Source organism: Ruegeria sp. C9 (assembly GCF_056537585.1).
In genome coordinates this window covers 1-55,485 of the sequence record NZ_JBQFRU010000005.1, presented here as the reverse complement: position 1 = coordinate 55,485, position 55,485 = coordinate 1, and the positions used below count along the sequence as shown (strand labels likewise).

Below are 55,485 nucleotides of genomic sequence, written 5' to 3'. Positions count from 1 at the left end.
TTTCAGATGTTTTTCGAAACGGGGCAAGGGTACGGCCCTTATATCTGAATTCAAAGCGGTCGGTCAGACTGCACCAAGCGGGTGCATTCAGCTTTTCCCTCAGCGTTTTGGGCTGGACCTAAGGTCCAACCGCATAAACGCGCTGTTTGGATCGGCGTCATAGCCATAAATCGGATCGCAATAGGAATATCCCAATGTTTCATATAGCTTGCGTGCTGCGTCATATTCCGAGAGATGATTTGCGCCAGTTTCCAGGACAAGTGCGGAAACGCCCTCGGCTCGGGCCAGATCGGCAAGATGGTTCATGATCACACGCGCCAATCCTCGGCCGCGCGCAGCAGCAACCACGTGCACCGATTTAACTTCGGCAGTGCCATCCGGCAGCGCCTTAAGCGCACCACAACCCAAGGGCTTACCCGCCTCATAAATAGCCCAAAAGCGAATGCCCGGCTCGCGCAGGGCATCAATGTCCAGCGTATGATTTGAGGTTTGCGGTGTCGCGTCCCAGCTATGGGCGAGATGCGCTTGAATGATCGGGCGCAGATCCTTGGCGCCGGGGTCTGCTTGGCGGATGTCGATCATTCACAGGGCCTTGTCAGTGGGTCCAGGGAGCGCGCCGGTCAGTGGCGAAATTCTCACCATAGCCGCGCGCCCGCAGGTTCGGCTTGCGCTTGTGCGGCTCGCTTACCTGCGCGTCGATGCCGTTGTCTTTGGCATAGTCCAGCGCCTCTTCCTTGGTATCGAACTTCAGACGCACCTGCGTTTGGGTGTCATTGGACGAGGTCCAGCCCATCAGCGGATCGACCTCACGCGCAGAAGCCGGGGCGTATTCCAGAACCCATTTGCGGGTTTTGGCCATCCCCGAGGTCATCGCGTTTCGCGAAGGCTGGTAAATCCGTGCGCGCATGTCGCCTCTCCGTACTCACTTGGCTGAAGCTGTTTATGCGTCAGAGCGCGCGCCGGGACAAGATGACAATTGTCGCGGGTCGCATGGACTGCCTAATGACAGGTATTGTCATTAGTTCGGGGTAGAAAGCGCGCAGACATAAAAGGACAGCAGGATGCTTCACCAAGAACGCCACCTCGACATCAACGCCCGACCCAATGAGATTTGGGCTATCCTCCGCCGCTTTATGCATATCGATGAGTTTGCCCCGCAGGTTACATCGGTTGATGCTTTGACTGCCGGATCGGATGGTGTTGGGTCACAGCGCCGGTGTCACTTCGCGAACGGCACATCATTGGTCGAAGAGGTGACGGTTTGGCAGGTTGAACGCGGCTACACCGTGCGGTTGTCGCAGATGGCGATGCCTCTGCGCGAAGCACAGGCGGCGATTGCCATCACACCGCTGTCCGACACGTGCAGCCGTGTTATCTGGAGTATGGATTTTCGTATGAAATATGGACCGTTGGGCTGGTTAATGGGACAAACTCTGTTGAAGATGATGATAGGCCGCGTACTGGCCGAGAACCTGTCGGCCTTGGCGGTGAAGGTTCAAACGCACCCCGACGCCCAAGCCCGGACCGCTTAGCTGAAAATGAATCCAGATCAGCCCTTGCAGATGGACAAAATAAGAACAAATGTAGGGGCCTGACCCGGAGCCCGCCCATGCCTTATGCCCATTCCGACAAGACTCAACTGACCGCAGACGACGTGCGCGCGCGTCTGAAACTGGAGGGCGGCAAGGAGTTCGTCATGCACACCGAGTTCGCACCGGCTGGCGACCAGCCGACGGCGATTAAGGAGCTGGCAGGCGGTGTGAATGATGGTGAGCGAGATCAGGTCCTGCTGGGTGCGACCGGGACGGGCAAGACCTTCACCATGGCCAAGGTGATTGAAGAAACGCAGCGGCCTGCGATCATCCTGGCGCCAAATAAGACGCTGGCAGCGCAGCTGTACGGGGAATTCAAGGGCTTCTTCCCAGAGAACTCGGTCGAGTATTTCGTTTCCTATTACGACTATTACCAGCCAGAAGCCTATGTGCCGCGGTCGGACACGTACATCGAAAAAGAATCGCAGATCAACGAACAGATCGACCGGATGCGCCACTCGGCCACGCGGGCGCTGCTGGAACGCGATGACGTGATCATCGTCGCCTCGGTCTCGTGCATCTACGGTATCGGTTCGGTCGAGACCTATGGAGCGATGACACAGGATCTGAAGGTGGGTCATGAGTATGACCAGAGGCAGGTGATGGCTGATCTGGTTGCCCAACAGTACCGCCGCAACGATCAGGCTTTCCAGCGCGGGTCCTTCCGGGTGCGTGGCGATTCCCTGGAAATCTGGCCGGCCCACCTTGAGGACCGTGCTTGGAAATTCTCGTTCTTCGGCGAGGAACTGGAAAACATCACCGAGTTCGACCCGCTGACCGGCGAACGCGCGGCAACGATGGAGCAGGTGCGGGTCTATGCGAATTCGCACTACGTCACGCCGAAGCCAACAATGAACCAAGCGATTATCGGGATCAAAAAGGAACTCCGCATCCGGTTGGACCAGCTGGTTGGCGAGGGCAAGCTGCTGGAAGCTCAAAGGCTGGAACAGCGTACGAACTTCGATCTGGAAATGCTTGAGGCCACCGGCGTTTGTAACGGGATCGAGAACTACTCACGCTACCTCACGGGCCGTGCGCCGGGCGAACCGCCGCCAACCCTGTTCGAATTCATTCCGGACAACGCGATTGTCTTCGCGGATGAATCCCATGTCAGCGTCCCGCAGATCGGCGGCATGTACCGTGGCGACTATCGGCGCAAGTTCACGCTGGCGGAACACGGGTTCCGCCTGCCATCCTGCATGGACAATCGCCCGCTGAAGTTCGAGGAATGGGACGCCATGCGCCCGCAATCCGTCTTTGTCTCGGCCACCCCGGCGAAGTGGGAGATCGAACAGACCGGCGGTGTCTTCACCGAACAAGTGATCCGCCCCACGGGTCTACTGGACCCAGAGGTTGAAATCCGCCCGGTGTCGATGCAGGTGGACGACCTTCTGGACGAGGTGCGCAAGGTGGCCGCCAACGGATTCCGCACGCTGGTGACAACGCTGACCAAACGCATGGCCGAGGACCTGACCGAATACCTGCACGAACAGGGCATCAAAGTGCGCTACATGCACTCGGACATCGACACGCTGGAACGCATCGAAATCCTGCGCGACTTGCGGCTGGGGGCGTTCGATGTGCTGGTCGGCATCAACCTGCTCCGCGAAGGGCTCGACATCCCAGAATGCGGGCTGGTCGCCATTCTGGACGCGGATAAAGAGGGTTTCCTGCGCTCGGAAACCTCGCTGATCCAGACCATCGGCCGCGCCGCGCGCAACGCCGATGGGCGGGTGATCATGTATGCCGACAAGATCACCGGCTCGATGGAGCGCGCCTTGGGCGAAACCAACCGCCGCCGCGCCAAGCAGCTGGCCTATAATCAGGAACATGGCATCACCCCGGAGACGGTGAAAAAGAATGTCGAGGACGTTCTGGCCGGTCTCTACGAAGGCGATGTCGACATGAACCGCGTCACCGCCACCATCGACAAACCGATGCACGGAGCGAATTTGGAAGCGCACTTGGACGGGCTGCGCGAGCAAATGCGCAAGGCCGCCGAGAATCTTGAATTCGAAGAAGCCGCCAACATCCGGGATGAGATCAAACGTCTGGAAGCGGTCGATCTGGCCGTCGCCGACGACCCCATGGCGCGCCAATGGGCGGTCGAGAAAGCCTCGGAAGACGCCGTGAAATCGCGCGGGAGGTCAACGGCGGGCAGGCCAGGTCAGCGGGGCGGGAATGTGAAGCGAAGAAGGAAAAGCTAATTGGAACAAAGTGATAGTCAGCTAAATATTAACCAAGAGCGAAAGGAAGATGCACCGTCAACGATTTGGAAAACGCCACTAGGTAGAGCCATTTTTGGATTCTATTGTGAGACACGCGACAACAGTTATTTCGTTAATGACGACTACATCCAAGCATTATGCAATGTTCAAAATCGAGCAGAGGCAAACTACGGCAAAACGATAGTTTATGCATTTGTTGTAAGCATACTCTCAATTGCAACGGCAAACGACGCTATAGGTGATGCAGGGTATTTTGGACTGAATTTCAATCAAATACCCTATCTGACGGAGTTTTGCTCATTGTCGTTGAGCGTTTTTGCCGTCTTGATTGTGTTTCAAGCGCTCGACATTTTCACAATGACTCGCATGCGAATCGAACTGTTCTCTCTTACTACCTCTGAACACCCGAACATGCGGATGTTGCACCTAAAAGGGAACAACGCTTGGATTGACGCCCTTATCCCAAAAAGAGTGGGCTACCAAAGCCATTGGCTTCACCGCGTCGCTCAAGCAATTGGCTTAAGCCTTTCACTCGTTCTTCCAGTTTCAACAATATTACTCGTCTTTGCTGCCCAAGCCATTTGCGTTGCTTCTGTACTGCCAATCAATGAATTTGATCTATCAGATGGGATAGTTTGGGCGGGTATCTTAATTTCTGTGAGCAGCATCACGATGTTGTTTCTTACAGCTTTGATTCCGCTAAAATTCACATTTCAGAATGTCCCTCGACCAATTCAGGATGAGACAAACCAATTTTAGCAAGCGTAGGATGGGTGCTCGCACCCATCTCACCCGTGACTATACAACAAACGATAAAACCCTCTCAGATCACGGTGCCAACGTCTTAGAAGTCAAACAGCTCATCCAGAAAGCCGCCGCGTTTCTTCTTTTTACGGTATCCGTGATCAGATCGGTCATCATAACCCCGCTGCGGCGGTGGGGGCGGCGTATGGTCGGCAGAGCGATCGATGATCTTGTCCAGCTCTCCACGGTCCAGCCACACGCCACGACATTGCGGACAATAATCAATCTCGACCCCGCTCCGCTCGGTGATTACCAGCTGAGTTCCATCAATCGGACATTGCATCAGACGCTCTCCTTTTTCTGTCCTGAACAGATGGGAGCGCGCGCAGGGTTTTTCACCCTACTGCGACCGCACGTCCCGCTATGGGCAAAGCTGTAGGGCAGAGTTGGCCCGGTCCCGCGCTGCCCCCTTCAGCATTGGAATTCACAAATTGAGGTTCCAAATGGTTGCCATGACGAACCCTAAGAAATTTCTCAGCAGCTGATGGGTGCATAGACCCATTGTCTCTGTCTTCGAGCCCTCAATGCTGGGTTGGATACTCCCCAAAACGCGATGGAAATGTGCTTAGGGCTCACCTCAAAACGCAGGCGAAACCCAAACGTGAATTGGTCTAACGAGATGCGTGCTACGAGACCGCAGAACGACCCGAGTTTGGACAAAATTCCGCCCAAAATCGTCAATAGCCGCCGCTGTGCAACAGATCGAATACAGATTGGAAATCAATGAAAAAGGCAGCTCTTCTTCTTGCCCTATTGCCCGCAGCCGCAGTCGCTGAGGAGCGGGTGTTTGAATGTGAGGCACCGGATGCGGAACACCCGGAAATGGCCGCTCGGCTTGTGAAGTATGATGGCCAGCAGAAGGGCCACATCACGATCGGGGATATCGACAAGGATGTGGATGTGTTTCCCGGTCTCGACACCCTGACCTATCTGTATGTCGGTGAGGATTACACGCTGAATTATAACGTTCACCCTGAGAAGGGCACGTTTGATTACTCTGCCTCTGGCAGCAAGTCAGGATGGGGCAAGGGAACGTGCGTAGAGACCACGGGCCAATAATGGCGTTCGAATAGAATGATTTAAGGCGCGGTCGAGACGGCAGTCTGGTCGCGCCTTTGCTTTTGTTCCGAGATCAAGTTCGCACAGCTGATCCAAGCATTTGCAACATAATTACGAACCCAGGCGGAACTTGGTCGGTGTCATTCCGGTCTGGCCCCTGAAAAAGCGTGTGAAATGGGATTTGTCGGAGTAGCCGAGCATCAGACCGATCTCAGCTATTGTCATTTTGTCTTCTCCGAGGTGTTCCTTGGCGACATCGACACGCAGCCGTTTGATTTCGCGGGGCAGCGTTGTGCCTTGCTGCTGAAGCGCCTTAAGAAACCGTTCCGGCTGTATTCCCAACAATCCAGCCACCACCTCTGGTCCCAAATCGGTTTCATCCAGCTTATCGCGTAAAACAGATCGCAAAGCAGCTACTACGGTTACTTCTTCATCTTGTCGCGGTGAGGCGATGGGCTTGGCAGAGCCCTCAGAGACATGGTGCAAAAACAACCATTCTACAGGGAAACTAATCTGCATTCCGGGATCGGTCCCAAGGCCGACCTCGATCCCTTTGTAATCGATAGGTAGTCCGTTGATGTATCTGCTTTCCCATCGCACACGAGAAGAATCCCAGGCATCTCCGACGACGGTCTGCAATAGGCGTACATAGATTGCGGCACCAAAACCGGTCACCTGAATCGGCGGTACAGTAGGCTCTTGTTGTCTTTCGATTCGATAAGTCGCTTTGTCCGCTTCTACGACAAGGCTGTGTCGCACAGAATTGGATTCCTGCGGTACAAGCCCCACGAAACGGGTAAAGAACTCGAACAGCGTCTTTGTCGATTGCAGGGCCTGAGCGAACGGAGGCCACTCTTGCAGGTCAAACGTCTCCCCTACTTTCAGTCCAAGGTATCGATCCCCTGATACTTCTGAGAAGGCATTTACCAAACCATAGACCAACTCTGAGTGCACGAACACGGCTGGGTCAGACAACAGTTCGGCTTTCAGGCCGACCTGATCCAATGCTGGTTGCGGATTGATCTTACGTTCGGTGAGATATTGCAGGAATGGAGCAGCTAAGGAGAGGCGAATAAAGCCCTCGCTATGCTCTTGAGAGGTGGAGTTGAAAGGCAAGCTCGTCACCCTTGTCTGGATTAGTTTTAAGAAGTGGCCATTTTTTCAATCACATTCGAACATCCTAATTCGAAAGTGGCAACCGAGCCAAGATTTTCCGGACTACAGTTTGCAAAACACGAATATGAAGGGAGTACTTATGTCCGGCCTACGATTGTCCCTTTGCTCGACGGTAATTGTCGCTGCAGCTCTTTCTTTTTCAACGTCCGCGCATGCTCAGGATCAAGAAGAACCCCAAACGCTGTTTACTAACGTGCATGTCTTCGATGGCGTGAATGAACAGCGTATCGAGAATGCCAGCGTATTGGTCGAGGGTAATCTGATTAAGGCCGTATCAACCGATGCGATCGATGCCCCCAACGCCACGGTCATTGACGGAGAGGGACGGACACTGACGCCCGGGTTTATTGAACTGCACGCGCACCTCATGCTGATGGGGCCGACGTTACCTGCGATGGAGGCCAACACTACGTGGGAGGATTTTGCCATACACGGTGCGCGGATGGCCGAGATGTATTTGATGCAGGGCTTCACCACAGTCAGGGATGCGGGTGGCGCCAATGGCGGGTTACGTCGCGCAATTGACGCAGGCCAAATTGACGGCCCGCGTTACTTTCCATCTGGTGCATTTATCGGAACGCGAGGTGGTCACGCTGACTTCGCGAATTTCACCGCACCGCCCGGGTCTGAAACAAACATGAGCAGGCTGAACTTGGCGCAGGAAATTAGCGGTGTTGATGACGTTTACAAGTTCGCACGCAACAATTTCCGCATGGGCGCGACGCAGTTGAAGTTCATGCAATCTGGTGGCGTCGTTTCGGCCTTCGATCCGTGGCAGTTGTTGGCTGGATCGCCTGAGGAAATCAAAGCTGCGGTACAGGTGGCAAACGAGTATGGCAGCTATGTCATGGCGCATTCCTATCGGAAGGAAGCAATCCTAAGCGCGCTAGACGCGGGTGTGATGTCGATCGAACACGGCTTCTCGTTTGACTGTGAAATTGCCCAAGTCATGAACGAAAAAGGGGCGTACATTACGACCAATCTGACGGCCTTCGATCCCGGATTGCTTGATATTCCGGCAGTGGCAAATGTCCCGTCGAGCCTTGCCAAAGCAAAGTCCGCCTCGGCCACATTTGCAGGCTACATCGACAATATGAAGGAATGCCCGGTGAAGCGAGGATTCCAGACCGACTGTGTTGGTTCGGTCGAGGCATGCAATATCCAGATTGCCTACGAGAAGCACCTGAACAATGAGTTTTTTGGACCCTACACGTCGATGGTGACGCTGACATCGACGGGTGGTGAGGTGGTCGCTTTGTCAGGTGACTTTATGAACCCGTACACCGCCGGAAAACTGGGCGTTATCGAGGAAGGAGCTTATGCGGATATCCTGCTCATCGATGGTAACCCACTTGAAGACTTCACGGTTGTTGGCACGGGTGATCAATGGTTCGGTGCCGACCCGAGGCCTGAAAGCCCAGATACGATCCGCCTGATCATGAAGGACGGCGTCATCTACAAAAACACACTGGATTGACCTGTCTGAACAGCCGGAGAGTATTTATGCGACATTGCTTCCGCTCCGTAGTATTCGCAGGGTTGGTTTGGTGTGCTCTTCCTGTCATGGCGACGCCAGGAACCGCGTTAGACTGGTCTGACCTGCCTGACCCGTCCGCGCAGGTCTTTGAAGACCCCTATCGCGAACTTAGCGCCGAACAATTCGACGATGTCCTTTACGTCGTACGACTGCGCGGCAGATTGCAGCGGGACTTTGGTAGCAATGAAGAAAGGCAGAAATGGCAAGAGCTTCTGACCGAGACTGAGGATGCCTTGGTGGCAGATGGGATTGATGTCGACTGGCTGCTGGATCAGCGAGAGGTCGTGACGGAACGTCGAAGAAAAGCCGGTACAAACGGAAATCCGCAATTCGACGGTCAAACAATCACACTCGCGGGCTTTGCCATTCCCGCTCCGAGTGATCCGGACGGGCGACCTGTCGCGTATCTGGTGCCGGAACGCGGGATGTGTAGTCACATGCCTCCTCCTCCGCCCAACCAGATGATCCGTGTACGGTTGAATGGAGACTGGACGCCCAGCTATTTCCACGAACCCGTTCGGCTGACGGGCACGCTGACTATCGATCCTTCTGTTCAGAATATGATGGTTGTGGACGGCCTCATGCCTATGAATGCGACTTTCCAGTTGGAGACGGAACGCGTCGAAACTCTGGAAACTGAAGCAGACAGGCTGGAATGGAAGCAGCGCGCCGCCGATCGCATCCGGGCGGCGGGAGCTCGCAAGACCAGCGGGGCAAAGACGTCTGAATGATAAGACTTCTGTTTGCCGCATTGAGTATTGCCTTTGCTGGCGCAGCGTCGGCCCAAGGACTATCCGGACCATCTTCAGTTGAAGCTGATCTAGAGCCCGGCGATGGGCTAACCGATCCGCAATACCGTACCGATTTTCCACGCAATATCGCACCAGGTTGGTTTCAGTGGAAAGACCGACTGGCCGAGGAAGGTTTTCGCTTCAATATTGACTACTTGGCATTGGGCCAATCCACGAATGCTGATCTTGGAACCGGCGAAGCGGCAAGCGGAATTGCGCGTTTTTACGGTAGTTGGCAGGCAACTGAACGCGGCTCTCTGACATTCAAGATCGAAGACCGGCACAGTTACACTGATGTTGCCCCACAGTTTCTTGGGCTGGATGGCGGAGCACTTTCGATCACTGGGACAGCCTTCAACGATAATGGTTTGCTGCTGACCAATCTGTTCTGGACGCAAAGGGCCAAGAACGGCGCGTGGACACTGCAAGTCGGGCAGATTGATGTAACGGACTTTGTGGACATTTACGGGTTGGTCAGCCCATACAGCGGTTTCCAGAACCTGTCTTTCAATACCAACCCGACTATCAACACACCCAATCAAGGCCTTGGCATTGCCGGTGGGGTAAAGCTGAGCGAAAACTTCTACGCTGTTGCGAGCGTCTCAGACGCAAACGCCGACCCGTCTGATCCAAATTTCGATGTGTTCAGCGATGGCAATCTCTTCAAGTCACTCGAGCTTGGTTACACCTCCGGCTTTGATCGCATTTACTTCGACAATATCCATCTGACCCTTTGGCACGCGGATGCAGCCGACGATGGCAGCCGCCCTGAAGATTATGGGGCTGCCTTCTCAGCGGCTTGGTTTGTTGGCAATAAATGGATGCCATTCTTCAGGGCAGGGGCCTCAAAAGGGACAGCGGCGCTTTATGATCGGTCCGTTTCTGCAGGTCTGGGATATTACGGTCGTAATACCGATCTGGCCGGGCTGGGACTGAACTGGGCCGAGGCAAGGGGCATAGACGGTGATCAGTTCACGCTCGAAGCATTCTATCGTTTTTCAATATCACCCGGGCTGCAGATCACGCCATCACTGCAGTTCATTTCTGACCCGCTGCTGAACCCCACGCAGGATAGCATTATGCTGTTCGGTCTAAGAACTCGGATCGTTTTTTGAGATGGTTCGAGAGTGACAACCAAAAAGCAAAGTAGATTGGGAGGTTCGGACATGAAGACCTTGTTAGCCCTAGGTGCCATAGCGATTGCTATTGGGAGCGCATTGAACGCCAGCGAGGAAAGCAAGACTTGGGAAGCGTCAGATGAGGCGAAGCAATTTGTGCAGGACGCAATTGTCCTTGGCATGTTGGCCAGCCCCCACGGCACCGGCTGGACCGAAGACGAGCAGCTTCACACATACTTTGAGCGTGCTCGCGAGAACGGTATCACAGGGCACGAAATGACGCTGGCTGCTGCAGATATGTCTTTCGAAACCTTTCTGGATCAGCATTACCACTTCCGTGCGGCCATGGCGCAGCAACCGGAAAACTACCTGATTGTGAATGAAACCCGCGATATCGAAGCTGCCCATTTACAAGGCAAAACGGCGGTCATCTGGAACAGCCAAACGGCCACGATCCTTGACAGCGACCTTAAGAAGATGGCGGTGCTCAAGGATATGGGGATCAAGAGTATGATCCTGGCCTACAATGACATCTTCCGCACAGGTTCAGGACAATTGGCGGCCTACAACGGGCGCGATATTGGTCTGACCCTTTGGGGGAAGTCGGTCATCGATGAAATGGTGAGGTTCGGTATCCTGCTGGACCTGAGCCATACTGGCTCAAAAACGGCCAATGACGCAATGGACTACATGGATGAGACCTATCCCGGTGTGCCTTATGTTTACACGCACTCTGTCCCTGCTGGTCTTTACGCGAATGAACCGAATGCGACGCTGCGCGGGTGTTATCGTGCCATTCCCGACGACGAGGCGCTGCGCGCGGCCAAATCGGGCGGCTACATTTCTCCGACCTTCACTGAATGGATGATGGACGGCGTCTGGCCTGAAGATATCTCACCCAAGCAGGCCGCTGACATGATCGACTATTACGTCCGACTTGTAGGAGTTGACCATGTCGGAATCGCAACGGATGACATGTTCTCACTTGAACTCGTCGTGCAGTGGGCGACTGACAATGCGAGTATGTACGATGATGGCGGCTACATGATCGACGCGTTCAACAAAGGGGCTACCGGCAACGGCGAACTCGCCAAAATCCTTGCGGCGATAACCGATGACCTTTGGGCGCGGGGCTATTCAAACGAGGACCTTGCAAAGATCTATGGCGGCAACAAAATGCGGGTTTATGCGCAAGTTTGGGAAGGCAAACCACCCGAGCAATTCATGAAAGAATACCCTGAGCGTTTGCGTCTGAGGCAAGAACTTCGTGATGGATTCTATTCGCGGTAACCGTATGGAGCTTGCCTCTACCCTCCCAAAAAATGTGCCGTAAATTCTCGTCCGGTCCCAAAGCGGACGTTTTTACGATCGGTTGCGAATGACCGAGTTTAGCTCTTAGCGGACGGTCGCATGAACGGATTAGCCTAATGTTGCGGCGACCTGAACTGCCGGGCTTTTACAGCAACGACGTAGGTATTTGGTATATTTCACCCCCCGGGAGTATACCAAATTGGCGAAGTGTAAGCGCGTTCTTGTGTTGAGGTCGGCACTTCAGCAGGCAATTCGTCTCCGAACCGAACGGCATCGTAAATTGTCCACCTCGGTGTGGGAATTTCCAGGACGCGGGCGTAGTAGAAAGCCCGCACAGAAGGATCGAATTCAGGGTCCGTCCAAACAGTGATCAGTTCCGGGGATCCTATCGAATTGGTAAACGTACCCGTTGCAACATCCACGGTATTCCCCACCGCCGGTAGGTTGCCGTCCGCATCAGGTTCGCGGTCTCCCGACCATGCCACGTCATAAACCCGCTCTTCAGTGTCGCCGTTGGCATTTAACCAGCCTTTCACAATCTGAATACGGTCGAGATTGCCGGAAAACGGGTCTTTCAGGGCAGCGACCAGGAATGTCGGGGAGTCCGCGCCTTCTGTAGCGGTTGCGAGGTCCCCACCCATCGGAACGCCTTTTTCATATCCGACGTCGGCGGGCAAACGAGATTTTGCATCAGCTTCAGTAAAGTCCCAGCCACCAAAGAAGCGAACCGCGATGCGACTACCAGTCGTCCCATATACTTCTTTCCTCTCCATGGCATCGAATATCGCTTCGCGCGTGTTATCTTCTGCCCAGACTGCAGCGTAACCTGAGGCTGCCATTTCCCACCCAAGAATCCTTGTCGTATCGAACTCGCCAACGACATGCTGCCAACGGCCAGGTTCCGGTTCGACACCGGAGTGTTTGCCAAAGAAATTGTCTTCTTCCGCCGTTGCCAAAGCCGTATGGCTGTCGGTCGAGCCCACTACTCCGAACTTGTATGGATTGGTGCCGAGTTGAGCCTCTAGTTTAAGACCATTCTTCAAAGCCTCACGCGCGTATTCGTACTGAAGCATCCAGTCTTCTTTGGGTGTCGGACCCAGATTTGACTTATCCCAGGTTTCATAGTCCGCGAACTCATCATTCGGGCTGAGAAACGGGTGGGTTTCTCCATCGCCCTTGATCTGGGTGATCTCATACATCGGCTCCCACTTGGCACGCCGCTCTGCGTAATCTTCTGTCAATGGTTCACCCGTTTCAGGGTTGGTCTCGACAGGAAACATCAGGCCATTGGAGACGTTACCGTTGTGGGCAAGGGCCAGCACACGGCCGCCGGTCTCTAGTTCATAAGTTTCCATCCAGTCCCACAAACGTTCGGGATTAAAAGTTTCTGCGGTTGTGAATGGCAGCATCTGCCGTGCGCGAATGGCATCATCTCGGTAGATCACGTTGCGGTGGAGGTTGTTGCCTCCTTCTGTGGACGTCCATTCGTACCCGATGAACGCAGTGAATGCGCCGGGGTCGTTGTGATGATCCGCAGTTTGCGTGAATTCGTCCCAAACGGATTGTACGAACCTGCGATCTGAAACAGCCTCGGGAAGAGCATCTCCGGTTATACCCGCAAAGGTTTCTATGACCTCCATTGTTGCGCCGAGAGCAACATCTCCACCGGCATTAAGACGTTCGTTCCAGTCTCGAAGTGTTGGGTCTCGCATCAGCGTAGAATTCCCTGCGACGATCTCATTCATGGCGCCCATGGCGTCCGAGTGATCGGATACGACAAGCCAGTCGAGGGGACGCGATAACTGCACCCGAAGGCCGTGCGACGTAGTGACTTCCTCACCGCGTGCAAATCTATAAGCATCGTCTGGGCTCAGGATGACGCCAAACCCCCGCGCGTCGAGCGAATTTGACGTGTGCAGGTGAGTGTCACCCCACAGAGGTCGTGTAGGAAAGTTTCGACCTGCATAAGGTGAGAAATCAGCAGGCGCGGGTTCACGCATATCATCAACTGATATGGTCATCTCTCCAACTTGCCCACCTTGAGCGGCCTCTTGAGCATGTGAAGAGCTTGTTATGAATGCTGCGGAAACTATTGCTGTTGATGTCGTCAGAAAAAACTTCATTTGAACCTCCCAGCCGAGCTGAATGCCAGCCCATGGCAACATCTGAGCCGGCTGTTCGTCAAGGAAAACAACAGTTTTTCTTAGTTTTGCACAAGGACCCCGGGGGAAGTTCGACCAAAATCGGGCCGCAGCTTCGCCCAATTCTTTAACGCTCAGCCGTTGTGAGAAAATACCGCAACGAGTGGGTGTTCTTGACGACTTGTGGCCTGGATCGTCAGACTTGAACCTGTGATCTTGATTGGAGGCGTTGTTATGAAATGGTTGTCGCGAACATTCCTACTGGCCTTATCCCTTCAATTTGCCACGGGAGCTTCAGCTCAAGATAAACCAAACATCGTATTCATATTTCTAGATAATTTTGGTTGGGGTGAACCCGGGTTCAATGGGGGTGGCATAATCCGAGGTACAGCGACCCCCGAGATGGATGCCCTCGCTGCGGAGGGACTGCGACTCACGAACTTCAACGTGGAAAGCCAGTGCACGCCGTCCCGCGCAGCGACCATGACGGGACGATATGGCATCCGGAGCGGCAACCACACGGTCCCACTAGGCGGCGGTGTCTACGGCCTAACTCAGTGGGAACTCACGATGGCCGAGATGCTAAAGGATGTGGGATACAACACGGCCATGTACGGCAAGTGGCACCTTGGCTGGACCGAAGGACGATATCCAACGAATCAAGGATTTGACGAATTTTTCGGAGTTGAGACCACTGACGTTACAGTCTGGCGCACGCTTCCGGGATTTGCTGAAGCCAACTTGGAAGAGCCTGTTGTGATGCAGGGTGTTGCAGGTGAGCCAGCAACCATCGCGCAGGACTACGATCTCGACTATCGCGGCGAGATAGACGGCGACCTGACGAAAAAGGCTATCGAGTTTATCAAAGCGAAGAGTGCCGAAGAAGCGCCGTTTTTTATCTATCTTGCCTATACTCAGACTCACTATCCAAATATCGCGTCCGAGGAATTTGATGGCGCCACCGGTAACGGTGTTTGGGCCGATATTCTGCTTCAAACAGATACCTATGTCGGGCGCATCGTGGATGCGATCGAGGCGGCAGGTGTTTCCGACGACACTGTGGTGATATTTACTGCTGACAATGGCCCCGAAGCTCTTCCGGTTGGAAACGCAAATGTCTCGCCCGTGCCAGCGGTACATGGCACCGCCGGGCCCTGGCGTGGCACTCTGTTCACCAGCCTCGAAGGAAGCATGCGCGTGCCTTTTGCGATCAAGTGGCCGGGTAAGATTCCCGCGGGTTCAGCAAGCAACGATGTTGTCCATTCGATGGACCTCTATCCGACACTTGCGGCATTTGCAGGCGGCAAGGTGCCTGATGACAGGGCCTTTGATGGTATCGACCAGTCGAAGTTCTTTCTTGGTGTCCAGCCAAATTCAAACCGAGAAGGCGTGATCGTTTACATGGGAGAGCAAATATTCGGCGTAAAATGGAAGGATTGGAAAGTTCTTTTCAAAGAGAATACGACGGCTTTTGGTGCAACGGAGTCTTTCGACACACCAAGGGTCTACAATCTATTGAACGATCCACACGAGCGCGAAAGTGTACTTTTCCCTTACACGTGGGCGGTCGAAAAGGCGCTTCCGCAGCTGCAAGAGCACATCGCTACCTTCGAGGAATACCCTCCGATTCCACCGGGAACGCCCGATCCCTACGAACCACCCAAAAACTGAACGGCGTCTTTGTCTGCACACTCGCCTTTAGTCGTCATTAGGTCTAACGACCTTTTTTTGCAGTTCGCGACTTGCTGCAAGAGCGAAGCCCTAAACGGCGATCAAGGTCCGCTCAGGGCTCTCACCACCAGTCCAAGCGCACCACAGTGAATGGCCGTAGCGAGTCCATACTTTCGACTGCCGCAATCCAACCGAATGGCCGCAAACAGTGCTTCAAGGTGGTGAGCGATACCAGCTCTCAATTCAGAATGTCGGCGATTGCCCCTATCAGGTTCAGCACTTCATGTGTTTCACGGTTTACTTCGTAAACATAATCTCCGGCACGCACGTAATATCCGTTGCGCCGTAGTCCCCAACGGCTGGGATCATCAATGCGGACATACCCATCATAGATGTAATCGCCACGTCGATATTTCTTTGCCTGTCCAGGCGGTACGCACGGGATTGCCTTTTTTGCCAAGCCCGGCGGACAATGTCCGGATTTGGATTTCACATGGATCGGCGAGGTGGCGCCGGTTCCGCTAACGTGCCCCGTGCTAAGGCTCCACAAGCTGACACTGGCGTTCGCAAATGACGCGCCTTGCACGGTAAGTGCCACCGCTAGAATCCCAACAATCTTTTTCATTCCCAGCGCCTTTTTCAGCTTCTTAGCCTAGATATGATCTTGAATGGGCCTTAGCGAGTTCATAAGCGAAGAGTCGCTTTCCGATGCAGCAGTTTGTTCACGAGCTGAAATCATCGGCTGCGATTGTCATCGCAAATTCAACTAAAGCATCAAAACGGGATGTTCTTCCTCCATCTGGTCGCCCGCCTATTCGTTTGTCTTTATTTCGCGAACAACATTAACTGAACGTGAACAATGTATTCTCAGAGTGTTCAAACAGTCTCAGGCATAGTGACGGTGTTGGATCAATAGGGACGTTGTTCCGTTTGATCGCTGACAAGGGGAAACGCATGATCAAGTCTGCCTTTGTGACTGAAGAGTCCAGCACAACAGCTGTGATGCAAACCTCCGGCAAAATCGCCGGAGAACGTTTGTCAACCACGACCAAATCGAGCAGTGGTCGCTTCCCTCCTATCGAAAATGCATTAACACAGATCGTCAAAAACAAGCGGCTTTCCGAGGCACATAACAACGTCTGAAGGCAGTTCAGCAGACCCCCAAACAATTCCTGATATTCGTCCTAAATATTGGAATTGAAAACTAAATCCCGCTCCGGTTATGGGGCGGGGTTTCTTTTTTACGCCTTTGGGAAAAAGGGCGTTGCAATTGAGATACAAAAGTATCGGGCCAGCCGCTTCCCATCCTGTGAAGCATTTGGCTGACCCGAGTTTTAGTACTTCCGTGAATGGTCAGTACTGAGGGTTAAATGACGCGGAGAGGCTGTTGTCTTTCGTTACAGACCCAACAGCGCCTTAACCTCTTGTTCAACGGCGTCGGTCACGGGTTTGTTGGCGGCGGCTTCCAGGGCTTCCCGCTCGGTCAATTCCTGTTCCTCGACCTGGTCAACCAGTTCTTGCACTTGTTCAGTCGCTTCTTCGTATTCGACGGCAGCCTGACGTTCATCGTTCAGGTCCTGCGCCGCTTCGATCGACTCGTCCAAATCAGCGCGGGCTTCATCCAATTGCTCCTCAATCTCAGGGTCCGTTCCGCCTGCGTCTTCCAGCGCTTGCTCTAGATCTTCGACGCGCTCCTGGTTTTCCTGGACTTCACCCAGCGCGGCTTCCAAGTCTTCTTCAATCTCAGGAACAGTCCGCTCCGGTGGCTCCAAGCCAGCGAGCTCTTCCAACTGTTCCGCAAGCTCTTCGCGCAAGGGTTCCCCTGCTAATACGGTATCTCGATAATTGGCAATTCGGCCTACGCGGGAATTGGGTGCTGCATTTTCTAATGCAGCTGCGCTGGCGTTGGCGGCATTGAGCGCCCCTAACTCAGACGGGTGGGCACCAAGAAGTGCTGCCATCTTGTTCCCCTTTGCCCGGACCGCTGGGCGAATGGACTCTTCGACAATTACTGTTTTCGAATGCTTCTTGTACGTCCTGAGCTTTTGTTTGCCACCGCTGGTGGTCGAGCGTTTTCCAGATGTGGCAACCGTTCTCGACTTGCCTTTGCCGCTAAAGATATCCTTCAAGGAAAAACGACCGCCCTTGCCCAAAGCAGAGCGCGAAGATTTCGCCTTGGATTTCCCGGCAGAGGATTTCCCGGCACTTCGGCCACCGCGGCTTTTGTCGGCACCTTTCTTTCCACCTTTGTTACCGGCGGAACTGTGGTCACCACGATCTCCGCTGGCAGAGTTCCCTTTGCCACCGCTATTGCCTTTTCCGCCGCCGTTGCCTCCACCGTTTCCGTTATCGCCGCCCTTGCCGTTACCCCCGCCGTTACCCTTTCCACCGCCATTGCCTTTGCCCTCCTTTGCAAAGGCAACGTCGGGCACGGTGACGGTGGCTACAATGGCTGTTGATCCCAGCAATGCAATTGCCAGTGTCGATGCTTTTAGTAGCCCCAAACTGGTGGTTTTCATATCGACCTCCTCGGTGGAAATCAGCGGGTATCAGTTTTCTGAAACAACTCGCTGTGTTCAATAGTCTCGATTCACGCACGAATCCCCAATGCTCTTTGCCATTTAACTTGAGCGAGCTTGAACACAGGGCTAACTGCTTGTTCATCATCGGTTCATGTCGAACGACGTAGTCTCTAGCCGCGAAATAAGAGGAATATCATGCGCGCGAAGGTGATCTTGGTGGTTGCAAGCTTGCTTGTCTCTGCGCCCTTTGGGGAAGCGGCTGCCCAGACACGCGAGCTCAAGCAAGGTGAACTGCGCAAAGCGACCCTGACCGGGGACACCATCCGTTTGAAACGGGTTATCAAAGGTGTCGAGAAAGCCTATGGCGGCACCCCTGTCGATGCGCGCGCGTTTCAGGCCGATCAGATTTACTATCGTATTCTTGTCAAAAAGCCTGATGGAAAAATTGTCAGTGTAATTGTGAATGCTCAGAACGGAACGGTCGTTTCCAATCGATCCAGTGTTGGGCGCCAAATATCGAAAGCCGCTCGTTCGACCCCTGCCAATGCCAACGACAATCGCAATACCAACAGCAACCGTGGTGCCTCTGCGAGCCTTGGAAACAGTGGGAAAAACGGCAACGCCGGTGGTAACGGCAACGGCAACGGCGGCGGCAACGGTAATGGAGGCGGCAACGGCAACGGCGGCGGCAACGGTAATGGAGGCGGCAACGGCAACGGCGGCGGCAACGGCAATGGAGGCGGCAACGGCAATGGAGGCGGCAAAGGCAATGGCGGCGGAAACAGCGGTGGTAACGGTGGCGGCAATTCTGGCGGGAACGGCAAAGGCAACGGCAAAAAATAGGGCTTAAACCAAAGCCGTTGTGCCTGTAGTTTTTGAATATGAGAGTACTTCTGGCCGAAGATGAGCCGCAGCTATGCGAGCAGATTAAGAAACTTCTAAGTGCAGAGGGCCGCGTGGTAGATGTGGCCAACAATGGAACAGACGCCCTGCATTTGGGTGCGACCGAACCTTACGACATGATCATCCTCGACATCGGGTTGCCAGAACGCGACGGTATTTCTGTCCTGCGTGAATGGCGCAGTGCGGGCGTTAAGACGCCAGTGTTGATCCTGACGGCCCGCGATGGGTGGAGCGAACGCGTGGACGGCCTTGATGCGGGCGCCGATGACTATATGACCAAACCGTTTCACATGCCCGAGCTGGCCGCTCGTGTGCGGGCTATCCTGCGCAGACAAAGCGGTCAGTTGAACCCGGTGATCGAAATGGGGAACGTAATGCTCGATACACGAAACGGTCGTGTTAGCGTTGGCGGTATTCCCGTTGATCTGACCGCGCAAGAGATCGCTGTTCTGACATACCTTGCCCACAATATGGGACGCATGGTGTCGCGCACCGAATTATCGGAGCACATCTACGAGTATGACGGCGACCGGGACTCGAATACCATTGCCGTCTTCATAACCCGGCTGCGTAAGAAACTGGGCTCTGACCTTATCACAACGGTAAGAGGGCGCGGCTATATGATCGATACGGCCTGATGTTATCGCTGCGCCAACGCGCTTTGCTTGGCGGCCTTGCGACAGGCGCGCTTTCTGTCGGCGTCGGAACGTTGGTTGTGTTTTCGTACATCAACACCCGTGTTCTGGAACAATTCGACCAGACGCTACGCGACCGGCACACCCAACTCGTTGTCGGATTGAGCGCAACGACGCACGACCCTGATGCACTGCGCGAACTGATGTTCGACCCGGCCTATGGAGCGCCGTATTCAGGCAGATACTGGCAGGTTACCGATGGAAACGGGGCTATATTCACATCGGCCTCGCTCTTTGACGAAACAATTTCCGAACCTGTACGTGTGAGCGAAGAGGCAGTTGTTTGGAACACCACAGGTCCAGACAGCGAAGCAGTTCGCAGCGCATATCAGAAAATCACATTCGAAGACGGAACCGAGTGGGGCGTTACGGTCGCTGAAAGCAGGCGAGAGCTGATAAGCGAACGCAGAGCCGCGCAAAAAAACTTGCTACCGGTTTTTGGATTGGTCGGTCTGATTGGAGTTGCCGGTTCGTTGTTGTTGATGTCAGCAATTATTGGCCCACTCAAAAAACTGCGCGCAGATGTGGTGCATCGCTGGGACAAAGGAGATGACTTGATTCCGGAAGACTACCCAGAAGAGGTTTCGCCGCTTGTTGAGGACCTAAATAAATTGCTTCACAGGAATCGTGAAATTGTGTCTGGTTCTCGGCGACAAGCTGCGGATCTGGCACATGCGCTCAAAACACCGACGGCAATTCTCAGAAATGAACTGGCGATTTTGTCGGACGCGGGTGCAGATATCGAACCTGCAGATGACGCGTTAAATCGAATTGATGCTCAGCTAAAGCGCTCACTTGCGCGTATGCGTGCGTCGAACACCGCAGAACTTACGCATTCACGAACTGACCTTACCAATTCCGTCAACAGGTTATCCAGACTGTTTTCGGTCATGGCGGAACGCGAAGGAAAATCTCTGACGACAGATTGCGAGGATGGGATTCAGGTTCGAATGGATACTCAGGACATCGAAGAGGTGATTGGAAACCTTCTCGACAACGCGCTCAAGTGGTGTCGGACAACAATTCACATCGCCGCAAAGCGTGTAGAGGGCGGCATTGAGATTTGCATTGAGGATGACGGACAAGGAATTCCGGAGGATGCACTTGACGGAGTAGTTCGATCCGGAGGTCGGTTGGATACCTCTGTCAGCGGCACAGGATTGGGTTTGGCAATCTGTGTTGATCTGATGAACGCTTACGGCGGCAAACTAAAACTGGAGAAATCAGCGGACCTTGGCGGCTTGGCCTGCCGAGTACTTATATCAAGCTAAAGGTGGCCGCATCTGGTTAGAAATAGTCGTTGATCGCAAGCAATCAAAAGGCGGCTTTGTCCGTAGAGCAGACATTGAGTTGAATTCAAACAACGACTGCTTCGTGCCCAATCTCCCAAATGCTGCGCCTCACCCCAAACGCACCGATGCGCCCAGAGCTGACATTGAGCCATAAACGAACGACCCAAACTTGCTTTCCAGTTACCTTTAGATACCCGGCTACGTAGCTCCTAAGAATGGAAATTCGGTGCAAACGCGAAATCGGAGCAGTATCGAACTGAAAGATTTGTGGACATTCGAGTTCTTGTTTGAGTGCGGTTTGCCAGAGTTCATTGTGCTCAAGTCTGACACTGATAGGTGACTTGTTGGACGGCAGATCCAACGTAAGAGCTTTCACGTATTCTATCAAAAGGGAGATTACGTGCAGGTTGTATGGTTCAAACGCGATCTCCGGGTCGATGATCATGAAGCGCTGGCGCAGGCGTCTCGTATCGGTCCGGTTTTGCCGCTTTATGTGGTTGAGCCCGAGCTTTGGAAGCAACCCGATGCCGCGGCGCGACATTGGGACTTTGTTGCCGAAACACTTGCTGAATTGCGTGGAGATTTAGCGGACTTGGGCCAACTGCTCATCTTACGTATGGGTCGGGTGACACAGGTGCTGTCTGATTTGGCGACCAGCCGACTGATCGAAGTCCTTTGGTCACATGATGAAAAGGGAAATGATTGGATCTATCGGCGGGATCGTGAAGTTAGCGCGTGGTGCAGGCAGAGAGGTATTCCTTGGACCCAGGTTCAGAACCATGGTGTGTTTCGCCCGCTTAAATCCCGCGATGGCTGGGCGGCCCGCTGGACAGAGTTTATGGAGCGACTCGTGTCTTCGTCAACGCAACTTACCCCTTTAGACATAGAGCTCGGCCCCACGCCGATCCGGTGTGACCTTAACCTGGCGGATGATCCATGCGCCCACCGCCAATTTGCTGGCCGCCGTGCGGGACTTGATTCCTTGGATAGTTATCTGATCAGCCGCGGCAAACGATATCGGCGCGAAGTGTCGAGCCCTATTGAGAGCCCAGTCGCGTACTCGCGCATTTCGCCTTATCTTGCATGGGGTGCGTTTTCGATGCGTGAAGTGAAGCAAGCGACGGATCGACAGCGTCGTTCATTGCCTGCGAATGCCAGAAATTGGCGCAAATCTCTCCGATCATATTCCAGCCGGCTCCATTGGCATTGCCACTTTATTCAAAAGCTTGAGGACGAACCGCGGATGGAGTCGGAGAATTTAAATCCGCTCTACGATGGTCTTCGTCCTCGGGAGCCCCACGCGGATTTACGTTCCACATGGTCAAGGGGGGAAACGGGGTATCCGTTTTTTGATGCCTGCATGCGGTCATTTTCAGCGACTGGGTGGCTGAATTTTCGGATGCGGGCAATGGTGACGGCCACGGCTAGCTATCACCTCTGGCTTGATTGGTGGGCTCGGGGTTTGCATTTGACGCGGATGTTTTCGGATTACGAGCCGGGTATTCATTGTAGCCAAGTGCAGATGCAATCGGGAACCACGGGCATCAATACGGTGCGCACCTACAATCCAGTGAAACAGGGGTGCGATCAGGACCCGCATGAGCAGTTCATTCGAAAATGGGTGCCCGAATTGGCGGCGATCTCTGACCCGTACATCCATGAACCTTGGAGGGCACCGAACGCAGGGCAGATCATAGGCTTTGCCTATCCTGCACGCGTCTTTGATCATATGGCGGCCGTCAAAGCCGCGCGCGAAAGGGTCTGGAGGGTCCGCAGAGGCGATGAATTCCGCGATGGATCCAAAAAGATCATGTCAAAACACACCAGCAGAAAATCCGGTAAAAGAACACTTAAACGCACAGGATCGACAGAGGATCTAGCACAGCTCAGTCTACCACGCGGAGACGCCGAATGAAGATGCGAAAAAAAGCGAATCTACCACAGAAAATCTGCTCAGTCTGTCAGCGTCCGTTTGTTTGGCGCAAGAAATGGGAAAAGGTCTGGGATGAGGTTAAGTACTGCTCAAAAAAATGCAGATCCGCCGCATGACTGAACTGTTCCCGGAACTTATTACTTTACCCGAGACCGTCGATTTCAGCCCGACGCGCGCGGGTGGCCTCAAACGGCTAGAGAAATTCGTGACGCGTGCTGGACAGGACTATGCTCGCACGCGGAGCTACGATTTTGGGACCGAGCGGCGCAACAATGTATCAGTCTTGTCACCATGGCTCCGCCATCGCTTGTTGACCGAAGAGGAGGTGCTTACACGGGTATTGGCGTCGCACAGTCCCGACACTGCTGAGAAGTTTGTACAAGAAGTTTTTTGGCGGGCTTACTTCAAAGGTTGGCTGGAACAAAGACCAAGCGTCTGGTCACACTATCAACGCGACCTGATGGACGCGCTTAACTCACTTGATAACGACACGTCATTGGCAAGCCGCCATACTGATGCAGTGTCAGGCAATACCGGCATAGACTGCTTTGATCATTGGGCAAAAGAACTCGTGGGCACCGGTTATCTGCATAACCATGCGCGGATTTGGTTTGCCTCAATCTGGATATTCACCTTGCGTCTGCCTTGGCAGTTGGGCGCTGACTTGTTTTTGCGACATCTGATTGATGGTGATCCGGCGTCGAACACATTGAGCTGGCGATGGGTCGCGGGCTTGCACACGAAAGGCAAGACCTACCTTGCCCGACCTGACAACATCGCCAAATATACCGAAGGCCGATTTCGCCCCACTGGGTTGGCCAAGTTCGCAGAACCGCTGACCGAACCGGTAGAACACCCACGTGTTTCTTTTCCAATCCTTCAAATGCAGCCGAAAGAGCCATTTCTATTGCTAGTAAGCGAGGATGACATGACCGGTGCATCCATCATGCCCGTACCGCCCGTTGCAGTGGTAGGACTTTTGGCAACCCACGGTCGCTCCCCTAATCCGGTTGGATTTATCCCGGTGAATTTTGCAAAAGAAGCAATGAACAGCGTTTTGTCAGACCATGAAGTGCGTGCGCAATCTGCCGATGATTGGAGTCTGCCAATAATTGAAGCTGCGCAAAGTGCAGGAGTAAGAAGAATTGCGACTGCTTATGCGCCAATAGGTCCGGTACGGTCCAGGTTAGATCGTGCTGAGCCTATTTTGCGTGAAGCAGGCCTGACGCTGGATCGGTTAATTCGCCCTTATGACGCTGTCTCATGGCCCCACGCGAAGGCGGGATTTTTCGGACTAAAGAAAAAGATACCGAACGTTCGGAGCCAGTTGAATTTTGTCGCTGTAACGAAGTGAGATCTCAGTTTGTCAACCGCTGCCCTGCTGCTCCCTAACCAACTGTTTGCCCAACATCCCAGTCTGACTCCCCAGCCGGACAAAGTGGTGCTCTTTGAAGACCCTCTATTCTTTGGCGACCCGATCTATCCCGCCAACATGCACAAGCAAAAGCTTTGGCTGCACCGGTCATCGATGGCCCGATATCGCGACGATCTGATTAGGCAGGGTTTCGACGCGACGATCTGGCCCTATGAACGGGAGGCGGGTTCGTGTTTGCGGTTATTTCAGAACCTGCAAGAACTCGGCGTCGATCAAGTGAACATGGTCGATCCTGTCGATTTTATCGCCGAAAAACGCCTAAGTGCGGCGGCGGGTATTACAAACATCACAATCAACTTACAGCCGTCCCCAGGCTTCTTGAACACACAAGACTATAACCTGGCTTGGTCGACCGGCAGAAAGCGCTGGTTCATGGCGGAGTTCTACAAAAGCCAACGCCGCCGTTTGAACGTGCTGATGAATGGCGATCAACCGGTGGGCGGTCAGTGGAGCTATGACGAAGACAATCGAAAGAAAGTCCCCAAAGCGCTGCTCAAGAGCCTGCCTTGGATTGATTGGCCGACCCATGATGCAATTGATCAAACGGCAAAAGACAGCGTTCTTGCCGAGTTTCCGGACGCTCTGGGGACACTGGATCGTCTTTATTACCCAACATTCCACAAAGAAGCTGCCGACTGGCTAAATCAGTTTTTGGAACGGCGCTTTGATCGGTTTGGCGATTATGAGGATGCCATTGTCGAAGGCGAAAGCTGGCTTTGGCACGCTGTCCTGACGCCCGCATTGAACATTGGACTTTTGACGCCGAAACAAGTCTTGAATACAACGCTCGCCCATGCCTATCGCAGAAATGTTCCGCTGAATTCGGTGGAAGGGTTCATCCGCCAGATCATCGGGTGGCGTGAATTTATGCGGGCGACCTATGATGACCTAGGCGTAAAGATGCGGACCACAAATCACTGGAACCATCGCCGCACTATGCCAGTCGCATTCTACGACGCCAGCACAGGGATCGATCCGCTGGACGACACGATCCGCAGGGTGCTTAAAACCGGGTATTGCCACCACATCGAGCGGCTTATGGTTCTGGGTGGCTTCATGTTCCTTTGCGAGATCGATCCTGACGATGTTTACCGCTGGTTCATGGAGATGTTCGTGGACAGCTATGATTGGGTCATGGTTCCCAACGCCTATGCCATGAGCCAGCACGCTGACGGCGGGCTGATCACAACGAAGCCCTATTTTTCCGGCTCAAACTACATCCGCAAAATGAGCCATTGGGGCAAAGGGCCGTGGGCCGACATATGGGACGGTCTGTATTGGCGCTTCATCCTGAAACACGCGGGCACGCTTGCCAGCAATCCAAGATGGGCAATGATGTGCCGCACGGCTGAGCGCATGTCCTCGGATGTCAAAGACAAGCACGTCACGACCGCCGAAGCCTTTCTGCAGCGGATAACCTGAACATGATCTACCTGGGGCACCATGGACGAGATCGTGATCACATCCAAAGATCAGCTTTGGCACTGGTTGGCAAAGAACAATGCCCAAAACGAAAGCGCCCGATTGATCACCTGGAAAGCAGCACATCCCGATAAATATATCAGCTGCGAAGAGGTATCGGGTGCGCTGGTTGTACATGGGCGGATCGATGGCCGAAGGCTCAAAGTCGACGAAAAAAGGAGGGCACAACTCATCAGCCCGCGCTGGCAGCAAGCTTGGTCCAAAAGCTACAAAGATCGTGCCGCGCGTCTCAGTCATTAAGGCATCATGCACCTATCAGGTGAACCACTGTCATCGGCTGTTCGGATATGCTTGGGCCTTACTTATGGCGGGAACGGCGTTTACCGCAGTTTTCATGCACCAGATACGGTTATGGGGGAGCTACTCTCCCATCCACCTGTTGATTCCGGTTACACTTGTTAGCCTTTTTCTGGCGAGCAAGGCGGCACGTCAGGGAGACATCAACCGTCACAAGGTGCTTATGATATCCCTATTTGCTTTGGCGCTTGTGGTAACTGGCTTGTTCACGCTGTTACCTGGCCGCGTCATGAACACTACACTTTTTGGTGCTGTTCATACCTGAATCGCCGCATCGCCTAGCGCCTGATCAAGACTCGTTGTGACTTGATCCACATCCTCCATAGACAGGCAAAGCGGGGGCACCATGCGTAGGCATTGCTGGAACGGACCGGATTTCGATAAGATAATTCCTTGTGCGCGGCAAGCCTCGAAGACCTCGGACGTCATCGTCTTGTCAGGTGTTTTGCTGTCGCGGTCGATCACGAATTCCAGTGCCAGCATCAGACCGTGGCCTCGAACATCTCCGATGGCCTTATGCTTGGCTTTCAGATCGTTCAGGCGCTCCAACAGCTTTGCACCAACGGTCTTTGCGTTCTCTTGCAAACCCTCATCGCGCATTACCGCAAGGACGGCACGCGCGGCGGCAGCAGAGGTCGGGTTCGCTCCATAGGTGTGGAACATGAACTTCTCGGCCATTGGCTCTGCGATATGTTTCTTGGCCACAACGGCGCCGATAGGAAAGCCATTGCCCAAACCTTTAGCCATAACAATTATATCGGGAACCACGCCGTCCGCCTCAAACCCCCAGAAGTGATCGCCAGTGCGGCCGAAACCGGATTGAACCTCATCCGCGATATAGAGCCCACCTGCTGCGCGTACTCGTTTCGCCGCCCCCGACATGTATCCCGGCGGCATCTGGTGGATACCGCCATAACCTTGCACACTCTCAACCAAAATCCCGGCCACCTGGCCGGATGTAGCGGCATTGATCGTGTGGGTGATCTCATCAAGATAAGGCGCAGTGCCGGGGCCAAAAATGCCGCGATACTGGTTCGGATCAGCGACAAAGGTCACGTTGCCGGGCATGCCCGGGTGCCGCCACCCAGAAATACCCGTGACTGATTGCGCTGCAGCGGTCGGTCCATGATAGGCGGTCCTCAAAGCGAGCAAATCAAGATTGCCGGTGAAGGTCCGCGCCATTGTCATGGCCAGGTCGATGGCCTCAGACCCCGAATTGGTAAGATGCACCACCCAGTCATGACCTTTTGGCATTGTGGCAGCAAGTTCCTCTGCCAAATGCGCAGGCGTCGGGTGATAGAACATGGTCGTACAATGGGTGAGTTCTTGCGCCTGTTCCATCGCTGCGGCGACGACCCGGGGATGCGAATGGCCGACAGAGATGCAGACGTTCATTCCCAGAAGGTCCGTGTATTTCCGCCCGTCCGTATCCCACAAATACTGACCTTGCCCCTTCTGAAATACGATTGGTTCCCGGAACGGTGTGAAACGGGTCAGTGAGGCCGCATAGAACCGATCACGCCGCGCGGCGGTGCTGTCAAAGTTCCAATCGGTATGCAGGGGATGTTCGATCATTTGGCGGCTCCAGCTTTCAAACGGGTATTGTCAGGGTCATATGGAGGACGCGGCAGAATGGTTGCCCGCCTGTGCTGCCCTAGGATGGAAACGGTCAAGTTTTCGCGTGCGGTTGGGTCGCGCAGGTACGCCAGTGCGAGCACCTTGCCGGTGCGATGGCCATAAGCACCGGAGGTGATGATCCCAACCGGGTGCTCCCGATGCCAAAGCGTGTGGGCATAGAACGGATCGACTTCGCCTGCCTCAATCTCCAGCAGAACCATGTCCCATTCTTGACGCAGGGTGTTGCGCAAGTCTTTGCGGACAAAGGGTGTAAGGCCGGCGTCTAGCGGGCTGCGTTCCGTTATCAGGTCGCTTCCCCAAGCGCGATAGCCCTTTTCCAGCCGCATCGAGTTGGCGGCATAGGCGCCATAAAAGCCAAGGCCATGGGGTTGGGCGGTCTCTTCCAGTTTGGTGAAAAGCGCAACGGCCTGATCGCGCGTAACATGCAGCTCCCACCCGCATTCCCCAAGGTAGGACACGCGCAGGGCTCGCACGGGGATACCAGCGATCTCGGTTGCCTGCGCGGTGAGCCACGGCATGCTGGTGAGTTCGGGCAACACATCGGGTGATTTCGGGCCCATGACACCGATCACGGCCAGATCTTCGCAGCGGTTGGTAACGGTGACCTCGAACGCCGCCGCTGCCTTGATCAACTGATCCAAGTCGATTTCCTCGGCCGCAGCCGCGCAGGTCAGGTAGGCATGATCCTCGGCCAATCTGGTGACGGTGAGCTCCGACAATACCCCGCCTGCTGGTGTTAGCACATGGGTCAGGCCGATGCGCCCCGGTTCTGGCGCGCGGTTGGATCCGAGCGCCTCAAGGAACGCCGCCACATCCGGCCCGGTGACATCGAATTTCGAGAACACCGAAAGATCGGCCATCGCAACGCGGTTGGTGGCGGCATCGACCTCGGCGGCCACTGCATCGAACCAATTGGCGCGGCGGAAGGTTTCAATCGCCTCTGCGCCGGGTGTATCGGTGAACCAGTTTGGCCGTTCCCAGCCATGGGCCGCTCCCATGACCGCGCCCCGTTCGACCATCAACTCATGCAATTGAGACAGACGCAGGCCACGACCTGCGGGTCGTTCCTCGTGGGGATAGTGGACACCAAATTGTAAGCCGAAACACTCAATGGCTTTGGCCACGCGATAGTCGCGATCTGCCCAGGACCCGAAGCGGCGACTATCCACTGCCAGCGCATCCATAGGCGGCGCGCCATGGGTCATCCAATGCGCGAGGAACCAGCCTGCGCCGCCGCCCTCCATCACACCCATGGACGAGCCGGTCAGCAACCACGCGTTTTGCAACCCATGCGCCGGACCAATCAGCGGGTTGGCGTCGGGGGTAAAGGTGATGGGGCCGTTGATGACCGATTTGATGCCCCCAGTTTCCAGCGCTGGAATGCGTGCCATGGCCGCCTCGATGATATCTTCGACCCGGTCTAGGTCAGGCGGCATCAAGTCCGCACCAAATTCGGGCGGGACGCCATCCACGGACCAGACCTGTGCCTCTTTTTCGTAAGGTCCAAGGATCAGCCCATCGCGTTCTTGCCGGACATACCAGCTTTCTTCGGGGTCGCGGATGATCGGCAGTTCAGGCAGCCCCTGAGTAATCCGGTCTTCCACGACCTGTACAGTATCGGTTACCAGATATTGGTGTAGCACCGGGACAGAGGGGATGTTCAGCCCCATCATTTGGCCGATTTCCCATCCCCAAGTGCCAGCCGCGTTGACTACATGTACCGCCTCAACCGTGCCTTTGGGCGTGTCGATCAACCAATGGTCGCCATCGCGCCGGATCGCGGTTACTGGGCAGTTGCGCCAGATCTGCGCGCCGCCCTGGCGTGCCACCTCGGCCATGGCGTTGGTGGCAAGCGTGGGATCGACGTGGCCGTCATCGGGTTCATAGATTCCGCCCAACAGACCGTCGAGTCTTGCCAGCGGATGCAACTCGGCGATGCGTTCGGGTGCCAGGACTTCCAGCGGATAGCCCGTGAAATCCGACAGGCCTGCGACATGGCGAAACTCATCCATCCGGTCCGGGTTGCGCGTGATCCGCATTGCGCCAGTGGTGTGAAACCCGCAGTCACGGCCCGTCTCCTGTGGCAGAATATCCCGATAGAGTCGCACTGACGTGGCACGCAATTCCTGAATCGTCGGATTGTGCGCGAAATGGGTACACAGCCCCGCTGCATGCCAGGTTGAGCCATGGGTGAGGTCGTTCTTCTCCACCAGCAGCACATCCGTCCAACCCACTTTGACCAGATGATACATCAGCGAGACGCCCATCGCGCCGCCGCCGATGATGACAACCTGTGCCTTGGTCACGGTGCTCATTGTCCACGCATCCTTTCATTTTTCGGGTCAAAGGGCGGGCGCTGCAACGGGGTGGCAGCATAGTCTTTGCCAGCGACCTTTACCGTGAAACTACGTGCGCAAGTTTGAGCTTTCGCCTCACTTGGGTCGGTGGACACAAGAGCAAAGCAAAGGTTCAGCCCGGTGCGAGGTCCACGCGCGCCGGAGGTTGTGAACCCGACATGTCGACCCTCTTCAAAGATGGGTTCATCGTGCAGCATCAACGCCGAACCTTCGATTTGCATCAGGACAAGACGTTTGCGGGTGCCCTGTTCCTTTTGTTCCTGCAAAGCTGCCTTGCCGGTGAAGTCCTTATTCCAGTCGATGGTAAAGCCAAGCCCCGCTTCCAAAGGTGTGACGGTCGGATCAATGTCATGGCCCCAGTGTTTGAAGCCCTTTTCGATCCGGCAGCCATCAAGCGCATAGTGCCCAAGCGGCGCAGCGCCTGCAGCGATGAGCGCGTCGAAAACGCGCACTGCGACAGCATTGGGAAGGGTTAATTCCCAGCCGTATTCACCGACAAAGCTTACGCGGGTGGCGCGCGCACTTTGGCCTTCGACCTTAAATTCGCACACCTGACCCATTGGCGCATTTGCCCATGCGACCCCGGCATCCAGTTTCTGCAGCACCGGGCCACTGCCTGCGCCCATGACACCAAGTGTGCAAAACTCCTCGGTCACATCCGTCAGCGTCACGCCATCGGCCAGATTGCGTCGCAGGAACGCAAAGTCACGAGCACGGGTCACGGCACCCGATGTGATATGGAAACGGCTGTCGGCGAGACGAGAGACGGTGATATCCATCTCGATCCCGCCACGGTCGTTCAGGATTTGGGTGTAAACTGCTTTACCGATAGCGACGTCCATCTGCGCGGTACAAAGCTGGTTCAGCGCGTCAAGAACACGCGGCCCCGTGACGTCTATCTTGGTAAAGGGGGTGAGGTCGATCAGGGCCGTGCCCTTGGCCATAGACGCAGCTTCGTTTTGGGTAATCGGCCACCATCCTTGAGCGCCAATAGAATACGCCTGCGCCTCGCCATACCAAAGCCCTCGCTCCCACCCGGCGGTTTGTCCAAACTGCGCCCCAAGGGCAGCCCATCGATCATGCAGTGCGGACTTACGCATCCCGCGCCCTGCCTTGGGCTGTTTGTAAGGCCAATGCAGGTTGAAGAGGTCCGCGACGGCCTCTTCCATCCGTGCTTCCAAATGCGCGGGCGTTGCCGTAAGTGGGTCGACCCGGGCGACATCCACCTCCCACGTGTTCATCGGCGGTTGGCCATCGACCATCCAATCGGCCAAGGCGCGCCCGATCCCGGCCGAGGACATAACGCCCACCGAGTTCATGCCTGCGCCAACAAACAGACGATCAACGTCAGTTTCCCCGACTAGTGGGCGTGTGTCGGCGGTAAAGCTCTCGGGGCCGTTCATGAAATGCTGCACGCCCAAGTGCTCCAACGCGGGACAAAGCTCCAAAGCCGCCTCCATAAAGGGGGCAAACTGATCCCAGTCTTCTGCCATCTCAAGGAAAGGTCGGTTGCCTTCTGGCCCGTATGGGTTCCAGCATTTGGCATTGGGTTCAAATCCGCCAATCACCAATTTTCCGGCATCGCCCTTGATATAGATGCCTCGATCCAGATCGCGGATCACTGGGAAAGGGTCGGGCAGATCGGGGAAGGGTTCGGTCACAACGTACATATGCTCAACCGCCTGGAGCGGTAGCGCGACCCCGGCAGTCGCAGCCAGCTCTCGCGACCAGGCTCCTGTCGCGATGACCACCTGGTCCGCTTCCATAGTGGTGCCGTCAGCAAGTGCCACGCCCTTTGCTTTCCTGTTTTCGGTGATCAGTCTTTCGACCTCGACGCCTTCACGGATCGTTACACCGAGGGTCTTGGCGGCACGAGCATAGGCCATACATAGGTCGACCGGGTTCACATTGGCGTCTTCCGGCACATGCAATGCGCCGACATGTTTTGAAAGATCGAGCGCGGGCAGCGGAACATCGCGCGCAGCGATCACCGCTGGCGTTAACCCTTGCGTCGCGCCGAGGTCAGCAATCCGGTGAAATTCGTCCATGCGCGCCGGTTCGCGCGCCAGCCAATAACCCCCGGTGCGTCGATATCCGGTGGACATGCCTGTCTCTTGCTCCAGCGCCGGAAAGACCTCAAGCGCGGCAGAGGCAAGTACCGTCATATTGGGCGTCGCGCGCAAGGGGCCAACAATCCCCGCCGCATGCCAGGAGGTGCCCGACGTCAACTGGTTGCGCTCCAGCAACGTGACATCATCTGCGCCGCGTTTCCCAAGATGATAGGCTACGCTAAGGCCAATTGCGCCGCCGCCAATGATCAAAATGCGGCTCATGCAAACCCCTGTTGACGCAAGCTTTTCAGCACCACTAGGCTAACCACATGACTATACATGCTTTGTGGTGCCACCCACGCTCGGTTTCGACGGCGTTTGAACGGATCATGCGCGAGCGTGGTGATCTGTCGGTCCTGCACGAACCGTTCATGTACCACCACTACCTTACGACCAAGGATCGGCTTTTCCCGGGTTTCACTCCGGAACCGGGACATCCGGTGACCTACGATGAAATCCGCGCCATGATCTGCAAGACCGCGCAGGGTGGTCTGGTTTTCTTCAAGGACATGGCGTACTACGTCGCCGACAGACTGCCCCGCGATGCAGGGTTTGCGGGCGAAATGACCCACGCCTTTTTGGTGCGCAATCCCATCGAAGCCGCGCTTTCCTACGCAAAGCGCGATCCTGAGTTTACGCAGTTGGAGTTGGGGCATGAGGCGCAATGCAGGCTTTACAGCGCGTTGACCGAGCTGGGCCATAGCCCGTTGGTGATTACTGCAGATCAGTTGCGCAATGATCCGCAGACCACATTGCGCCGCTACTGGGCACATGTGGGGCTTACGTTTCTGGACCATGCGTTCACGTGGAACGATGCTGTGCCGGATGGATGGGGTTCGGTTCAAAGCTGGCATACCGAAGTGCTGCAAAGCGGGGCGATCAAGGCGCCTGAAGCGGTCGACTTCCAAGCAGAGCTTCACCAGCTCGGAGAACCCTATACCGACATAGCTGCGCATCACGTACCGTTCTACGAGCGGATGTGTGAGATTGCAGAAAGCCAGGCCCATCAGAAGTATTCCTGATCTGGTTTTTCGGCTTTGCGGGCGGCGATGTAGTCCTTGAGAGCTGCATCAATGTCTCGGTCGAGGCCAGGGTCCTCATACCCTGCTAGTCGTTCCTTCCAAATGACGTTGGCCCGCACGGCCGCATCCTGTTCACCTGCCGCGTGCCATTGCTCGAACGAGTTATCGTCGGGTGTCCACGGGCGAAAGAGCGCAGTCATGAAGTTGGCTTGCGTATGTTCAGACCCAAGGAAATGTTGCCCCGGCCCTGTTGTGGCAATAGCCTCCATCGCCTGAGCATTTTCGCTCATATCGATCCCGTCAAAAAAGCGTCCGATCTTGCCGCACAGATCATGATCAATCACGGTTTTTTCGAACGAGGTCACCAACCCCCCTTCGAGCCAGCCGGTCGCATGGTTGATCAAGTTGGCACCGGCAAACATCGACATCATCAGACCCCACGCGGCCTCTTGCTGGCTTTGTGCATCGGACAGTTTGGACGAACTTAGTGTGCCAACAGTGTGCAGGGGCACCCCGAGCCTGCGCGCAAGTTGCCCCGCGGCGAGAACCATCAACCCGGCCTCAGGTGTGCCAAAAGTTGGCGCGCCGGATTTCATCGACATGGTCGAGGCGAAGCTGCCCATCAGACAAGGCGCGCCGGGGTTCACCAGTTGGGTTAACGTCATTGTCGCCATGGATTCGGCCAGCACTTGCGCAAGCGTGCCGGCCACGGTAGCGGGTGACATCGCCCCAGTCAGCACCCAGGGCGTGCAGGCGACGGGCTGGCCCGCGCGGGCATAGGTTTTCAGCGCGCCAGACATATGGCTGTCCATCACCAAAGGCGCATTGGTGTTAGACACGCAGTATAACGCGGGCTTCTCTGAGATGTCGCCAAAAACAATGCGCGCCATGTCAATTGCATGACCTGCCCGTTCAGCGCCGATAAAGGCCCCCATAAACGCGCGGTCAGAGTGGCGGATATGAGCGTAGAGCATATCCAGATGGCGCTTGTTGGCGGGCAGATCAACAGGTTCACAAACCACACCGCCCGAATGATGCAGCCATGGCAGCGTGTGGTGTAGCTTTACCAGATTGTTGAAGTCTTCATGGCTCGCATAACGCCGGCCGCGATCCAGATCATGCACAAAAGGCGGACCCCAGGACGGGCACAAAACCGTCGCATCGCCGCCAAGCTGGACAGTGTTTTTGGGGTTGCGGGCATGCTGTATGAACTGGCTTGGCGCGGTTGCCATGATGGTCCGGCGGCAAAAGCCGGGCGCGAACCGTACCCGTGTGCCGTCTACATCGCACCCTGCATCCGCAAAAATCAGGAGGATCTCAGGATCGTCTTGAAATTCCATACCCGTCTCAGAAAGGATGGTGTCGGCATTTGCCTCAATCTGCTCAAGCCCGGCATCGCTGAGGACACCGAAGGTTGAAAGCTTGCGCAAAATGAATGGCGCACGCGCGTCGTTCGGTGAGCGTTGCTTTGCCGTTTTTTTGCGGCGAGAGGTGCGTATGCGAGACATGTGATAACGATGCCGCAGCGATTGACCAAACCCAAGAAAATCTAAATAGTATTAGAAATTCTTATACTAAGGATGAGCCGTGCTTGATCGCTATAAAATGTCACCCAGTCTTATGCGCTCGCTTGAGGTGTTCCTTGCGGTAGCAGAAACAGGTCAAATGCGGGCTGGAGCGAGCCTGCTGAGTCTGTCACAACCCGCCGCATCTCAGCACATTTCCGCGTTGGAAAAGGCGTTCGGCACGACGCTACTGGACCGCAGCACGCGACCCGCAAAACTGACATACGCTGGTGCACGACTGCACGGCAAAGCGCAAAAGATACTTGATGCTTTGTCGGATATGGAAACCGAGTTGCGCCATGTCGGTGGCCAGTCCCTGACGCTGCTAAGGGTGGGCATTCAAGCCTCCGTTGCAACAACCCTTACACCGCCATTGATCGATCTTACGCAAAAGATGTTCAACGTCGAAGATATCACATTGCACGCCGGGCAAAGCGGTAACCATGAGCATCTCTTGCGCACCAAGCAGGCGGACCTGGCAATTACATCAAACCCTTTTTTGGACATGGACGGGCTAGAGCGGCATCACATTTTGACCGAAAAATACCTCTTGGTTCTTCCTGAAGCATACAACGGACCAACTAAAAGCCTGGAAGCAATCCAGACGCGGCTGCCTCTTGTACGTTTCGGGGATACGACCAATGCAGGACGCCAGATTGCCCAGCACCTGCGACGATTGCGCTTCGAGCCTGACAAAGTCATACAGGCAGATCGCTCCAGCATGGTGACTTCCTGCGTTTCGACAGGACAGGGTTTTAGCCTTTTGACCCCGACGCTGTTGATCGATGGTCTCGTTGAAAACATGGCTTTGCGATTGCAAGAATTGCCTGTTTCGGGTTTGTCGCGCACGTTGACGGTCGTTGCGAGGAAAGAGGAGTTGCAAGGCTTGCCAGCGGCCGTAGCGGAGTTGTGCAAACAAAGGCTAGCAGAGCGAATAACTCTCCACATGGGTAATATCGGAGTTAACAGTGTGGAGCTCGAGCGGTCTAGTAGCTCAGTCTATAGTTGAATGGCGGTTGGCTAAATCGCCTGACTTCAAGACAAAATAACAGAAGCCGACATTCCGTCCGCAAAGTTGGAGATCGGGTTTGTCCGAATTGCGGTCGTTTTCGGCGACTTGCTTGTACGTCCACTTTGCGGACATTGCTGCCGTTCGCTGTTTTGGACCCAGCAGGAGCGAAGGCCCAAACCGGACCAGGGTGCGCGTGAACGACGTAAGCCGACCTACACAGGGCTCATTAGGGGCCGCCTGATGTTTCTGCGTATTCGTTAAGCACGTCCCAGACAATTTCTTGCATCCATGCCGCCTGCACCTTGTCCGGCCCGCCCTGCGTCAGCATCGTTGGCGGCAAGCCACGTGGATCGCCGTCGTAGATCACCGCGAAATGTGCCAGTGCGATGAGATAGTTACCCATCTTGTTGGGGTGAATGCTATCTGAAAAAAGGTCGTGAATATCATTGAGCCCCGGGGCTGTGCCTGATGCAATTTCGTCATAAGCGCGAGCCATAATCAGAGGGCCAGGGATCATGTCCATTTCAGGCATCCCTTCGGGCCGGTTTGCGTTGACGTGATCAAGAATGCTTTGCCACCGCACCATCTCCAACGGCAGTCGTTCGCGAAATGTCAAATGACCTTCAGGGTCGTTGTGGCGATTTTCAAAACCCGGACCGCTTTCGATATCGACCCAGCTTGCATAGAGCACAGACCGAGCGCCATCACCATTCGCGCCATGCTCCCACGCATGGCTCGCCCAATGCAAAGCCCAGTGTTTGCTGTCATGATGGTCCATTGTGTTTGTCAGTGCGACACGTTCGGTGATTGCTAGAACGTCGTAACGGGCCATCACCTCAGGCTGACGGATATCCGGGTTACTCGCATTTTCCCATCGCCACTCCATCGGACTGCCCGGAATTGTAGCCTTGTCCAGTTTGCCGCCGCGCATACTGGTTACACGTACCATGATCTCAAGCGGACCGATGACGCCATCGGTGAGGCTATGACCTGATTGTACGACGCGTAGCGCCGGTAGCCGCTCAGAGGCCGCAGCGCCAATCCCGAACGCCATACTTGCAAAGCTTGCCAGCACTAGTGCCTTGACCCGGTTGCTTCGATGTAAATTCATGTCAATCCTGAAAGGTTATTCCTAAGAGTGTACAAAATATATGGCTGTGTGCACAAACGCGTTAGGCTCTGAGCGCATCACAAGTGAGAGTCTTGAGGGTTTTCGGATCAAAATCATGCGGCCTGTCTGCTTGAGTGCGCGGGCTCAAATTAGCCATTTCTGACAACTTTCGAAATGTGTAAAGTTGGCCTAGTTTTTGCTGTCCCTGCTTAGGTGCATCTAGCTAACCAAGGTTGGCTTGAAGAGTATAGCAGCTGCCAAAACACTGCGACTAGCCGACGTAGGCTCATTTCGCTGCGAAAGACCGCTTTTCTGCCTTTAACAGCCAATGCTGCGTCTTAGCCTGATGTCTGCTTTGAGCCCTAAGCGGCCATTGCTGAACCTCGATCTAACTTCCGCTTGTCGGCAAGGAGGCAGAGACCACTGTATGACCTCTGCCTCATCACTTCATCTATTGAAGAATTCAGCAACAGCGTCCGTCGACGCCTCTACTGCCTCGGGCTTGTAGTAGAAGTCCACATGAGAGAACTCATCAAATGCCAATTCCTCATGTTCATTCGTCAGCTTCTCAACGAACTGCGTTGAGCAAGGGGCTGTGAAGGCCGTGCTGCTGTAAATTGTCAGGGATGGCTGCACGATCTTGTCGGCGTAAGCTTCTCCAATGGAAATCAGAGACTGCATACCTTGATCGCCGATATGCATATTGGTGTATGTCGGAACCGCGACAGGGCCTTTGACCCCATCGCGTCCGTAGTAGTCATAGGATTCTCCGGCCATCGGGTTGACTCCCGATCCAACAAATTCTTCTCGGGTTTGCTCATCATTCAGCCCGAATGGTGCAACGTATTCCGGCTCGCCGGTTTCATACATCTTCTGCATCGAGGCGTTCGAGGCTGCGATCTGCTGGTTGACCATATCGCGGCGGTCCATTGAAAACCATCAGCCGCCATCATGCCCGACACCATGGCGATCTTCTTGATGCGATGATCGGTCACGGCGGCGGATGCGATGATCGAGCCGCCTTGGCAAACACCCAGACCGTAAATCTCGTCAACGAACGGCAGAGTGCCGAGGTAAGACACGGCGTCCCAGGTGTTTTCGATCAGCCGGAACATGTAGCGGGATTGCTTGTACTCTCCGGGCAGCGCAGGGGACAAGCCCATGCCGAGGTAATCGAAACCGAGGTAGATGAAACCCCGCGCGGCCATTTCAGGCCCGTAAGTAGCCGGGATCTGATCTTTGACCTGAGGGAACGGGCTGGCCCCCACGATGGCCTTGTAGGTCTTGGTCTCATCAAAGCCTTCGGGCAGGTAGAGATCGCCCGCCAAATCCACGCCAAAGGATTTGAAGGTAACTTCGTTTTTGCCCGCGGTGAGATTTTGGGTCGTCATGGTCTTGGTCCTTTCGGGGTCAGATAGCTTTGCGCCTTGCTAAAGTAAATTGTTTTGTTTACTTATGGTGGGGAGGTAGCGCTTGTAAACACATCATTTTACTTTTTGAGGTAGAAATCTTGAAACGAACTGAAAAAAAACGAAAAGATATTATCGATGCGGCCATCGATGAGTTCAAAGAGCAGGGGTTTCTGGGGGCAAAGACCACTTCAATCGCCAAAAAAGCCAACGTATCGAGTCGCACGCTCTACAATCACTTCGAGAGCAAGGAGGCCCTTTTCGAGGCGATCTCGCAGATCATGCTGGAGCAGAACCGGAGCATGGAGCCAGTGCCCTATGATCCGGATCGAGACTTCGTTGAGCAACTGAAGAACGCCTTGTGGCGCTACATTGGGGTGATCACCGATGAGACCGCCATCGGATTGAACCGGATGGTCATCTCAGAATTGATCCGTGACCTTGACCGTTCCCGGCAATTCTTCACTGAAACAGCAACACATGATTATCCAATAACGAGGCTGATCAGCGAAGCCATGGATGCAGGCGTGATCCGAAAGGCTGATCCGGTTCTTGCGACCAACCAGCTTCTGGCGCTTGTAAAAAACTTCTTCTTCTGGCCAGAGTTCTTCCTTGGTGAGAACCCAACGCCGAAAGACGTACTGGACGATTGTGTCGCGATGTTTCTAAAGCACTACAAAGCGGACGTTTAAACGGCCATCACGAAGAGCAGGAAAGTCCGCAGGACTGACGTTCGGCATAAGCTAAGGGAATGTCGGCTTCGCCTTTTTCCTTGAATACTCGATATCGGTGCGGGTTGAGCAAATTCGCAACCAGCCTTGTGCAAAGAAAACAGGTTCTAGCCCGCACGGGCGAGGCTTACGCCCCGCCCTTTGCTAGGGTGTCCCGCTTCCAAAGAGGTTGCAGGTTGCTGTAACCGCAAAGTTCGGTGAGGTGCTCCAAAGACCGAGCAGCCGAAAGCCCATAGATCGGTCGGTGTGATCAATCCAGTATAGCCTAATCTCATTCCCAAAGGTCTCTCCCGAGGAAATCATTTTGATTTTCCATTGGACCGATCCAAAGAAGCTGTTTCCTCCAAGGCAGTTAAGTGCGTACCCTTTACCTCTAAGGAACAATCCTCTGGGTAGTCCAACACGGTTTTGAAGTTTCGATTCCCGTGCATTCATCCTCAAATAGTCTCCAAGTTCTCGTTACAAGACCCTGAGTAAACCATTGAAAATGAAGGGAATGGTGGGTGATGAGAGACTCGAACTCCCGACATCTTCGGTGTAAACGAAGCGCTCTACCAACTGAGCTAATCACCCGTGAGGGCTCATGTAGCTAAGCCCGTGCGTGGGTGCAAGAGGGTATGGCACAATTTCTTTTGCAAAATTGCGCAAGGTTTCAGATCAGCGTTTAGGCAACTGGGCGCGGTTACCAATCGAGCAAACTCATGTGTCATATCGTGGTTGAATAGCGAAATGCGGATATCGCTGTTCAGGCGAGGCGGATCAGACACGTTGTTTAGCGATTGAGCGCTCTACCTCGGGAGTTTCCGGTTTTAGAGAAGCGCGACAGCATATTGATCTTGGGTTGGGCGATTCTCGTTTTCCACCGAATTCTGAGTTCAATATGGGCCGTAGCTTTGGTTGTAAGGCCAAAGGGCCTTGCCTGCCACGTGTTGCCTCCGATATGCCCAGAGGGATTGCAACCCTCTGATCCGGAGGCAAAGAATGACGGGCGCCTGTCGCAGTCTGATCGCAGCTTTGGCCTTCTGCGCGATACTCGCTGCCCCGGTTCGGGCCGAGGGCGTGCTGGTTTTTGCCGCCGCCAGCCTCAAGACCGCACTGGACGTGATTGCCAGAAGTTATGAGGCTGAGACCGGGCAAGAGGTGACGGTGTCGTACGCGGCCTCCTCGGTGCTGGCGCGGCAGATACAAGCGGGGGCGCCCGCCGATCTGTTCATTTCGGCCAACGAGGATTGGATTGACGTGCTGCAGGATGAGGGCCTGATCGATACCGCTTCACGTATTGAGTTGCTGGGTAACGGTCTGGTTTTGATTGGTGCGCCGGGGGCTGACACGGCCGAGATTGAGGCGGGGTTTGACCTGAGCACCCGTCTAGGCAGTGGGTATCTGGCCATGGCTTTGGTCGATGCGGTGCCTGCGGGCATCTATGGCAAGGCCGCGTTACAGGGTCTGGGACTCTGGGGCGATGTTCAGGACCGGATTGCCCAGACGGACAATGTTCGTGCCGCGCTGGCGCTGGTTGCGACGGGGGCGGCGCCTTTGGGGATCGTCTATCGCTCGGACGCTGTGGCTGATGAGCGGGTCGGGGTCATCGGTGTCATCCCTGCGGATGTCCATCCGAAAATTGTGTATCCGGCAGCCCTGACTTCTACTGCAGAACCTTCGGCGCAAGCGCTTTTGACCTATTTGCAAGGCAATTCCGCACGGGCCGAATTTATGAGGCAGGGGTTCTCCCTGCCCGAAGGTTAGTACGATGGGATGGTTGGGCCCGGCAGAGATGGAGGCATTGCGCCTGTCGCTGCGCGTATCGTTCTGGGCAACGCTGATCACGTTGCCATTTGGGATTTTCATTGCCTATGCGCTTGCGCGCTGGCGGTTTCCGGGGCGCCAGTTGCTGAATGGTCTGGTTCATCTGCCTCTGATCCTGCCGCCGGTGGTGACCGGCTATCTGCTGCTGCTGACCTTTGGGATTCAGGGGCCGTTGGGCGCGCCTTTGGCCGAGCTTGGGATCGTTTTTGCTTTCCGATGGACTGGCGCTGCGCTGGCTGCCGGGATCATGGCTTTTCCGCTGATGGTGCGCGCGATCCGGTTGTCGATCGAGGCGGTAGACCCAAAACTGGAACAGGCAGGCGCCACTTTGGGGGCGTCGCGTCTGCTGGTCTTTGGAACGGTGACGCTGCCAATGATCCTGCCTGGGGTCATTGCGGGCGCGATCCTGGCGTTTGCCAAGGCGATGGGAGAGTTCGGTGCCACGATCACCTTTGTTTCGAACATACCCGGTCAGACGCAGACGTTGCCCTCGGCAGTCTATGCGTTCTTGCAGGTTCCAGGGGGTGAGGCGGCGGCGACTCGGTTGGTGATCATCTCTATCATCGTCGCCATGGGCGCGCTTTTGCTGTCGGAATATGTGGGCCGTCGTGTGGCCAAACGCGTGGCCGGATCATGAGCCTGTCCGTCCGCCTGCAACACCAGCTGCCCGGGATGAAGCTGGACCTCGATTTCGACGCACCTTCCGGTGTAACGGTTCTGTTTGGGCGTTCTGGTTCGGGAAAGACGACGGTGGTGAATGCAGTCGCGGGGCTACTGAGACCCGAGGCCGGGCGGGTCGCGGTTGGCGATTGGGTGTTGTTCGACACGGATCGCGGTGCGTGGCTGCCGCCACATAGACGGCGCTTGGGCTATATCTTTCAGGAAGGCCGTCTGTTCCCGCATCTGACCGTACGCCAGAACCTGAATTATGGTCGCTGGTTTGCACCGCGCGGGGCACGACGCGAAAACCCGGATCGGGTGATCGAGATGTTGGGTGTTGGCCATCTGCTGGACCGCCGCCCAGCGATGCTATCGGGGGGTGAGAAACAGCGCGTCGCCATTGGCCGCGCCCTGCTGGCCAGCCCGCGCCTGATCCTTGCGGATGAGCCTCTGGCCGCGCTCGACGACGCGCGAAAGGCTGAAATCCTGCCCTATTTCGAACGGTTGCGGGACGAGGTATCGGTCCCGATCCTTTATGTGACCCATTCGGCGGCCGAGGTTGCCCGGCTTGCAACGTCCGTGGTCGCGCTGCAGGACGGGCGTGTCGTGCGGCATGGTCCCGCGTCCGATGTTCTGTCGGACCCATCCGTGGCCCCTGCAGGCGTGCGCGCGGTGGGGGCCGTTCTGCGGGTCCGTGTTACGGCGCATCACGACGATGGCCTGTCCGAACTTGATGCCGGTGGCGCTCGTCTTTACCTGCCTCGGATTGCCCATCAAATCGGCGAAGAGCTGCGTATTCGTATTCCGGCGCAAGAGGTGATCCTGTCCAATAGACCACCCGAGGGTCTTTCAGCCTTGAATGTGTTGTCGGGGCAGGTCGAGGCGATCCGGGCAGGTGAGGGGCCCGGTGCAATCGTGTCGGTCAAAACAACTGCGGGTGTTGTGCTGGCGCGCGTGACCCGACGCTCGGTCGCGGCGCTGGGTTTGCAGCAGGGCAGTACATGCTATGCGGTGATCAAGACCGTCGCGCTGGCTCCGCAGGATGTCGGGGGGCGGGTTGTCTAGGACCTAGGCAAGCGCACGCGCCTCATGTTCGCGCAGGATCAGCCGCGCAGCAAGGCCGAAGCCGATATGTTCGTCCGAGGCGCGCTCGGGGAATATCTCGGCGAGTTCCTGCAGCGCGTCAGAAGACAGCGTGTGGAGGGTTTCTTCACCCAGAAACAGGCTTTCGGCCTGAGCCCCTTCGGCAAACAAAATCGCGTGCCTGTCCAGCAGGATATGCAGGTATTCGACCGGCTTATCACCGGTATCAATATCTATTCCCGGCCACGAGCACAGATGTTTGGCGGCGACCAACACTTCGGGCGCGCCGAACAGCATCTCGACCTTGGGGCCACGGATCAGGAGGCGATGCTGTTGAGACACCAGCAAATCGCGGGATGGAACACCGGGTCCCAGACTGCCTGCGGTCACACGCACCGGGCGCATCGCAGGATTTGCGCGCAACCGCTCGGGCGACATGGTGCTGCTTTCGATCCAGCGGATCGGCTGTATTCCGTGATCGGCAGTTAACACGTCGTCATCCACGCGCAGGGTCTCAATGGCGCGCTGGCCTTCCGCCGTTTCAATCAGAGTGCCTGCGGTAAAGCAAACGCCTTCGATAGTGATATCAATGATCTGGGTCTGGGTTCCACTGAAGGTGAAGAAACCATTGGCGAAATTGGCGGTGACCGTCACCTCGAACGAGTCCAATTGGATTTCTCCGTCATCGAGGCTATCGAAGAAGGCCGGGTCGACGGTATAGGTCCACGTACCGTTCGCATCTATTGAGGCGGTGCCGAAATCCGGTTGATCGGAGATTGCCCAGGTGGCCCCGGTGAAGGTCCCGAAATCCGATGTTGCGGTGACATCGAGGTCACCCGAGGCGACATTCGGAGGAAAGCCGGTCACGTCGCCCGTGATATCGCCCGATATGGTTACAACCGAAGTCATCCGTTTTCCTGCTCGAGCGTTCTGGCAAATTCGGCATCGCGGTAAAGGCGCATATGCACCTGTTGCTGGTCATCGCGTGTCCATTCGACGATACGTTTTGTGGATAGGTCGCTGCTGAGGCGATTGGTGCGCACGCGTGGGTGCGGGATGTCCCGTTTCAGCATGTCGACGATCTGACGAGTTTGGCCGAAGGGTGCCACCATATCGATGATCCAGAAGGATGAGCCACTGGCGAAATCGACATCTCTCAGCGGCTCTTCCTTCACCGCATAGCGATATTCGGCTTCCGGGCTGAGACCGGCAAATGTCACGAATCCGCGCGGAAAGCCGTTTTGGCGGAAGATGTGATACTGGCCCAATCTCAGCGGCGTTTCGAACGCATAGAGAACCTGTGCCAAACTGCGGTTACGATGCGTTTTGGTCAGGGCAGCCAGATAAAATAACGCACCGAAGTCGGCGTATTTTTCACCGGAAAGATCGAACCAGTCTTTGGGAAATGACTTTTCCACGGGCCACTCTGGAAACTGCTGCTGCAGAGATCATAGCGCACCACATATTCAAAGAAAGAATTTTCACTCAAGCTGATGTGTTACGGGTTGAGTTAGACCTGAGGCCCGGTTTGACTATATTGATTCGTATAGGCTGGTTGGTCCCACGTCGTCTCAGCCGTGATCGCGTTTTTTATAGGGTGTTTTATATGCGTTTTCTTACATGCCTCTCTTTGACAGCCATCATACTGGCCCCCACCATTGCGCAGTCTCAGGGCGTTGGTTTTGGCTATAAACTAAGACCGCAGTTCAGAACCCAGATCACGCCGCTTAAGGATGGAACCTACGAAGTGAAGCCTGTCGGCGGGTCCTCGGCTGCGGTCACCTATTGGTGTGGAATTGGGGATTATGCAGTTCGCACATTGGGAGTTTCAAACTCGCAGCGGATTTATGTTTCCAAAGCTTACGAGAAAGGTGTTCGCACAGTGCAGTTTTCGCTAACTCCACCGCCCGGCGCGAATACCAATCCGGGATATTCTTTGACCGTCAACAGGGTGGGTGAGAACCTGTCCGCCGCTTCGGCGCAAAACTACTGCTTTGATAATTCCATCGATATGGGGTTTTAGCGGTCAGACCCATTTGGCCAAGGGCGGCAGACTCATCAGAACAGCATCGGGGTCGTGCCCGGTTTCCAGACCAAACTTGGTGCCCCGGTCATAGACCAGGTTGTATTCGGCATAGAGCCCACGATGCACCAGCTGGGTGTTTTTGTCCGCGTCGTCAAAGCTTTGCACCCGGCGTTTTTCGACCAGAGGCAGAAAGGCGGGCAGGAAGGCGCGACCGATGTCCTGAGTCAGCGCAAAATCCGCCTGCCAGTCGCCGGTGCAATAGTCATCCATGAAGATCCCGCCGACACCCCGAGCGCGCTTTCGGTGGGGGATATAAAAATACTCGTCAGCCCAATCTTTGAGGCGCGGGTAGTGGCCGGGTCCGTGCGGGTCGAGATGCGCTTTTTGGGTGGCGTGGAAATGGGCGGTGTCGTCGTTATATTCGATGCAGGGATTCAGGTCGGAGCCGCCGCCGAACCACCAGGCATGTGGGGTCCAGAGCATCCGGGTGTTCATATGGACCGCAGGCACATGCGGGTTCTGCATATGGGCCACAAGGCTGATGCCCGAAGCCCAGAACCGGGGGTCGTCCTTCATCCCCGGAATACCCTTGCGCGCGGCCATCGCGTTTTGCGCGCGCTCACCCAGCGTACCAAAGACGGTTGAGACATTAACGCCCACCTTCTCGAACACGCGGCCCCCGCGCATCACCGACATCAGCCCGCCGCCCGCGTCGGAGCCATCGTCAGACTGCCGTTTAGTTTCTTTGACTTCGAACCTTCCCGGCTGAGAATCCGAGAAGGGGCCTGAGGTGTGGCTGTCTTCCAACGCTTCGAAGGCGGTTACGATGTCATCTCGCAACTGGCGGAACCAGGCAGCGGCGGTGGCTTTTTCGTTATCGAACATTGGGATCAGTGGGCCGGGGCTGCGACAGGGTCCAGCAGGGTGCGGCCTCCGTCAATGGTTAGAATTTGGCCTGTCATGAAGCCCGCAGCGTCCGACGCGAGAAATTGCGCGGTTTCGACCAGTTCGTTCGGAGCGGCAATCCGGGAAAGCGGAGTATGTTTTTCGATGTCGTCCCGGAAATCTCGGTTTTCTTTCAGCGTTGACTGCAATGAGGCGCTCATGACCGATCCCAGCGCGATGGAGTTCACGCGAATACGGCTGGGCGCAAGTGCAACCGCCAACGAACGGGTCATCTGATCCAGCGCAGCGGTCGAAACGGAATAGGCCATCAGATCGGGATGGGTGCGGCGTGCGGCAATCGAGGACAGGTTGATGATTGACCCGGCAGGGTTCTCATCGTCTCCATCAGCCTGTTTGATAAATCGCTTAGCCACTAGTTGGCTCAGTCGCAGCGCGGGCATCAGGTTCTGGTTCAGCAATGTGCGCACGGAATCGTCATCGGTGTCCAGCGGGTCCGACGGGATCACCTGCCGCGCACCATTGATCAGGATATCAACCTGATCAAACGCATCCAGCGTGGCCGAAAGCAGATTGGCTATGGTCAGCTTTTCACGCAGGTCACCGGCGAAATAACGGATGTTGCTGTCATCCGCCTGTTCGCCCAGCTCATCGGACAGGCGCTTTTCATCCATATCGGCGAACATGACATTGGCGCCTGCATCGGCAAAGTGCCGTCCGATGGCCAGTCCGATGCCGTTGGCACCCCCGGTGACGATTGCGGTCTTGCCCGCGATGGAAAAGGACATGCGAATCCTCCTGAGTTCTGGCGCAGGTTAGCGGGCCTCAGCCCCGAGGGCGAGAGGCATGGAAAACCTTGAAGCGGTTGTCTCCTGCCACTTCGTCAACACGGGCGAAAGCCTCGGCCAGCGTTGCCTCGTAAGGCAGGTGGCGATTGGCGACCATCCAGAGTTGACCATTGCGGGTGAGGTTGCGTGCAGCACTGGCGATAAAGCCCTGGCCCAATGTCGGGTCGGCGCTGCGCGAGGTGTGAAAGGGCGGATTCATGATCACCATGTCCAGCGGCTCGGGCGTGCTCCATTTGGTGGCGTCGGCCCAGTGGAACTGCGCACGGGGATCGGTGACGTTGGCGCGGGCACAAGTAAGGGCGGTGTGGTCGGCCTCAACCAGATGCAGGCTGCGCAAGGTGTCGTCGATCAGCTTTGCGGACAGAAAGCCCCAACCTGCACCCAGATCAGCGATGCGCGTGCCGCGCTTGGTTGGCAGAGACTTCAGCAGCAGGGCCGAGGCAGGATCGATACCATCGGCGGAAAACACACCGGGCGCGGTATGGAAGCCGTCAACCATTTGGTTTTCAGGCGCAGCCCAGTCGGCAAAGGCGTCCGCATCAGACTGAAACCAGAAAATCTTGCCATGTGCCTTCGAGATTGGGCCCTCGATCGCGACCCGCTTGCGGATGTCTTTCAGCAAACTGTCGACGCCATCGGTTTTGGCCCCGTCTACCACGATGACCCCGCTGGCGCGGCTGCAGGCCTGATGGATCAGCGCCCGGGCCAGCGCCTTGGCGCGCGGTAGAAACACGACCGCATCCTGGCAAGGCGCGTCACTATTGGGCGTTGCGACAAAGCCCTGCGTGGCAAAGTGATCGTGGAATGGTTTGAACGGTTGCACCATCTGCGCCTCGCGCGGAAGGTCCGACAAATCGTGGTCCGGGGTGGGCGCCAAGACAGTCAGCGGTTGCGACAGGCTGAGCCCGCTGTTCAGGGCTAGATCAAGGCGAGAGGACATGGCCGTGCGTTATTCTTCGCGTTCCATGGTGCATTGCAGCGGGTGCTGATGCCTGCGCGCAAAATCCATGACTTGCCCGACCTTGGTCTCGGCAATCTCATGGCTGAACACGCCAACCACGGCGACACCTTTCTTGTGGACGGTCAGCATTATTTCAAACGCTTGCGCATGGGTCATGCCGAAGAACCGTTCCAGCACATGCACTACGAACTCCATCGGTGTATAATCGTCATTCAGCAACAGCACCTTATACAGCGGCGGCCGCTTGGTCTTGGGGCGCGTTTGCACCAGGACCGACGTGTCGTCGTCTTCGTCGTCCTTTTCAGACATGATCCACTGGTGTTTGCGCATTGCTGTAAGAGAATCTCGATTAACACTACGAATTGTTTCCCGGCTTATATAACGTCACGGTGGCCAGAGAAAAGAGCAACCGGACGGAAATGCGATGCGGGACAAGCTGACAACAATCGGGTTCGATGCAGACGATACCCTTTGGCATAACGAGCGTTTCTTCCAGCTGACTCAGGCATATTTTGCCGAATTGCTGGCCGATCACGCCGATCACGATCACCTGATGGAACGTCTACTTGCCGCCGAAAAGCGCAACATCCAGCACTATGGGTATGGCATCAAGGGCTTTACCCTGTCGATGATCGAGACAGCGATTGAGGTGACGGAAGATCGCGTACCGGCGCGCGTCATCCGCCAACTTGTTGAAGCGGGGCAGGAGATGCTGGCACATCCCATCGAACTGCTCCCCCATGCGCGCGAGGCCATCGAGGCGGTGGCCGAGACGCATAAGGTTCTGCTGATCACCAAGGGCGACCTGATCGACCAGGAGCGTAAGCTGGCGCAATCCGGATTGGGTGAGCTGTTCGATGGCGTCGAGATCGTGAGCGAAAAAACGGCGGCGACCTATGCGATGATTTTTGACCAGTACGGTGATGGCCCCGACGCTTCGATGATGATCGGAAACTCGATGCGTTCTGACGTGGTGGCCCCAATCGAAGCCGGGTGCTGGGGCGTGCATGTCCCGCACGGGTTGGTATGGGAGGTCGAGCAGGCCGAGGTCCCAACTTCCAACCCACGGTTCCGCGAGTTGAAGGATTTGGGTGATCTTTCAGCTTTGATTGATCAGATTTCCTGACCTGTTGCCGTTTGACATCAGTCACAAAAAATTCGATGACACGGCTTGCCTGAAATTCGGCACAATCGCCGGTATGGTGTTCGGGCGCGCATGAAACACCATATGTAGCGTGAATCTGATCGTGTATATGATCCACTCAAACGCAGCTTTCAGTTTCTTTAAACCCGTCCCTGTGTTAGCCTGAAGAATATCAAAATAAAAATTGCTGACCGGGAAAACCCGGCGGCGCGAGGCAGACAGAGGCAAAGATCGTGCAGATTCGGCGGACAGTTCCGGCCCGAATGGGCTTATTACTTATAGCATTTCTGTGGCTGCTTTCATTTGCACCACTTCAGGGCATGGCGGCCCCTTACGCGGCCATGGTGATCGACGCACGCACCGGAGAAGTGCTGCATTCCCGCAATGCCGACACGCGGTTGCATCCGGCATCTCTGACCAAGATGATGACGCTGTATATTGCGTTTGAGGCCGTGCGGAATGGTGAGATCACGTTGGACACTCAGGTGCGCATCACCAAGGCGGCAGCGGCTGAGCCGCCCTCGAAGCTGGGTTTGCGCACTGGGCAGCGAATCGCGTTTCGCTATCTGATCCGGGCGGCGGCGGTGAAATCCGCCAATGACGCGGCAACCGCGATCGGCATCGCCCTCAGCGGGTCCGAGGCGGCGTTTGCTCGTCGCATGACCCGCACCGCCAAAGCGATGGGGATGAGCCGGACCACCTTCAAGAATGCCCATGGTCTGACCGAGTCGGGGCATTTGTCGACCGCGCGGGATATGACCACGCTGGGCCGTCACCTGCTGTATGATTACCCGCAGTACTACAACTTGTTCTCGCGCCAATCGACGAATGCCGGGATCAAGACTGTACCGAACACCAACCGCCGCCTTTTGGCAGCCTATCGGGGCGCCGATGGGATCAAGACCGGCTATACCCGCGCTGCAGGGTTTAATCTGGTTGCTTCGGCCAAGCGCAAGGATGAACGTATCATCGCGACCGTCTTCGGTGGCAAATCAGGTGCATCGCGCAACGCCCGGGTGGCCGAGCTTTTGGATATGGGTTTCCGCCGTGCCCCCTCGCGTGCGCCAATCCGTAAGCCCGCCCGCCCGGCCTATGCAGGGAATGCAGGTCTGGGTAGCGCACAAGTGGTCGCCCAAGCGGGCCCGCCGAAAAAGAGCCTGCGCCCGGTGTTGCGCCCGGTGGCGAGCGAAACGGTTCAGGTCGCGGGGTCGGTCGCCGCAACGGCTGAAAAAGACAACACCCGGATTCAGGACGGTATCGCTGCTGCGATTGCAGCAGCAGACATAGCACCGTCGGATGGCGCCAAGCCTTCCGAAAACGTGGTGCTGGCCTCGGTCGAACCGGCCAAACAACCCGAGCCTGAACCCGAAGTTGTGACCCGCTTGTCCACATCCGGCGGTCACCTTTGGGGCGTCAATGTTGGCCGCTACACCACACGGTATGAGGCCGAGAAGGTTCTGTTGAAAACTGCGCTGTCGGAAATGACCACTTTGGAAGGCACTTTGCGCAAGGTGAACCAAAGCTCGCGTGGGTTTGACGCGACATTTCAGGGCATGACCCGCGAACAGGCTGATCTGGCCTGCCGTCGGTTACAGGCGCGCAATGTCACGTGTTTCATGATCGGGCCGTCATAAGACCCGGCATTCTCTCCTGGATGGGCCTGGGCTGCGATGATCTCGCAGCCCATTTTTTATGGCAAATCAATCGAAGACGTGGCCGTGCTTATACTGTTCATCTTGCCCGGCCGCCGCAGTTAAGGCTGCAACGTTATCCTTGGTGAAGAAGCCGTCGTAGTGATGGCAGCGTTCGATGTATTCGGTGATCAGCAGCGTGTGTTTCGAGTGCTTTGAGAAGATCTGTTTCAGGTTCGGATCATCTTTGCATTCCCCGACCACATGGGCCAGGAACGGAACGCCCTTGTCTTTAAGAGTGTTGACCACGAAATCGACATTTTTCTCACCCGCGCCATGGTCGCCGTCCTGGATTTCAACCGCCATGTGGTGCAAGCGTCGTCCGAAATTACGCACGAAATCCTCGGTTGGCATCGGCAATTGCTCGAAAGAGTTCACGAACGACGGCGTGTTGTTAGCAGTAAAGACCTTGGCAGGGGATTTCTTGTCGTCATCCACATTGGCATTGCGATTCACATTGGTCGACGAGTTCATGTCGAAGATGTTGTACGCCCCCCAGAAGTAATAAGGCACCATGGTCAGAAACTCGAGGATCGCGTCCTCACGTTCCCCGGCCAGAATGCGTGTCGCCAGATGGTCGATCCCCAGCATCAGTGGTGAGATATTGCTTTCGGTCCCAAAAGCGGCGGCCTGATCCAGCTTGACCTGTTCCGCATCACTCAACAGCACACGGTCACCCAGTCCCAGACTGTCTGTATCGTTGAAATCCAACGTGGAATAGCCGACGCGATTGCACGTGAAATCCGATGGCGTCGTAAAGCGGTATCCTTCCAGCGTGTAGAACGGATTTTCGGTGTCCCCAGAATATTCGAACCGAATGTTCTGATCCTCCAGCGTTCCAGTCAGCGCCTTCAGGTCGGTGGCACCGTAAATCTCACCTACATATCGCGTCTGCGGCTTACCGCGCGCCAGCGGGTACATACGATTGATACGCGGGATGAAATCCTCGAATGCCGGGCTGAGCGGAGCCATCAGGATCAGCGCCGGATAATCGGCATGTGAATGCATCACCGAGAACTTGTGTGTCTGTCCCAAATAGCTGGCGGTGTGGCGATAGGGGGTCATCACATAAAGCTCGACCAGCGTGTCAAACAGCGCATCTGTCTCGACCTGAATGACAATGGCCCGCATCGCACCGACCTGATCCGCAATGCCCGAGCTGATGCGGCGCTCGTAAATCCTGGGAAGATATTCGGTGAAGAAGTCCGAGTTCTTCTTGTCGCCCCTTGGCTGGTAGGACATCAGATCAAAAGACATAGGCTCACCTCCTTGCGGCGCGTTGCTTGGATTTGTGGTAGTCAGATCATGCACTTGCCGCGATGCTAGGCGCAAAGCTTTGCTTGGGCAACTGCCTGTTCAGAGAAGCATCAGATGGAATGCTTGGTTTACACGTGCGAATGTGAACTTCGGGTCGGGCACGCCTAATCGGTAGTAATCCCGTACTTGAAGGCTAAGTCGCCAAGAACTGTGCCTTTCTGTGGTCCGTTTGCGTGAAAGAAACGTCTCACATTGGCCTGATAGAAATGCGTCACACAGGTTTTGGGAGTCGATACGTCGCCTATCGATATCCCTTCAGAGAAAAGCATGTAGCCTTTGGTGTTCCCAATCGGATTGAAAACCTCGTGGCTGAAGGCTTTATCGATATTATCGGATTTCTGGAAAACATGATTAAGAAGATCGGGCCCGAATGTAGTCTGTCTGCTGGTCACAATTTCGCGGCGTTCGCGGCCAGAGAATTGTCTTGCCTTTTTGGCGCGGCGCGGTGGAACCCAATCGGGAATAGCCTCGGGGTCCAGAGCAATCTCAAGCAGTTCTGACAATTCCTGAGACTCCGAGGGGACTCGCAGAACATTGTTGTTCAATAGCTTCGATTCCGCGTCCGCCCTGGCAAGAATGATATCCGTATCCGGCAGGGGCTGAAGCGCCACGCAATCGCAATCTGCCCAGATATAATTAGTGTCCCGCATTAGAATGAGCCTGAATATGTCGGATGCCACTCGAGGAGTCGTGCCAAGCTTGGTCAGAATCTGCGAATCCAAAACCTCCCGATAGTCTCGGAGCGGAAGGTCGCTCTCGGTTTCGCGCAGCGACTCCTCGCAGAACAGTTCTACGGGATGCCCGATATCCTGAAATGTTTTGATCGCGACTTTGTTGAACCATGGCAGTTCATTGCCAAGCCACAGAAATCCAACTGTTTTCACCGCCACCTCGATCGAAGATTTAATGCATCCGGGACATTCAGGGAATGTTGGTCAACATTAGTAGCCATGTTCGCGGGGGCAAGTAAGAACGCACGTTCTGAATGAAATAGCATGCTTGTGCATCTAAACACGGCCATTGAAGCTGGGATATATCCGAGCAGGCGAATGACCGATCAAGGATAAGCGCAGTTTCAGGTAATTAACATGACGCTCTAACGGATGAATTTTGTGACCTCGACTCCGCCCGCGATCAGGTTCTCGCGCACCGAGTGCGCGATCTGAACTGCCGTCGGGCCATCACCATGCAGGCAGATCGTATCGATTGAGGTCTCAAGGCGTTTGCCGGATTTGGTGATGATGGCGCCTTCCTTCACCATTTCCAGAATACGTGGTCCGGCCAGCGCCGGATCATGGATCACGGCTCCCGGCAGTGACCGATCCACCAAAGTGCCATCGTCATTATAGGCACGGTCGGCAAAAATCTCGCCCACCCATTTGCAGCCCAGCTCGCGCACCGCTTCTTCTTGTTTGGTGACCGCCAGCACCATGATGATGATGTCCGGGTCCACGTCCAATGCACCCTGATAACAGGCCCGCGCCATATCGATATCGACCGAACACATGTTGGCCAGCGCCCCGTGCAATTTCAGGTGCCGTACTTCAGTGCCCACCGCCTTGGCCATGCCGATTGCCGATCCCAGTTGATAGCGCACCAGATTGCGCAAACTGTCATGGGGCACTTTCATGTTTCGACGCCCGAACCCCTGCAGATCAGGAAAACCGGGATGCGCACCGATGCCCACACCGTTCTGGGCTGCCAGAGCCATGGTCTTGGCCATCACATCAGGGTCACCCGCATGAAAGCCACAGGCAATATTGGCCGAGGTGATGATCTTCAGAAGGCTTTCATCATCACCCATCTTCCACGGGCCAAAGCTTTCGCCCATATCGGCATTCAGATCGACGCTCGGCATCGCAATAACTCCTTATTCGGTGGCAGAGATCATTCCGCTGATCAGTTGGTAGGACAGGAGGTCCGGGATGTCATGCGGATCGCGGACCAATGGTTCAACACGGGCGGGCAGGCGGGCAAGGTCGGCCTTAAATGCGGCTTGCAGCGCGATGGCTTGTTCCAGTGTTACGAATTCCAAGCGCACCTCGCCTCCCGCCGGGGTCTGTGCAGCGCGGGGCAGATCACAGGGCAGAACGGTTGCGATGCGCGGGTAACCTCCGGTGGTCTGGCACTCGGGCAGTAGGATGAAGGGCGCACCGGTGCCGGTCATCTGTACATCGCCGGGAGTTATGACTTCGGACAGTATGTTCAACTGACCCTTTGCCGCGAAGCCGTTACCGTCGCTATCCAGCTGCATGCCCATCCGGTTGGCTCGGGCACCGCGGCGGAATGTCGTTTGCGTAAACCGTGCCAGCGTCTCGTCATCGAACAGTGCGGTTTGAAAGCTGGCCACAACCCGCAACGTCCCACCCGAAAACCGATCCTCCGAACGCAGTTTCAGGCCGGTCTTGCCGGTTTCCGTCGAAGGCAGGTGATCACCCGCTTGAACGGCGCGCCCGATCCTTGCGGTCAGATGGGCCGCGCGTGAGCCCAGAGTCATGTCGGTCCCGATCCCGCCACCCAGATTCAGATACCCGTAACTGCCCTGCAGCACCGACCCGACTACCAGCCGCTGCCCAGCCTCCATCTGATGCGAGGCATTCCACAAGACGGGGCTGCCATCGATACTGGCCTGCATCGGTGCGCCGGTCAGCGCGATGGCGGTTGGTGCGGTTGCCTCAAACTCACCACCCATCCCCGCCATTTCGAGGGCGGCGCTCGTTGGGGTGTTACCAAGCAACGCGGCCCCTTCATAAAGCGCAACTATATCTGCGGCACCCGAACGCGACAGGCCTTGATCCAGATACCCGGTGCGCCCTTGATCCTGAACCGTGCAAGCTGGGCCGATGCGATGGACGATCAGCGTCATGTCGTGATCTCCTCGCAACTCGCACCACCAGAGCCATCAGTGCAAGTTGTACGGATGTCCTCAAGCTCTTCGCGCGAGACTGAGATGAACTGCATCTCATCACCGGGGTTGAGGGCAAAACTTCGCCCCATGTCCGGACGAAAGCAACGAAACGCGGTTTGTCCAACATGACGCCATCCGGTTGGGGTTGGCCCCGAGAACAGGACAAATTGCGAAATTGCCAAAACCAACGCCCCTTCAGGTACCATCGGCGTCAGCTCTTTCAGGCGTGGAATGTTGAATTCGGGTCCGAGTGGCCCGAGATAAGGTTGGCCCGGCGCAAATCCGATGGTTAAAACCCGTACACGCGATTGGCTGAGACGATCAATGGCGTCCGCTGGTGACAACCCTGCTGCCAATGCCGCATCTTCTAGCTGTGGCGCAAGATCGGAACCGTAGACCGTCGGCACTTTCCAGAATCGTCGCCCCGCAGGCAAAGGTGCAGCGTACCAATCGCGACTGACCAGCATAGCCCGCAGCAACTCTTCGATGTCATGATGCGACAGGCTTAATGGATCAAACCTTATAAATGCAGATGCCAGCGAGGCCGAAGTCTCAAGCACGCCGTCAATCTGCTGCGCCTCGACTGCGCCCCGAAACGCCAGGGCGGCGCGGTTGGACGGCTCGGACATGGTTTGCGCAAAGGTCACCAACAGACCGTCAAATCCAACGGTTCGCAGCAAGGGAAACTTAATGTCATTCGTCATATCAAGGTCACAGGCGTATCGGGTTTGCTTTGAAAAGACCTGAGCCTATCCATAGACAATGCGCAAGGCCCTGTAAGACCAACTTGCATTGCGCCTGGCGGCGCCGATATCGGGTGCGATTCCGGGATTGGAAATGAATCGCTGATTGCCGTCGAGTCGGTATAGTCTTGTGGGTGACTGCAATGCTCTCACTATATGTTGGGTTTGAACCAACAAGCACTGAAACCTAGGCGGTATATCTGATGTGCTTGAAGGATGATTTTCGCCGATTTCCACGAGGTGAGTTCCGTTCAAATATTTGAAATTATTGTATAAAAAATGAATTTGAAGTTTTTTGCGATATTCTTGAATTTTCCACTTGCGCGTTGAATGCGTAAGGCATAGAACGCCCTTCACCGGCGCTGCTGAGGTGCTGGGACGCGGTGGAAGCTGCGGAGACGCTCGGGAGAGACTGGGGGCATCTGAGGTTTTTGATTGGGCGGTGGCGCTGA

54 protein-coding genes and 1 tRNA gene are annotated in these 55,485 nt (G+C 55.6%); 27 read left to right on the top strand and 28 right to left on the bottom strand.

Features of this window, described 5'->3' with window-relative positions; translation table 11 throughout:
• Positions 1–99: 99 nt before the first annotated feature.
• Together ACR0NE_RS13720 and ACR0NE_RS13715 are read right to left on the bottom strand one after the other, a co-directional pair.
• Complete coding sequence (locus ACR0NE_RS13720; protein ID WP_170597325.1) at positions 100–582, bottom strand: GNAT family N-acetyltransferase; 483 nt, start codon at positions 580–582, stop codon at positions 100–102.
• A gap of 13 nt (positions 583–595) precedes the next feature.
• The gene (locus ACR0NE_RS13715) at positions 596–907 is read right to left on the bottom strand and encodes an ETC complex I subunit (RefSeq protein ID WP_010442452.1); all 312 of its coding nucleotides are present in this window, start codon (positions 905–907) and stop codon (positions 596–598) included.
• Positions 908–1,061: 154 nt separating this feature from the next.
• Here ACR0NE_RS13715 and ACR0NE_RS13710 point away from each other — a divergent pair, with 154 nt between their 5' ends.
• The 3 genes from ACR0NE_RS13710 (at position 1,062) to ACR0NE_RS13700 (ending at position 4,579) form a co-directional block, all read left to right on the top strand.
• Positions 1,062–1,532 carry an SRPBCC family protein gene (locus tag ACR0NE_RS13710; RefSeq protein ID WP_170597326.1) on the top strand — a complete coding sequence of 157 codons (471 nt, stop codon included), beginning with the start codon at positions 1,062–1,064 and terminating at the stop codon, positions 1,530–1,532.
• Between the two features lie 77 nt (positions 1,533–1,609).
• Positions 1,610–3,799, top strand: a complete 2,190-nt coding sequence (uvrB, locus tag ACR0NE_RS13705) for an excinuclease ABC subunit UvrB (protein ID WP_170597327.1) — start codon at positions 1,610–1,612, stop codon at positions 3,797–3,799.
• Positions 3,800–4,579 (top strand): hypothetical protein, encoded by a 780-nt coding sequence (locus ACR0NE_RS13700; RefSeq protein WP_170597328.1) that lies wholly within the window; start codon positions 3,800–3,802, stop codon positions 4,577–4,579.
• 85 nt (positions 4,580–4,664) lie between these two features.
• Here the strand turns inward: ACR0NE_RS13700 and ACR0NE_RS13695 are convergent, their stop codons facing one another.
• The gene (locus tag ACR0NE_RS13695) at positions 4,665–4,907 is read right to left on the bottom strand and encodes a TFIIB-type zinc ribbon-containing protein (protein WP_170408258.1); all 243 of its coding nucleotides are present in this window, start codon (positions 4,905–4,907) and stop codon (positions 4,665–4,667) included.
• 440 nt (positions 4,908–5,347) lie between these two features.
• Between ACR0NE_RS13695 and ACR0NE_RS13690 the strand changes: the two genes are divergently transcribed.
• A complete protein-coding gene (locus ACR0NE_RS13690; protein WP_170514092.1) occupies positions 5,348–5,683 on the top strand; it encodes a hypothetical protein in 336 nt (111 codons plus the stop codon).
• Between the two features lie 111 nt (positions 5,684–5,794).
• Here the strand turns inward: ACR0NE_RS13690 and ACR0NE_RS13685 are convergent, their stop codons facing one another.
• Entirely contained in the window at positions 5,795–6,799 is a 1,005-nt protein-coding gene (locus ACR0NE_RS13685) for an AraC family transcriptional regulator (RefSeq protein ID WP_170395978.1), read from the bottom strand.
• 124 nt (positions 6,800–6,923) lie between these two features.
• On the opposite strand from ACR0NE_RS13685, the gene ACR0NE_RS13680 reads away from it, so the two are divergent.
• The 4 genes from ACR0NE_RS13680 (at position 6,924) to ACR0NE_RS13665 (ending at position 11,595) form a co-directional block, all read left to right on the top strand.
• Entirely contained in the window at positions 6,924–8,336 is a 1,413-nt protein-coding gene (locus tag ACR0NE_RS13680) for an amidohydrolase family protein (RefSeq protein WP_480459912.1), read from the top strand.
• 86 nt (positions 8,337–8,422) lie between these two features.
• A complete protein-coding gene (locus tag ACR0NE_RS13675; RefSeq protein ID WP_480459910.1) occupies positions 8,423–9,127 on the top strand; it encodes a DUF3299 domain-containing protein in 705 nt (234 codons plus the stop codon).
• A complete protein-coding gene (locus ACR0NE_RS13670) occupies positions 9,124–10,302 on the top strand; it encodes a carbohydrate porin (RefSeq protein WP_170597330.1) in 1,179 nt (392 codons plus the stop codon). Before ACR0NE_RS13675 ends, ACR0NE_RS13670 begins: the two co-directional genes overlap by 4 nt.
• A gap of 51 nt (positions 10,303–10,353) precedes the next feature.
• On the top strand, positions 10,354–11,595 hold the full coding sequence (locus ACR0NE_RS13665; RefSeq protein WP_170597331.1) for a membrane dipeptidase: 1,242 nt from the start codon (positions 10,354–10,356) through the stop codon (positions 11,593–11,595).
• 197 nt (positions 11,596–11,792) lie between these two features.
• On the opposite strand, the gene ACR0NE_RS13660 is transcribed toward ACR0NE_RS13665, so the two are convergent.
• Positions 11,793–13,637 (bottom strand): DUF3604 domain-containing protein, encoded by a 1,845-nt coding sequence (locus ACR0NE_RS13660; protein ID WP_480459909.1) that lies wholly within the window; start codon positions 13,635–13,637, stop codon positions 11,793–11,795.
• 354 nt (positions 13,638–13,991) lie between these two features.
• On the opposite strand from ACR0NE_RS13660, the gene ACR0NE_RS13655 reads away from it, so the two are divergent.
• Positions 13,992–15,428, top strand: a complete 1,437-nt coding sequence (locus ACR0NE_RS13655) for an arylsulfatase (protein WP_170597333.1) — start codon at positions 13,992–13,994, stop codon at positions 15,426–15,428.
• 238 nt (positions 15,429–15,666) lie between these two features.
• On the opposite strand, the gene ACR0NE_RS13650 is transcribed toward ACR0NE_RS13655, so the two are convergent.
• Positions 15,667–16,053, bottom strand: coding sequence for an excinuclease ABC subunit A (locus ACR0NE_RS13650; protein WP_255612012.1), 387 nt, complete (start codon positions 16,051–16,053; stop codon positions 15,667–15,669).
• 329 nt (positions 16,054–16,382) lie between these two features.
• Between ACR0NE_RS13650 and ACR0NE_RS13645 the strand changes: the two genes are divergently transcribed.
• Positions 16,383–16,571: a hypothetical protein gene (locus ACR0NE_RS13645; RefSeq protein WP_170395992.1), complete on the top strand. Its 189-nt coding sequence runs from the start codon at positions 16,383–16,385 to the stop codon at positions 16,569–16,571.
• Between the two features lie 254 nt (positions 16,572–16,825).
• On the opposite strand, the gene ACR0NE_RS13640 is transcribed toward ACR0NE_RS13645, so the two are convergent.
• Complete coding sequence (locus tag ACR0NE_RS13640; RefSeq protein ID WP_170597124.1) at positions 16,826–17,947, bottom strand: coiled-coil domain-containing protein; 1,122 nt, start codon at positions 17,945–17,947, stop codon at positions 16,826–16,828.
• 198 nt (positions 17,948–18,145) lie between these two features.
• Here ACR0NE_RS13640 and ACR0NE_RS13635 point away from each other — a divergent pair, with 198 nt between their 5' ends.
• From ACR0NE_RS13635 to ACR0NE_RS13625, 3 genes are read left to right on the top strand one after another with little or no spacing between them, the layout of a single operon-like run.
• Complete coding sequence (locus ACR0NE_RS13635; protein WP_480459907.1) at positions 18,146–18,793, top strand: PepSY domain-containing protein; 648 nt, start codon at positions 18,146–18,148, stop codon at positions 18,791–18,793.
• Between the two features lie 38 nt (positions 18,794–18,831).
• Positions 18,832–19,491: a response regulator transcription factor gene (locus tag ACR0NE_RS13630; RefSeq protein ID WP_170597334.1), complete on the top strand. Its 660-nt coding sequence runs from the start codon at positions 18,832–18,834 to the stop codon at positions 19,489–19,491.
• Positions 19,491–20,819: a sensor histidine kinase gene (locus tag ACR0NE_RS13625; RefSeq protein ID WP_170597335.1), complete on the top strand. Its 1,329-nt coding sequence runs from the start codon at positions 19,491–19,493 to the stop codon at positions 20,817–20,819. The genes ACR0NE_RS13630 and ACR0NE_RS13625 overlap by 1 nt, the downstream gene beginning before the upstream one ends.
• Positions 20,820–20,904: 85 nt before the next feature.
• Here ACR0NE_RS13625 and ACR0NE_RS13620 read toward each other — a convergent pair whose 3' ends face one another.
• Positions 20,905–21,285: a hypothetical protein gene (locus ACR0NE_RS13620; RefSeq protein ID WP_170597125.1), complete on the bottom strand. Its 381-nt coding sequence runs from the start codon at positions 21,283–21,285 to the stop codon at positions 20,905–20,907.
• Between ACR0NE_RS13620 and ACR0NE_RS13615 the strand changes: the two genes are divergently transcribed.
• From ACR0NE_RS13615 to ACR0NE_RS13595, 5 genes are all read left to right on the top strand, one after another.
• Positions 21,241–22,755, top strand: a complete 1,515-nt coding sequence (locus tag ACR0NE_RS13615; RefSeq protein WP_170597337.1) for an FAD-binding domain-containing protein — start codon at positions 21,241–21,243, stop codon at positions 22,753–22,755. The two genes, ACR0NE_RS13620 and ACR0NE_RS13615, sit on opposite strands and share 45 nt — an antisense overlap.
• A complete protein-coding gene (locus ACR0NE_RS13610; protein WP_170396003.1) occupies positions 22,752–22,889 on the top strand; it encodes a DUF2256 domain-containing protein in 138 nt (45 codons plus the stop codon). Before ACR0NE_RS13615 ends, ACR0NE_RS13610 begins: the two co-directional genes overlap by 4 nt.
• On the top strand, positions 22,886–24,127 hold the full coding sequence (locus tag ACR0NE_RS13605) for an FAD-binding domain-containing protein (protein ID WP_170597339.1): 1,242 nt from the start codon (positions 22,886–22,888) through the stop codon (positions 24,125–24,127). Before ACR0NE_RS13610 ends, ACR0NE_RS13605 begins: the two co-directional genes overlap by 4 nt.
• A 9-nt stretch (positions 24,128–24,136) precedes the next feature.
• The gene (locus tag ACR0NE_RS13600) at positions 24,137–25,630 is read left to right on the top strand and encodes a cryptochrome/photolyase family protein (RefSeq protein WP_170396006.1); all 1,494 of its coding nucleotides are present in this window, start codon (positions 24,137–24,139) and stop codon (positions 25,628–25,630) included.
• Positions 25,631–25,817: 187 nt separating this feature from the next.
• A complete protein-coding gene (locus ACR0NE_RS13595; RefSeq protein ID WP_170396008.1) occupies positions 25,818–26,252 on the top strand; it encodes a DUF2306 domain-containing protein in 435 nt (144 codons plus the stop codon).
• Here ACR0NE_RS13595 and ACR0NE_RS13590 read toward each other — a convergent pair.
• Genes ACR0NE_RS13590 through ACR0NE_RS13580 form a run of 3 tightly spaced genes read right to left on the bottom strand, consistent with a single transcriptional unit; the run spans position 26,243 to position 32,315 of the window.
• The gene (locus ACR0NE_RS13590; protein ID WP_170597341.1) at positions 26,243–27,562 is read right to left on the bottom strand and encodes an aspartate aminotransferase family protein; all 1,320 of its coding nucleotides are present in this window, start codon (positions 27,560–27,562) and stop codon (positions 26,243–26,245) included. The two genes, ACR0NE_RS13595 and ACR0NE_RS13590, sit on opposite strands and share 10 nt — an antisense overlap.
• Positions 27,559–29,940, bottom strand: coding sequence for a GcvT family protein (locus ACR0NE_RS13585; RefSeq protein ID WP_480459905.1), 2,382 nt, complete (start codon positions 29,938–29,940; stop codon positions 27,559–27,561). Before ACR0NE_RS13585 ends, ACR0NE_RS13590 begins: the two co-directional genes overlap by 4 nt.
• On the bottom strand, positions 29,937–32,315 hold the full coding sequence (locus tag ACR0NE_RS13580) for an FAD-dependent oxidoreductase (protein ID WP_170597343.1): 2,379 nt from the start codon (positions 32,313–32,315) through the stop codon (positions 29,937–29,939). Before ACR0NE_RS13580 ends, ACR0NE_RS13585 begins: the two co-directional genes overlap by 4 nt.
• A 47-nt stretch (positions 32,316–32,362) precedes the next feature.
• Here ACR0NE_RS13580 and ACR0NE_RS13575 point away from each other — a divergent pair, with 47 nt between their 5' ends.
• Positions 32,363–33,115, top strand: coding sequence for a sulfotransferase-like domain-containing protein (locus tag ACR0NE_RS13575; RefSeq protein ID WP_170597344.1), 753 nt, complete (start codon positions 32,363–32,365; stop codon positions 33,113–33,115).
• Here the strand turns inward: ACR0NE_RS13575 and ACR0NE_RS13570 are convergent.
• The gene (locus ACR0NE_RS13570) at positions 33,100–34,623 is read right to left on the bottom strand and encodes a trimethylamine methyltransferase family protein (RefSeq protein ID WP_170566487.1); all 1,524 of its coding nucleotides are present in this window, start codon (positions 34,621–34,623) and stop codon (positions 33,100–33,102) included. The two genes, ACR0NE_RS13575 and ACR0NE_RS13570, sit on opposite strands and share 16 nt — an antisense overlap.
• Positions 34,624–34,720: 97 nt before the next feature.
• Here ACR0NE_RS13570 and ACR0NE_RS13565 point away from each other — a divergent pair, with 97 nt between their 5' ends.
• Positions 34,721–35,689: a LysR family transcriptional regulator gene (locus ACR0NE_RS13565; protein ID WP_480459924.1), complete on the top strand. Its 969-nt coding sequence runs from the start codon at positions 34,721–34,723 to the stop codon at positions 35,687–35,689.
• Between the two features lie 229 nt (positions 35,690–35,918).
• On the opposite strand, the gene ACR0NE_RS13560 is transcribed toward ACR0NE_RS13565, so the two are convergent.
• From ACR0NE_RS13560 to ACR0NE_RS13550, 3 genes are all read right to left on the bottom strand, one after another.
• Positions 35,919–36,803 carry a hypothetical protein gene (locus tag ACR0NE_RS13560; protein WP_170597346.1) on the bottom strand — a complete coding sequence of 295 codons (885 nt, stop codon included), beginning with the start codon at positions 36,801–36,803 and terminating at the stop codon, positions 35,919–35,921.
• Positions 36,804–37,250: 447 nt separating this feature from the next.
• A complete protein-coding gene (locus ACR0NE_RS13555) occupies positions 37,251–37,682 on the bottom strand; it encodes a hypothetical protein (RefSeq protein ID WP_480459904.1) in 432 nt (143 codons plus the stop codon).
• Positions 37,628–38,194, bottom strand: coding sequence for an alpha/beta hydrolase (locus tag ACR0NE_RS13550; RefSeq protein WP_480459902.1), 567 nt, complete (start codon positions 38,192–38,194; stop codon positions 37,628–37,630). Before ACR0NE_RS13550 ends, ACR0NE_RS13555 begins: the two co-directional genes overlap by 55 nt.
• 29 nt (positions 38,195–38,223) lie before the next feature.
• On the opposite strand from ACR0NE_RS13550, the gene ACR0NE_RS13545 reads away from it, so the two are divergent.
• On the top strand, positions 38,224–38,904 hold the full coding sequence (locus ACR0NE_RS13545; RefSeq protein WP_170597348.1) for a TetR/AcrR family transcriptional regulator: 681 nt from the start codon (positions 38,224–38,226) through the stop codon (positions 38,902–38,904).
• A gap of 536 nt (positions 38,905–39,440) precedes the next feature.
• On the opposite strand, the gene ACR0NE_RS13540 is transcribed toward ACR0NE_RS13545, so the two are convergent.
• Positions 39,441–39,516 (bottom strand) — tRNA-Val (locus ACR0NE_RS13540).
• 408 nt (positions 39,517–39,924) lie between these two features.
• On the opposite strand from ACR0NE_RS13540, the gene modA reads away from it, so the two are divergent.
• Genes modA through modC form a run of 3 tightly spaced genes read left to right on the top strand, consistent with a single transcriptional unit; the run spans position 39,925 to position 42,474 of the window.
• On the top strand, positions 39,925–40,689 hold the full coding sequence (gene modA, locus ACR0NE_RS13535; protein ID WP_170597350.1) for a molybdate ABC transporter substrate-binding protein: 765 nt from the start codon (positions 39,925–39,927) through the stop codon (positions 40,687–40,689).
• Positions 40,690–40,693: 4 nt separating this feature from the next.
• Complete coding sequence (gene modB, locus ACR0NE_RS13530; RefSeq protein ID WP_170423885.1) at positions 40,694–41,386, top strand: molybdate ABC transporter permease subunit; 693 nt, start codon at positions 40,694–40,696, stop codon at positions 41,384–41,386.
• Positions 41,383–42,474, top strand: a complete 1,092-nt coding sequence (modC, locus tag ACR0NE_RS13525; protein ID WP_170396032.1) for a molybdenum ABC transporter ATP-binding protein — start codon at positions 41,383–41,385, stop codon at positions 42,472–42,474. The genes modB and modC overlap by 4 nt, the downstream gene beginning before the upstream one ends.
• Positions 42,475–42,477: 3 nt before the next feature.
• On the opposite strand, the gene ACR0NE_RS13520 is transcribed toward modC, so the two are convergent.
• Entirely contained in the window at positions 42,478–43,401 is a 924-nt protein-coding gene (locus ACR0NE_RS13520) for a Hint domain-containing protein (protein ID WP_170597352.1), read from the bottom strand.
• Positions 43,398–43,910 carry a toxin-activating lysine-acyltransferase gene (locus ACR0NE_RS13515; protein ID WP_170408881.1) on the bottom strand — a complete coding sequence of 171 codons (513 nt, stop codon included), beginning with the start codon at positions 43,908–43,910 and terminating at the stop codon, positions 43,398–43,400. Before ACR0NE_RS13515 ends, ACR0NE_RS13520 begins: the two co-directional genes overlap by 4 nt.
• Positions 43,911–44,098: 188 nt before the next feature.
• Between ACR0NE_RS13515 and ACR0NE_RS13510 the strand changes: the two genes are divergently transcribed.
• The gene (locus tag ACR0NE_RS13510; RefSeq protein WP_170597354.1) at positions 44,099–44,515 is read left to right on the top strand and encodes a hypothetical protein; all 417 of its coding nucleotides are present in this window, start codon (positions 44,099–44,101) and stop codon (positions 44,513–44,515) included.
• A gap of 3 nt (positions 44,516–44,518) precedes the next feature.
• Here the strand turns inward: ACR0NE_RS13510 and hemF are convergent, their stop codons facing one another.
• The 4 genes from hemF to clpS are packed head-to-tail and all read right to left on the bottom strand — an operon-like array spanning position 44,519 to position 47,560.
• Complete coding sequence (gene hemF / locus ACR0NE_RS13505; protein WP_170597356.1) at positions 44,519–45,403, bottom strand: oxygen-dependent coproporphyrinogen oxidase; 885 nt, start codon at positions 45,401–45,403, stop codon at positions 44,519–44,521.
• Between the two features lie 5 nt (positions 45,404–45,408).
• On the bottom strand, positions 45,409–46,209 hold the full coding sequence (locus ACR0NE_RS13500) for an SDR family NAD(P)-dependent oxidoreductase (protein ID WP_170408883.1): 801 nt from the start codon (positions 46,207–46,209) through the stop codon (positions 45,409–45,411).
• A gap of 37 nt (positions 46,210–46,246) precedes the next feature.
• Complete coding sequence (locus tag ACR0NE_RS13495; protein WP_170597359.1) at positions 46,247–47,209, bottom strand: class I SAM-dependent methyltransferase; 963 nt, start codon at positions 47,207–47,209, stop codon at positions 46,247–46,249.
• Between the two features lie 9 nt (positions 47,210–47,218).
• On the bottom strand, positions 47,219–47,560 hold the full coding sequence (gene clpS, locus ACR0NE_RS13490; RefSeq protein ID WP_170396046.1) for an ATP-dependent Clp protease adapter ClpS: 342 nt from the start codon (positions 47,558–47,560) through the stop codon (positions 47,219–47,221).
• 94 nt (positions 47,561–47,654) lie between these two features.
• Between clpS and ACR0NE_RS13485 the strand changes: the two genes are divergently transcribed.
• Both ACR0NE_RS13485 and ACR0NE_RS13480 read left to right on the top strand, forming a co-directional pair.
• On the top strand, positions 47,655–48,356 hold the full coding sequence (locus ACR0NE_RS13485) for an HAD family hydrolase (protein WP_170423897.1): 702 nt from the start codon (positions 47,655–47,657) through the stop codon (positions 48,354–48,356).
• A gap of 281 nt (positions 48,357–48,637) precedes the next feature.
• The gene (locus tag ACR0NE_RS13480) at positions 48,638–50,008 is read left to right on the top strand and encodes a D-alanyl-D-alanine carboxypeptidase family protein (protein WP_170396050.1); all 1,371 of its coding nucleotides are present in this window, start codon (positions 48,638–48,640) and stop codon (positions 50,006–50,008) included.
• A gap of 66 nt (positions 50,009–50,074) precedes the next feature.
• Here ACR0NE_RS13480 and ACR0NE_RS13475 read toward each other — a convergent pair whose 3' ends face one another.
• From ACR0NE_RS13475 to ACR0NE_RS13450, 6 genes are all read right to left on the bottom strand, one after another.
• A complete protein-coding gene (locus ACR0NE_RS13475; protein WP_170514121.1) occupies positions 50,075–51,322 on the bottom strand; it encodes a hypothetical protein in 1,248 nt (415 codons plus the stop codon).
• Between the two features lie 164 nt (positions 51,323–51,486).
• On the bottom strand, positions 51,487–52,272 hold the full coding sequence (locus ACR0NE_RS13470; RefSeq protein WP_170597361.1) for a hypothetical protein: 786 nt from the start codon (positions 52,270–52,272) through the stop codon (positions 51,487–51,489).
• Between the two features lie 206 nt (positions 52,273–52,478).
• Positions 52,479–53,240 (bottom strand): 5-oxoprolinase subunit PxpA, encoded by a 762-nt coding sequence (locus ACR0NE_RS13465; protein WP_170514124.1) that lies wholly within the window; start codon positions 53,238–53,240, stop codon positions 52,479–52,481.
• Positions 53,241–53,252: 12 nt separating this feature from the next.
• Positions 53,253–54,248 (bottom strand): 5-oxoprolinase subunit C family protein, encoded by a 996-nt coding sequence (locus tag ACR0NE_RS13460; RefSeq protein ID WP_170597363.1) that lies wholly within the window; start codon positions 54,246–54,248, stop codon positions 53,253–53,255.
• Entirely contained in the window at positions 54,245–54,994 is a 750-nt protein-coding gene (locus tag ACR0NE_RS13455; RefSeq protein WP_170597365.1) for a 5-oxoprolinase subunit B family protein, read from the bottom strand. The genes ACR0NE_RS13460 and ACR0NE_RS13455 overlap by 4 nt, the downstream gene beginning before the upstream one ends.
• Positions 54,995–55,039: 45 nt before the next feature.
• The coding region (locus ACR0NE_RS13450; RefSeq protein ID WP_480780088.1) for a hypothetical protein at positions 55,040–55,485 on the bottom strand (446 nt) is incomplete at its 5' end.

Excerpts from the sequence above, each read along its gene's own strand:
- ACR0NE_RS13720 (WP_170597325.1), bottom strand. The coding sequence starts at position 582 with ATGATCGACATCCGCCAAGCAGACCCCGGCGCCAAGGATCTGCGCCCG.
- ACR0NE_RS13715 (WP_010442452.1), bottom strand. The coding sequence starts at position 907 with ATGCGCGCACGGATTTACCAGCCTTCGCGAAACGCGATGACCTCGGGG.
- ACR0NE_RS13710 (WP_170597326.1), top strand. The coding sequence starts at position 1,062 with ATGCTTCACCAAGAACGCCACCTCGACATCAACGCCCGACCCAATGAG.
- uvrB (WP_170597327.1), top strand. The coding sequence starts at position 1,610 with ATGCCTTATGCCCATTCCGACAAGACTCAACTGACCGCAGACGACGTG.
- ACR0NE_RS13695 (WP_170408258.1), bottom strand. The coding sequence starts at position 4,907 with ATGCAATGTCCGATTGATGGAACTCAGCTGGTAATCACCGAGCGGAGC.
- ACR0NE_RS13690 (WP_170514092.1), top strand. The coding sequence starts at position 5,348 with ATGAAAAAGGCAGCTCTTCTTCTTGCCCTATTGCCCGCAGCCGCAGTC.
- ACR0NE_RS13680 (WP_480459912.1), top strand. The coding sequence starts at position 6,924 with ATGAAGGGAGTACTTATGTCCGGCCTACGATTGTCCCTTTGCTCGACG.
- ACR0NE_RS13675 (WP_480459910.1), top strand. The coding sequence starts at position 8,423 with ATGGCGACGCCAGGAACCGCGTTAGACTGGTCTGACCTGCCTGACCCG.
- ACR0NE_RS13670 (WP_170597330.1), top strand. The coding sequence starts at position 9,124 with ATGATAAGACTTCTGTTTGCCGCATTGAGTATTGCCTTTGCTGGCGCA.
- ACR0NE_RS13665 (WP_170597331.1), top strand. The coding sequence starts at position 10,354 with ATGAAGACCTTGTTAGCCCTAGGTGCCATAGCGATTGCTATTGGGAGC.
- ACR0NE_RS13660 (WP_480459909.1), bottom strand. The coding sequence starts at position 13,637 with ATGACCATATCAGTTGATGATATGCGTGAACCCGCGCCTGCTGATTTC.
- ACR0NE_RS13655 (WP_170597333.1), top strand. The coding sequence starts at position 13,992 with ATGAAATGGTTGTCGCGAACATTCCTACTGGCCTTATCCCTTCAATTT.
- ACR0NE_RS13650 (WP_255612012.1), bottom strand. The coding sequence starts at position 16,053 with ATGAAAAAGATTGTTGGGATTCTAGCGGTGGCACTTACCGTGCAAGGC.
- ACR0NE_RS13645 (WP_170395992.1), top strand. The coding sequence starts at position 16,383 with ATGATCAAGTCTGCCTTTGTGACTGAAGAGTCCAGCACAACAGCTGTG.
- ACR0NE_RS13640 (WP_170597124.1), bottom strand. The coding sequence starts at position 17,947 with ATGAAAACCACCAGTTTGGGGCTACTAAAAGCATCGACACTGGCAATT.
- ACR0NE_RS13635 (WP_480459907.1), top strand. The coding sequence starts at position 18,146 with ATGCGCGCGAAGGTGATCTTGGTGGTTGCAAGCTTGCTTGTCTCTGCG.
- ACR0NE_RS13630 (WP_170597334.1), top strand. The coding sequence starts at position 18,832 with ATGAGAGTACTTCTGGCCGAAGATGAGCCGCAGCTATGCGAGCAGATT.
- ACR0NE_RS13625 (WP_170597335.1), top strand. The coding sequence starts at position 19,491 with ATGTTATCGCTGCGCCAACGCGCTTTGCTTGGCGGCCTTGCGACAGGC.
- ACR0NE_RS13620 (WP_170597125.1), bottom strand. The coding sequence starts at position 21,285 with ATGATCATCGACCCGGAGATCGCGTTTGAACCATACAACCTGCACGTA.
- ACR0NE_RS13610 (WP_170396003.1), top strand. The coding sequence starts at position 22,752 with ATGAAGATGCGAAAAAAAGCGAATCTACCACAGAAAATCTGCTCAGTC.
- ACR0NE_RS13605 (WP_170597339.1), top strand. The coding sequence starts at position 22,886 with ATGACTGAACTGTTCCCGGAACTTATTACTTTACCCGAGACCGTCGAT.
- ACR0NE_RS13595 (WP_170396008.1), top strand. The coding sequence starts at position 25,818 with ATGGCCGAAGGCTCAAAGTCGACGAAAAAAGGAGGGCACAACTCATCA.
- ACR0NE_RS13590 (WP_170597341.1), bottom strand. The coding sequence starts at position 27,562 with ATGATCGAACATCCCCTGCATACCGATTGGAACTTTGACAGCACCGCC.
- ACR0NE_RS13585 (WP_480459905.1), bottom strand. The coding sequence starts at position 29,940 with ATGAGCACCGTGACCAAGGCACAGGTTGTCATCATCGGCGGCGGCGCG.
- ACR0NE_RS13580 (WP_170597343.1), bottom strand. The coding sequence starts at position 32,315 with ATGAGCCGCATTTTGATCATTGGCGGCGGCGCAATTGGCCTTAGCGTA.
- ACR0NE_RS13575 (WP_170597344.1), top strand. The coding sequence starts at position 32,363 with ATGACTATACATGCTTTGTGGTGCCACCCACGCTCGGTTTCGACGGCG.
- ACR0NE_RS13570 (WP_170566487.1), bottom strand. The coding sequence starts at position 34,623 with ATGTCTCGCATACGCACCTCTCGCCGCAAAAAAACGGCAAAGCAACGC.
- ACR0NE_RS13565 (WP_480459924.1), top strand. The coding sequence starts at position 34,721 with ATGTCACCCAGTCTTATGCGCTCGCTTGAGGTGTTCCTTGCGGTAGCA.
- ACR0NE_RS13560 (WP_170597346.1), bottom strand. The coding sequence starts at position 36,803 with ATGAATTTACATCGAAGCAACCGGGTCAAGGCACTAGTGCTGGCAAGC.
- ACR0NE_RS13555 (WP_480459904.1), bottom strand. The coding sequence starts at position 37,682 with ATGCAGAAGATGTATGAAACCGGCGAGCCGGAATACGTTGCACCATTC.
- ACR0NE_RS13550 (WP_480459902.1), bottom strand. The coding sequence starts at position 38,194 with ATGACGACCCAAAATCTCACCGCGGGCAAAAACGAAGTTACCTTCAAA.
- modA (WP_170597350.1), top strand. The coding sequence starts at position 39,925 with ATGACGGGCGCCTGTCGCAGTCTGATCGCAGCTTTGGCCTTCTGCGCG.
- modB (WP_170423885.1), top strand. The coding sequence starts at position 40,694 with ATGGGATGGTTGGGCCCGGCAGAGATGGAGGCATTGCGCCTGTCGCTG.
- modC (WP_170396032.1), top strand. The coding sequence starts at position 41,383 with ATGAGCCTGTCCGTCCGCCTGCAACACCAGCTGCCCGGGATGAAGCTG.
- ACR0NE_RS13520 (WP_170597352.1), bottom strand. The coding sequence starts at position 43,401 with ATGACTTCGGTTGTAACCATATCGGGCGATATCACGGGCGACGTGACC.
- ACR0NE_RS13510 (WP_170597354.1), top strand. The coding sequence starts at position 44,099 with ATGCGTTTTCTTACATGCCTCTCTTTGACAGCCATCATACTGGCCCCC.
- hemF (WP_170597356.1), bottom strand. The coding sequence starts at position 45,403 with ATGTTCGATAACGAAAAAGCCACCGCCGCTGCCTGGTTCCGCCAGTTG.
- ACR0NE_RS13500 (WP_170408883.1), bottom strand. The coding sequence starts at position 46,209 with ATGTCCTTTTCCATCGCGGGCAAGACCGCAATCGTCACCGGGGGTGCC.
- ACR0NE_RS13495 (WP_170597359.1), bottom strand. The coding sequence starts at position 47,209 with ATGTCCTCTCGCCTTGATCTAGCCCTGAACAGCGGGCTCAGCCTGTCG.
- clpS (WP_170396046.1), bottom strand. The coding sequence starts at position 47,560 with ATGCGCAAACACCAGTGGATCATGTCTGAAAAGGACGACGAAGACGAC.
- ACR0NE_RS13485 (WP_170423897.1), top strand. The coding sequence starts at position 47,655 with ATGCGGGACAAGCTGACAACAATCGGGTTCGATGCAGACGATACCCTT.
- ACR0NE_RS13480 (WP_170396050.1), top strand. The coding sequence starts at position 48,638 with ATGGGCTTATTACTTATAGCATTTCTGTGGCTGCTTTCATTTGCACCA.
- ACR0NE_RS13475 (WP_170514121.1), bottom strand. The coding sequence starts at position 51,322 with ATGTCTTTTGATCTGATGTCCTACCAGCCAAGGGGCGACAAGAAGAAC.
- ACR0NE_RS13465 (WP_170514124.1), bottom strand. The coding sequence starts at position 53,240 with ATGCCGAGCGTCGATCTGAATGCCGATATGGGCGAAAGCTTTGGCCCG.
- ACR0NE_RS13460 (WP_170597363.1), bottom strand. The coding sequence starts at position 54,248 with ATGACGCTGATCGTCCATCGCATCGGCCCAGCTTGCACGGTTCAGGAT.
- ACR0NE_RS13455 (WP_170597365.1), bottom strand. The coding sequence starts at position 54,994 with ATGACGAATGACATTAAGTTTCCCTTGCTGCGAACCGTTGGATTTGAC.